Source organism: Stenotrophomonas sp. SMYL89 (assembly GCF_036319985.1).
GTDB lineage: Bacteria > Pseudomonadota > Gammaproteobacteria > Xanthomonadales > Xanthomonadaceae > Stenotrophomonas > Stenotrophomonas maltophilia_Q.
The window spans coordinates 1-56,547 of sequence record NZ_JAWIRW010000005.1 but is presented as its reverse complement, the minus strand read 5'-3'; the positions used below and the strand labels follow the sequence as shown (position 1 = coordinate 56,547).

The window sequence follows — 56,547 nt, the reverse complement described above, 5'->3', positions numbered from 1 at the left end:
CGCTGGAAGGCGATCTGGGAATTGCTGCGCACCGGTCTGCCGATCGGCATCACCGTGCTGATGGAAGGCGGCCTGTTCATCGTCACCGCGCTGCTCATCGGCCGCCTCGGTGCCAATGAAGCGGCCGCGCACCAGATTGCGATCAACGTGGCGCAGCTGTGCTTCATGATCCCGATGGGCGTGGCCGAGGCCACCACCGTGCGCGTCGGCCATGCGGTCGGCCGCGGCGATGGCTTTGGTGTGCGCCGCGCGGCGTGGGCCGGTTACGCGATCATCATGGGCACGCAGACGCTGTCGGCGGCGGTGCTGCTGTTCGGCCACGACGCCATCGTCGGTGTCTACACCAACGACCTGGCGGTGGCCGGCCTGGCCTCGACGCTGCTGCTGTACGCGGCTACCTTCCAGTTCCCGGATGGCATCCAGGTGCTGTCGGCCGGTGCGCTGCGTGGCCTGAAGGACACCCGCGTGCCGATGTTCATCGCCATGTTCGCGTATTGGGGCCTGGGCATGCCGCTCGGCGCCGGGCTCGGCCTGGGCCTGGGCATGGGCCCGCAGGGCATGTGGATCGGCCTGATCGTCGGCCTGACCGCCGCCGCCATCCTGATGGGCTGGCGCCTGCGCCGCAGCAGCCTGCGCATCGGCCAGTCGATGCTGTCCTGATCCTCCCGCCTGCCATGCCGACCCATGGCGGGCGATCCCCTGACTTGTGTCCGATGCCGCATCACGCGGCACCGGCTATGCTGGTACCACGGCAAGAAGCCATCCGGAGCGCTCCATGAATCAACCCGTGCCCCCACTGCCCCCGGCGCGTCGCAATCCCGTCGCCAGTTTCTTCATCGGGCTGTGGGACGTCATGAACTTCACCCGCCGGTTGATTCTCAACCTGGTGTTCTTCGGCCTGCTGTTCCTGCTGCTGGTGATGTTCGTCATCGCCGCCGGCATGGGCGCCGGTGCCAGCAAATCGCTGCAGGACCGCACCACCCTGGTGATCGCGCCGGAAGGCCGCCTGGTCGAGCAGTTCAGCGCTGATCCGGTCAGCCGTGCGCTGGCCAAGGCGGTGGGCGACAACGGCGCCGAAGAGATCCAGCTGCGCGACCTGTTGCGGGTGATCGAGTCGGCCAAGGAAGACAAGAAGATCGAGCGCGTGGTGCTGGAGCTGGACAAGCTGCAGCCGTCGGGCTTCGCCTCGCTGCGTGAAGTGGCCGCGGCGCTGCAGGACCTTCGTGCGTCCGGCAAGCAGCTGGTGGCCTACAGCGAGAGCATGGGCCAGTCGCAGTACCTGCTGGCCGCACAGGCCGACGAGGTCTACCTGGACCCGATGGGGTCGGTGGTGCTCGAGGGCCTGGGCCGCTACCGCCAGTACTTCCGCACCGGCCTGCAGGACAAGCTGGGCGTGGACGTGCACCTGTTCAAGGTGGGCGAGTACAAGTCCGCCGCCGAGCCGTACGTGCTTGATGCGGCGTCGCCGGCTTCGAAGGAAGCCGACCTGTTCTGGATGAACGATGTGTGGCAGCGCTACCTGGCCGACATCGCCAAGGCACGCCGCCTGGATCCGGCACAGCTGGCCGCCGGCATCGACACGCTGCCGGAAGGCATCGCCGCCGGTGGCGACCTGGCCAAGTTCGCCCTGCAGCAGAAGCTGGTGACCGCACTGAAGACCCGCGAGGAATTCGAGGATCTGATGATCGAGCGCGGGGTGGCCGACGACGATGCCGACGGCGGTTTCCGCAACGTCGACTTCGGTCGTTACCTGGCCCTGCTCGACGCGCGCCGCAACCCGGTGGACTCGCGTCCGCAGGTGGCGGTGGTGGTGGCCGAAGGCGAGATCAGCGGCGGTGACCTGCCGGCCGGCCGCATCGGTGGCGAATCGACTTCGGCGCTGCTGCGTGCCGCGCGTGACGACGAGAACGTGAAGGCCGTGGTGCTGCGCGTGGATTCGCCGGGCGGTGAAGTGTTCGCCTCCGAGCAGATCCGCCGCGAAGTGGTGGCGCTGCAGGCCGCCGGCAAGCCGGTGGTGGTGTCGATGGGTGACCTGGCCGCTTCCGGTGGCTACTGGATCAGCATGAACGCCGATCGCATCTACGCCGATCCGTCGACCATCACCGGTTCGATCGGCATCTTCGGCATGGTGCCGAACTTCAGCCGCGCGCTGGACAAGATTGGCGTGCATACCGACGGCGTGGGCACCACCCGCTTCGCCGGTGCCTTCGACGTCACCCGCCCGATGGACCCGGCCGTGGGCCAGGTCATCCAGACGGTGATCAACAAGGGCTATGCCGACTTCACCGGTCGCGTCGCCGATGCCCGCAAGAAACCGGTCGAGGCGGTCGATGAAGTGGCCCGTGGCCGCGTGTGGAGCGGTGCGCAGGCCAAGGAACGTGGCCTGGTCGACGCCTTCGGTGGCCTGAAGGACGCCGTGGCCGATGCCGCCAGCCGTGCCAAGCTGGGCAAGGCCGATGCCTACCGCGTGCGCTACATCGAGAAGGCGGCGACGCCGTTCGCGCAGTTCGTCAGCGGTTTCGCCGGCAGCCGCGCCGGTGCCTGGATGCTGTCCGACTCGGGCATGGCGAGGATGATGCTGGCGCGCACGATGCCGGAAGTGGACACCCAGTTGCGCTTCGTCGAGAACGCGGCCCGCGAGAAGGGCAATGGCGCGCCGGTGAAGGCGCTGGCGTATTGCTTCTGCGGGTTCTGATCGGAAAGCATCCACGCATGGCGTGGATCTCTTGGAAACGCCCGGCTTCGGCCGGGCGTTTTCGTTCATGGGGTCGGATCCCTTTGCTCAGAAAAGGGCTCTGACCCCACAAGCGACCCGTCATTGCGTCGCGTCGGCTTCGGCCTTGCGCTCGCGTGCAGCGGCCTCTTCCACGGCCTTCCGTGCGTCCTTCGCACGGTCCAGCGGCTCCTGCATCGCGCGCGACATCGCCTTGGGCACCGGTGGCTTCTCCGGGTTCGGCGTCGGCGGCCGCTGGCAGGCCACCAGCAGCACGCTGGCCAGCAGGGACGAGGACAGGGTCAGGATGCGCATGGCGGCTCTCCGCGGTGGGCGTAGGTGCAGTGTCGCATCCCCGGCAGGGGGCCACCGTGAGCGCGTATCCTTGCCGCATCGAAATGCAGCGGGCGCGGCCCCGGAGGACACATGACCCAGCAACGGTGGCGCCTGGACGGCCAGACGGCCCTGATTACCGGCGCCAGCGCCGGTATCGGCCTGGCCATCGCGCATGAACTGGCCGGCTTCGGCGCTGACCTGATGATCGTCGGGCGCGACATCGACATGCTGGAGACCGCGCGCGACGAGCTGCTGGACGTGTATCCGCAGATGCAGGTGCACGCGCTGGCCGCCGATGTCTCCGACGACGAAGACCGCCGCCAGATCCTGGACTGGGTGGAAGACCACAGCGATGGCCTGCACATCCTGGTCAACAACGCCGGTGGCAACGTCACCAAGGCGGCCACGGAGTATTCCGAGGACGAATGGCGGAAGATCTTCGAGACCAACCTGTTCTCGGCGTTCGAGCTATCGCGCTACGCGCATCCACTGCTGGCTCGCCACGCATCTTCGTCGATCGTCAACGTCGGCAGCGTGTCCGGCCTGACCCACGTGCGCAGCGGCGTGGTCTACGGCATGACCAAGGCCGCGATGCACCAGATGACCCGCAACCTGGCCGTCGAGTGGGCCGAGGATGGCATCCGGGTCAATGCCGTGGCGCCGTGGTACATCCGCACGCGGCGGACCTCCGGTCCGTTGTCGGACCCGGATTACTACGAGGAAGTGATCAACCGCACGCCGATGCGCCGCATTGGCGAGCCGGAGGAAGTGGCCGCGGCCGTGGGCTTCCTGTGCCTGCCGGCCGCCAGCTATGTCACTGGTGAGTGCATCGCGGTGGATGGCGGTTTCCTGCGTTACGGGTTCTGATCGCTCTGCTGTAGAGCCGAGCCCATGCTCGGCTGCATTCCGCCAACGGCAGCCGAGCATGGCTCGGCTCTACAACAGATCCACCCCTTGGGCTGGTGCGGCCATGCCGCCGCTGTCACCCCGGTACCGGGCAGATACTGGCCTCCAGCACGCCCTGCAGCCGCTCGCGTTCTCCGCGCGCGGTTTCGCGGTTCTCCGGCGCGGCGAAGCGCTCACGGCCGCGTGCATCGCGGAAGCGCTGCTGCCAGCTGCCGCATCGCTGTGCTTCGGGCAGTTCCTCGCAACGGTCGCGCACGACTTCGCAGCCGGCCGCGTTCATCGGCGTGACCCCGCCCAGGCCCTGCACCGTCATCGGTTCGCAGCGGCCGGGTGATGCCTCGTACTCGTGCAGATAGCTACCACCCTGTCCGTCGGTGCACTGGAAGATCGGGGGAAGTGGTGGCTTCGGTGGTCCGTTGCCTGCTTCGGCACGAGCGTCGGCATCACGGCGCAGGGTCGCACTGTCGAGAATCTGGTTGCCACCTTCGCGTTCAACCATTCCCGCTTCCATGATGGTGCGCCCTTCGTCCGCGCGCCTTGGTGCCGCTGCGGCCGCAGGCACTGCTTCGGGCCTGGTCGGAGCCGCGGCGGGCGTCCTGGTGACAACAGGTGCTGGTGCCTGGGGCGCGGCGACCACCGCCGGCTGTGCACTGGCCGGCTCGGGCACGCGCAGCACCTGCTGCTTGGTTCCGGACGGGCAGGGCGTACGTTGCAGGGTCGGTATGTCGCTGTTGCTGGACGTGCAGCGGTACACCACGCCGGCTTCGGCCAGTGCCGTGCCGGGCAACAACCCCAGGGCCAGCCAGATCAGTCTGTTCATGCCTACAGCGTACAGGCTGCGATGCCGGGCTGCGCTCAGCGCTGGCAGTCGCGTGACAGGCGCGCGTCGATGCCACGCTGCTCGTTGCTGATGGCGGTGCGCTCGCTCTGCAGTGCGCTGTTGTAGCGACGATCCAGTTCCCAGCGGCGGTCGCGCAGGCGTGCGCAGACCTCCTGCGGCGGCAGCGCGTGGCAACTGTCGCGCACCAGCACGCTGCCGGCCGGGACCTGCACGCCCACGCCGACTGCCGGCGGCCGGTAACCTGCACCCTCGCCGACGGGCGAACCGATCGGTGTGCCGATGGCCGGGCGCGGACCCGGGTAGGCCGGGCCCCGATGCCCGTGTGGCAGCCAGACGCTGGTCCACAACGGCACCCAACGCGGATTGCCCTCGTTGCTGTCGCTGGTATAGCGCTGGCCGTCGTCGCGCACGCATTCGTACAGCGGCTGCGGCGGTTGGATGTAGACGTGGCGGACCTCGCGGTCACGCATCACCGGAGCTTCGTCCGGCGGTGCGGGCGAAGCATCGCTGCGAACCACCCGCGGCGCTGGATCGCGCGGGCGCTGCAGGTCGCGGACTTCCTGGCGGCCGCTGTTGCAGGGCGTGTCCTGCAGGGCCACCGCACCGTTGCTGGCGACGCAGCGGTAAACGCGCACATCCTCGGCCGCCGGTGCCATCGATGGCAGCAGCAGGCACAGTCCCAGGGCGGTGCGCAGCAGGTTCATGAAGGCAGGGTGCGTGATTGTCCGGGGCAGCGCAATTGGCCGATCAGGAGCGCAGCACGTTGCCGCTGAGCGCGTCGCGGATCGGGGTGGGCTGGGCCAGGCCACCGGTTTCGCCATCGAGGATGCCGTCGAGCAGGCGCAGCAGGCGTGGATCCAGTTCTTCGCGGCGGCGCGCTGGGGGCTCGCCGGCCAGGTTGGCGCTGGTGGAGACCAGCGGGCCTCCCCAGGCACGGCAGAGTTCGGCCACCAGCGGGTGGGCGCTGATGCGTACGGCGATGCCGCTGTGCTCTCCGGTGACCCACGGCTGGGCACGGGGTCCGGCCGGCAGGATCCAGGTGTTGGCGCCGGGCCAGCTGGCCAGTACTGCGCGTTGGCGTGCATCCGGCAGCGCCTGCAGGCGCACCCAGCCTTCCAGCTGAGGCAGTTCGGCGGCAACGAGGATCATGCCCTTCTCGATCGGTCGCTGTTTCAACCGCAGCACCGTGTGCACTGCCGCTTCGTGCGAAGGGTCACAGCCCAGGCCCCAGACCGCTTCGGTCGGGTAGGCGATCACGCCGCCCGCGCGGAGCGTGGCGACAGCAGAGTCCAGCGTGAGTTCTTTCATGGCGGCGACCGGCCCGGCGTGGGCCTTCATTATCCCCCTGCAGCGTGCAGAGGGGGTGGAACCTGCAACCCGGGTGGGTGCGGACCGTTGGCCCGCACTCGCCTCATCCACGCATGGCGTGGATTTACTTCTTGGCGGCCTTCTTGGCCGGTGCCTTCTTCGCGGCAGCCTTCTTCACCACCTTCTTCACTGCCTTCTTGGCCGGTGCCTTCTTGGCGGCAGCCTTCTTCGGCGCGGCTTCCTTCTTCACCGCGGCCTTCTTGGCCGGCGCCTTCTTCGCAGCGGCCTTCTTGGCACCGAAGCCCTTGCGCACCGGCTTGCCGGTTTCTTCCATCAGCTGCTGCACTTCAGCCAAGGTCAGCGAGGCCGGTTCGCGATCCTTGGGGATCTTGCCGTTCATCCTGCCGTCGCTGATGTACGGGCCGAAGCGGCCGTTCAGCACCTGGATGTCGCTGCCCTCGAACTCCTTGATGATCCGGTTGCGCGCGATCTCTTCCTTCTCTTCGATCAGGAACACGGCGCGGGCCAGGTCGATGGTGTACGGGTCGTCTTCCTTCTTCAGCGAGGCATAGGTACTGCCGCGCTTGGCGAACGGTCCGAAGCGGCCAATGCCGACGCTGACCGGCTCGCCCTTGTCCTCGCCCAGCGCGCGCGGCATCAGGAACAGTTCCAGCGCGTCTTCCAGCGAGATGGTGTGCATCGACTGGCCAGGGCGCAGCGAAGCGAACTTCGGCTTCTCCTCGGCATCCTCGGCGGTGCTGCCGATGGCGGCATACGGCCCGAAGCGGCCCAGTCGCACGCTGACCGGCTTGCCGGTCTTGGGGTCGGTGCCGAGCTCGCGCGCGCCACTGGCCTCGGCGCGGTCGACCGATTCCTTCTTGTCTTCGACCAGTTCCTTGAACGGTTCCCAGAAGCGCGACATCAGCGGGATCCACTCTTCTTCGCCACGCGAGACGGCATCGAGCTCGTCTTCAAGCTTGGCGGTGAAGTCGTAATCCACGTACTGGGTGAAGTGGCTGGACAGGAACTTGGACACCGCACGGCCGACGTCGGACGGGCGGAAGCTGCGACCTTCCATCTCCACGTACTTGCGGAACAACAGGGTCTGGATGATCGAGGCGTAGGTCGAGGGACGGCCGATGCCGTACTCTTCCAGCGCCTTCACCAGCGCCGCTTCGGTGTAGCGCGGCGGCGGCTGGGTGAAATGCTGTTCGGCCTGGATGCGTTCCAGCGGGACGCGGTCGCCGGGCTTCATGGCCGGCAGCTTGCGGCCTTCGTCCTCGTCCTCGGCGCTCTTGTTGTCCTTGCCTTCCTCGTACACGGCCAGGAAGCCGGGCACGACCACGGTGGTGCCGCTGGCACGGAACACGTGCTCGTTGCCGGCCGACAGGTCGACGCTGACGGTGTTGAGCGTGGCCGGAATCATCTGGCAAGCCACTGCACGCTTCCAGATCAGTTCGTACAGGCGGCGCTCGTCGTCGGTGAGGAAGCGTGCGACCTGGGCCGGGGTGCGCAGGGCCGAGGTCGGGCGTACCGCTTCGTGCGCTTCCTGGGCGTTCTTCGACTTGGTCTGGTAGGTGTTGGGCTGGTCGGGCAGCGAGGCGATGCCGTAATCGCGGGCGATCACGTCGCGGATCTCGGCCAGCGCATCCTGCGACAGGTTCACCGAGTCGGTACGCATGTACGAGATCAGGCCGACGGTGCCTTCTTCGCCGATTGCTACGCCTTCATACAGCTTCTGCGCCACCTGCATGGTCTTGCGGGTGGTGAAGCCGAGCTTGCGCGAGGCTTCCTGCTGCAGGGTGGAGGTGGTGAACGGCGGCGCCGGGCGGCGCTTGCGCTCCTTGCTGGCCACGTCGGTGACGTGCAGCGAGCCCTGCGCGGCCTGCTGGATGCGCATGCGCGCCGCTTCAGCGGTGTCGCCATCGGTGATGGTGAACTGCTCGAACTTCTGCCCGTCCAGCTTGATCAGCTTGGCGTTGAAGTGCTGGCTGGGATGCGCGCACTCGGCGGCGATCGACCAGTATTCGCGGGCGATGAAGGCTTCGATCTCTTCCTCGCGCTCGACGATCATGCGCAGCGCCGGGCTCTGCACGCGGCCTGCGGACAGGCCGCGCTGGACCTTGCGCCACAGCACCGGCGACAGGTTGAAGCCGACCAGGTAGTCCAGCGCGCGGCGCGCCTGCTGGGCATCGACCAGGTCGCTGGCGATCGCGCGCGGCTGGCTGATGGCTTCCTTGATGGCGCGCGGGGTGATCTCGGTGAACACCACGCGCTGCATCGGCTTGTCCTTGACCAGCCCGCGTTCCTTCAGGATCTCGGCGATATGCCAGCTGATCGCCTCACCCTCGCGATCCGGGTCGGTCGCCAGCAGGATGTCGTCGGCGCCCTTGGCGGCCTTGGCGATCGCATCGACGTGCTTCTCGTTCTTGTCGATCACGTCGTAGTGCATGGCGAACCCGTTGTCCGGGTCGACCGCGCCTTCCTTCGGAATCAGGTCACGCACATGCCCATACGAGGCCAGGACGGTGTAGTCCTTGCCGAGGTATTTGTTGATCGTCTTGGCCTTGGCCGGCGATTCGACGATGAGCAGGTGCTTGGGCATGGCAGCAGGGTCTGTGGGGCGAACCGTGGGGAAGGGGCCGCTAGGGTGGAGCAAATGGCCGCATTAGTGAAGCGGCCACGCGCAAATCCATAAACTGAACGCCCGGTAATGTGCCGGGCGTTCAGGTTTCACCTTATTAGAGGAATCACGCCCGGCCAGCCCGTGTCAAGCAGCCAGGCGTGAGGATGGTCGTTCAGGAGGCCATCTTGGCGATGAAGCCGACCGCGAACACCAGCAGCGCCAGGCCCGCCAGCGACAGCAGGCCGGTCAACACCAGCACCAGCACGGTGACGGTGCCCAGCTCGCGGCGCTGCAAGTGGGGCTGGTCGGTGTAGGCCCAGCGGTCGACCACCAGGGTGTCGCAGATCATGTCGTGCAGGCCCTGCTTGCGCTCGGTGAAGGCCGCCATCAGGAAACCGATGCCGAGGGTGAAGCTGCTCAGCAGCATGGCCCAGTAACGACCGAACGCGCGGGCCTTGGTCAGGCGCTCGCCGTTGCCGCGCACGACCTTGATGCCCACCGCCATCTTGCCCAGCGTGGCGCCGCCCTTCGAGGCATGGAACCAGGTGTAGTACGCCATGCCGATGGCGAAGTTGATCAGTGCGCTGGCCAGCTGCGCCACGATCTCGATGGCCGACTCGTCACTGCCCACCGCACCCATGCCGGCGCCGAGGATCACCCCGAGAATGACGCCGATGATGCTGCCGGGGATGACCAGCACGAAGTAGTCGATCACGTAGGCTGCCACGCGCTTCCAGAAGCCCGCATAGACGACTTCGCCGCCGACCACCGGCTGCACATGGCCGCCGGCACCGAGCGCTGCCGGGGCGCTGTAGGGTGAGCTGCTGAGGGCGCCGGTGCCGGGCAGCGGCGCGGTACCGTTGTCGATGGCCGCATAGTCGTTGCGCAGGTCGAAACCGCCACTGCCGGTGGCGGTACTTGCATCGGCCAGGGTCTGCAGCCCGAGCTCGTCGACCACCTGGCGCAGCGCCGCCCACTGGTCCATGCCTTCGCGCCAGACCAGGGTGTCCAGGTTCAACTGGCCGCGCTGGAAGCGCTGGCGGATTTCCTGCACCGGCAGCGGGCCCTGGCGCTGCTGTCCTTCGGCGTAATACCACTCAGTCATTGCGTGTTCCCTGTTGGATCGTCCATGGAGGTGCTGGCATGCGCGCGGCTCAGCCGCGGCACGACTGCGGCAGGTACTTGTCGTCGCTTTCGCCGCTGCATGCCCAGCGGCCACTGTCACGGTCGTATTCCAGCCACAGCAGGTCGCCGTCGATGCCCTTGCCCGGTACCGCCAGCGTTGCTTCGATGCCGCAGTGGCCGTTGTTGAAGCGGCCGATGTTCACGGCCGACAGACCCGCGTGGGCGAAGTCGCCCGGGGCCGGGAAACCGGCGTCGTTGGCACCCGGGCAGCGGCCTTCGTCATCGGCGAAATGCTGCACCTGGTCCTTCAGCGGCTGCAGCGCGGCCACGGCGCCAGCGACTTTGCTGCGCACGGTGTAGTCGTTGTAGGCCGGCAGTGCGATCGCGGCGAGGATGGCCAGGATCGGCACCAGCACCAGCAGCAGGCCACCACCGATGATGGCGGTCAGCGCACAGCCGGACAGCTTCTTTTTCGGTGCCGGCAGGACGGTGGCCGATGCACTGGTGGCGTAGGGCGTGGACGCCGGCAGTACCGGTGGCTGCGGCGGAGGCGGTGCGACGGGTTCCGGTTCCGGCTCGGGTTCGACCGGCGGTGCGGCGGCGTCCAGCGCCGGCACGATCAGGCCGAGTTCGTCCACGACGGTGCGCAACGGCTGCCATTGCGGCAGTCCGTCGCGCCAGACCAGGGTGTCCAGGGTGATCTGGTTGTTGCGGAACAACTCGACCAACTGTTCCGCCGGCAGCGGGCCTTGCTGCCGGTTGCCTTCTGCATGGAACCACTCGCTCACGGGGACGCTCCTGAATGCGCTATGCCCCCAAGTGTACGGTCAGTGCAGGGGTTCTGGCTCGTCCATGAACATCTGCGTCTCCATCCAGGCATAGGCCGCTTCGGAGCCAGGTTGGTTGAACAGCACCATCAGCACGACCCATTTCAGGTCGTCCAGGTCCAGTTCGTCCTGGTCCAGGGCCATCGCCCGGTCCAGCACCAGCTCGCGCTGGTCGGCGTCGAGGATGCCGTGCTGTTCCAGGTACAGCAGGAAGCCGCGGCATTCCACGTCCAGCTTGTCCAGCTCGGGGCCGTGGTAGACGCGCACGGGGCCATCGACCCGTGCCTGGGCCACGCTCGGCCGCTGCGCGGCCAGGGCGTCGAGCCAGTCGAACGCCTTGTTGATCTCGGTTGGGCTGAAACCGGCCTGGATCAGGCCGTTCTGGAGCGAATCGCGGTCACGGATCAGGTCCGCGTCTTCGCTGAAATAGTGTTCAAACAGGTACAGCAGTACGTCCAGGATGCTCTCTTTCATTGCCCCTCGGCCTGCGTCGCGCGACGCTGTGGAGGTGAAGAAACTAGGGAGTTCGACAGTAGCGGCCGTGTACGCACACCACGATTCCCGCCAGTTCCATGGCCAGCAGCATGGAGGACACCTGGGGCGCCGTCAATCCACAGCGCGTGATCAGTGAATCCATACTGGTTGGGTTGTGGTCCAGGGCCCGCCACAAGCGCTGGTAGTCAGGGTCGTCGGCCCAGCGCGCCGGCAGGAGCGCCGGCGGTCCCTGTTCAGTGGGGGCATCCAGACGTGATTGCAAGCCCGGCAGCTGCTGGCGAAGGGCAGGGGCCAGCAGTTCCAGCACTTCCTCGGGGCGCTCGACCAGTGCGGCGCCCTCGCGGATCAGCCGGTGGCAGCCCGCTGCGCGTGGGTTGAGTACCGAGCCGGGCAGGGCGCAGACCTCGCGGCCGGCCTCGGCAGCCAGCCGTGCGGTGATCAGGGCGCCGGAGCGTTGCGCGGCCTCGACCACCACCGTCGCCAGCGCCAGCCCGGCCACCAGCCGGTTGCGCGCGGGGAAGTGGCCCGGGCGTGCCGGTGTGCCCGGCAGGTACTCGCTCAGCACCGCGCCCTCGGCGGCGATCCGCCCCTGCAACCGTTGGTGGCTGTCCGGATAGGCCCGATCAGGGCCGGTCCCGATCACCGCTACGGTGCAGCCGCCTGCCTCCAGCGTGGCCAGGTGGGCGGCGGCGTCGATGCCGGTCGCCAGGCCACTGGTTACGGCCAGTCCGGCCTCGACGAAGCAGCTGGCAAAGCGCGCGGCCAGCGCGCGTCCTCCCGGGGTTGGCGAGCGGCTGCCGACCAGCGCCACCGAGGGGCGCCAGGCCACGCTTGGATCGCCCGCCACGAACAGCGCCAGCGGCGGGTTCGGGACGTCCAGCAGGGGCGGCGGAAAGGCCGCGTCGGCAAAGGACAGCAGATGGTGGTCGTCGTCTTCCAGCCAGTGCCGTGCCGCGGTCCAGGCGCGGGCGTCGGGGCGTTCCAGTGCAGCGCACTGCTCTGGCGTGCAACCGTGTGCGCGCCAGTTCGCGGCGCCCTGCGCGATCGCAATCTCTGCGTTGCCCGCGGCCTGCAGCAGGGCCCGCCGTGGCGCCAGCGCGCCGCCTGCCATCACCAGGCGCAGCAGCGCCTCATCCATCTGTCTGGTCATTCCCCCACTATCGGCCGGATACAACGAAGGCGCCCTAGGGCGCCTTCGCATGTGACCGTCAGGGTTTGCCGGAGACCGCCCCTGTAGAGTCGACTGTCAGTCGACCATCGCGTGCAGCGCGGGCGTTTCCGGGGGGGGGGTGAAGAGCAGTCGACTAACAGTCGACTCTACACAGTCGACTCTACACAGTCGACTCTACTTCGCGTCCGGGTGCAGGGCGTTGTACCCCACGCGCACCGGCTTCACGCCCTGCATCACCAGCGCGTAGCTGACGTTGTCGAAGGTGCGGAACACCATGGCATGCGCCGCGTACTCGTCCGGCAGCGAGACCCGGCCGGCGCCGGTGCTGAGCGAATCGTCCGTACGCGACGAGTTCGGATACTTCATGCGGTGCGCCACATGGCGGCCCGGGCGCCACAGCGAGAACACGGTTCCATTGTCCACGCCCTGCGTGCGACCCGCCGAGATCGCGATCACGTCGCGGGGGCCGCCGGCGGTGAACATGTCGGTGACGGCCAGCACGCGTACGTCGACGCCCTCGACACCGGCGGCGGGGACATGGGGCACGAACTGCAGGTCGTACGGCCTGGCCTCGATCGGCACCAGGCGGTCGCCGGCACGCACCTCGCGGCCGCCCTCGTTCTTGTCCAGCACCAGGGTGGACGCCTCGACCTTGCCGCCGGCGACATGGGTGATGGTGCCGGTGGCGACCTGGGCCAGCTCATAGCCGAGCACGCCGCGGCGGTGGTTGGGGGCGCTGTAGGCGCGCCACAGGTTGCCGCTGCCCGGGGTGACGTCGCCGTTGGCGGTCAGGTCCTCGGTCGGCTTGGGCTGGGCGTAGCGCACGGTCGGGCGGACGACCGCCCAGCGCTGGCCCACCTGGGCGTCGGCCAGGCGCACATAGACGGCGTGGCCGCTGGTGGCGCGCAGGCGTTCTTCTTCCAGGCCGGCCACGTAGGGCAGCTGCTCGATGCTGTCGACCACGCTCAGCTGCTTCAGGAACGGCTCGACCTGGGCCAGCGGAATGGCGTCGATCGGGGCCTCCTGGCGCGGGCCGGGCTGGGCCGCCACGGTCACCCGGTCCAGGTAGGCCAGGCTCAGGACGTCACCGGGATAGATCAGGTGCGGGTTGGCGATCTGTGGATTGGCCTGCCAGATCTCCGGCCACAGCCACGGCTTCTGCAGGAAACGTGCGGCGATATCCCACAACGTATCCCCTTTTCGGACCACATAGGTGTCCGGGTGCCCGCCATTCACTTCCACGGCGGTAGCATAGGCAGCCACGGTCAGCATCGCCGCGGCGACGACCGTACGAAAACGAAGCAACATAGGTGTGAAGCCCTGATTCCCCAACAGGTCCGCGCACTATAGTCCAGAAACCGGGGCGCAAGGCAAGCGTTGGAGCTAGAATCTGCGACGTATGCCGGCGTGCCGGCCCCCTATCCGGAAACAGCCATGGCCCTTCTCCCCATTCTCGAGTTCCCCGATCCGCGCCTGCGTACCAAGGCCGCGTTGATCGAAGCTGCCGAAGTCACCACGCCGGCCTTCCAGGAACTGATCGACAACATGTTCCTGACCATGTACGACGCCCCGGGCATCGGCCTGGCCGCCACCCAGGTGGACGTGCACAAGCGCTTCATGGTCATCGACGTCAGCGAAGAAAAGAATGAACCGCATGTGTTCATCAACCCGGAAATCGTCGCCAAGGACGGGGGCCGGGTGTACCAGGAGGGCTGCCTGTCGGTCCCGGGCATCTTCGCCGACGTCACCCGTGCCGACACCATCACCGTGAAGTACCTGGACCGCAACGGCCAGGAACAGCAGATGGAAGCTGGCGAAGTGCTGGCCACCTGCATCCAGCACGAGATGGATCACCTGGACGGCAAGCTGTTCATCGATTATCTGTCGCCGCTCAAGCGCGAGATGGTGCGCAAGAAGCTGGCCAAGCAGCGCAAGCACGTGGCGTGATCGCCAATCCGGGCCACCCTTCGGGTGGCCCGTGCCTGCGCGGCTCGCGCGGGCTGTACGGCGCCGGCCGACGGCGCCGTTTTCTTTCCTGCACGAATCCATCCTGCAAGTGGGGTAGCCATGAGGATTGTCTTTGCCGGTACGCCGGAATTCGCGGTGTCGTCGCTGCGCGCGGCCGCGCGCCACCATGAGGTCGTGGCGGTCTACACCCAGCCGGACCGCCCGGCCGGTCGTGGCCGTGGCCTGGCGCCTTCGCCGGTCAAGCTTGAGGCCGTGGCCCGTGGCATTCCGGTCTACCAGCCGGAGTCGCTGAAGGGCGAAGCCGCCCAGCAGCAGCTGCGCGAGCTGCAGCCGGACCTGATGGTGGTGGTGGCCTATGGCCTGATCCTGCCCAAGGCGGTGCTGGCCATCCCGACCCATGGTTGCTGGAACGTGCATGCCTCGCTGCTGCCGCGCTGGCGCGGCGCCGCGCCGATCCAGCGTGCGATCCAGGCCGGTGACGCGAAGACCGGCGTGTGCCTGATGCAGATGGAAGCGGGCCTCGATACCGGCCCGGTGCTGCTGCACCAGGAGCTTCCGATCGCGGCCACCGATACCGGCGGCCAGCTGCACGACAAGCTGGCCGAGCTGGGTGCCCAGGTGCTGTCCGACGGCCTGGGCCTGCTGCGCGCCGGCATCAAGCCGATCGCGCGGCCGCAGCCGGAACAGGGCGTGACCTACGCCCACAAGCTGGACAAGGCCGAAGCCAGGCTGGACTGGGCGCAGGACGCCGGCGTGCTGGCGCGTACCGTGCGCGCGTTCAATCCGTGGCCGATCGCCGAGGCGACGCTGGCCGGTGAACGGGTGCGCATCCATGGCGCGGTGGCGCTGGAGGCGGACCACGGCCAGGCACCGGGCACCCTGCTGGCCGCCGGCCGCGACGGCATCGACATTGCCTGTGGCCAGGGCGCGCTGCGCCTGCGCGTGCTGCAGCGTGAAGGCGGCAAGGCGATCACCGCTGCCGACTACCTCAACGCTCGCCGCGATCTGCGCGTGGGGGCATAAGCGGTGTCCAAGCAGAACGATTTCTCCGTCGCCAAGGCGGCACCGGGCGCGGCCACGCGCATGCTGGCCGCACGCGTGCTGGCACAGGTGTTCACCCGTGGCCGTTCGCTGAAGGCCGAACTGGCCTGGGCACTGCCGAAGCTGGCCGACAGCCGCGACCGTGCGCTGCTGGAAGCCCTGTGTTTCGCTGTGCTGCGCCGTCGCAGCACGTATGACGCGGCCTTGCAGGCCTGGATGCAGAAGCCGCTTTCGGCGCGTGATGCCGACCTGCGTACGTTGCTCATGGTCGGCTTCGCCCAGCTGGACGTACTCGAACTGCCTGCGCACGCGGCGCTTTCGGCCACGGTCGATGCGGCGCGCGCGCTGGGCCGTGAGCGCCAGGCCGGCCTGGTCAACGCGATCCTGCGCCGCGCCCAGCGCGAGGGATTCCCCGAACAGCCTGCGCGCGACGCCTTCCCGGAATGGTTGGCTGATGCGATCGAACGCGATTGGCCGACGCAGGCCGAGGCGATCTTCAGCGCCAGCCTGCAACCCGCGCCGTTGTGGCTGCGTGCCAACCGCCAGCACGGTGGTCGCGACAAGGCCCTGGCGACGCTGGCCGAGGCCGGCATTGCCGCTGAAGCCACTGCACTGTGTGCCGATGCGTTGCGCCTGGCGGCCCCCGTTGCCGTGAACCAGCTGCCGGGCTTCGGCGACGGTGCACTGTCGGTGCAGGACCTGTCGGCGCAATGCGCGGCCGATGCGCTGGCGCCCGCGACCGGTGCCCGCGTGCTGGATGCCTGCGCGGCACCCGGCGGCAAGTCGGCGCATCTGCTGGAGCGTGACCCGAGCCTGCGCCTGCTGGCGCTGGATATCGACGCGCGCCGGCTGGCCCGTGCGCGCGACACCTACACCCGCACCGGTGTGGGCGAACATGCGCAGACCCTGGTCGCCGATGCCAGCGATCCCGGCGCGTGGTGGGACGGCGTGCCGTTCGACGCGATCCTGCTGGATGCGCCGTGTTCGGCCACCGGCGTGATCCGCCGCCAGCCGGATGTGATGTTCCACCGTCGCGCCGAAGACATCGATGCACTGGTGGGCGTGCAGGCGCGCCTGCTGGAGGCCTGCTGGTCGATGCTGCGCCCGGGCGGCGTGCTGCTGTATGCCACCTGCTCGATCCTGCGCGCCGAAAACATCGACCAGGTGCGCGCGTTCCTGAAGTGGCATCCGGACGCCGTGGCACAGCCTCTGGGTGACGCATTCGGCGTGGATTGCGAGGGCGTGGCTCGCCAGCGGCTGCCCGGTGACAACGATGCTGACGGTTTCTTCTACGCGCGTCTGATAAAAGCAGGCTGACCCCCGCTGCCGTTTCGAGTCCCATGCTGAAAACCCACGCGTCGCGCCAGACGTGGTTGTTCGTGGTGGTGGCCCTGCTGGTGCTGGGGGCCGGTCTCGGTCTCCGCGATCCGTGGCCCTCTGATGAACCACGCTTCGCGCTGGTGGCCAGGCAGATGGTCGACAGCGGTTACTGGTTGTTCCCGCATCGCGGAACCGAGCTGTATTCGGACAAGCCGCCGATGCTGATGTGGTGGCAGGCCTCGCTGTACGGCCTGGTTGGCCACTGGCGCGTGGCCTTCCTGCTGCCCTCGCTGCTGGCCGCACTGGGCACGCTGTGGTGCGTGGTCGATCTGGGGCGCCGGCTGTGGACGCGCCAGGTCGGGCTCTGCGCCGGGTGGGCACTGCTGTTCGCGCTGCAGTTCACCTTCCAGGCGAAGAAAGCGCAGATCGATCCGCTGCTGGTGCTGTTCATCACCCTGGCCAACTATGGCCTGCTGCGCCACCTGCTGCTGGGCCCGGCCTGGCGCTGGTGGTGGCTGGGCTGGTTCTTTGCCGGTATCGGGGTGATCACCAAGGGCGTGGGCATGCTGGCGCTGCTGATGATCGTGCCGGCGGCCATCGCTGCAGCCCTGCACTGGCCCCGTGTTTCCCTGCACGCGCGCGATGGCCGCTTCTGGCTGGCACCGCTGGCCTTCCTGCTGGCGGTATCGCTGTGGCTGGCGCCGATGCTGCTGGCCGCGCTGGGCACCGGGTCGGACGAGTACCGCGCCTACATCAACGACATCCTGGTGCGGCAGACGGCCCGCCGCTACACGCAGTCCTGGGACCATCACCAGCCGTGGTGGTACTTCTTCGGTGTCATGCCAGCGATGTGGATACCGGCGTTCCTGGCGCTGCCATGGGCGATCCCGGCGTGGCGCCGACGCCTGTGCCGCCGCGATCCACGCTACCTGCTGCCGCTGGCCTGGTGGGTGCTGGTCGTGCTTTTCTTCTCGATTCCCCAGGGCAAGCGTGATGTCTACATCCTGCCGGCGCTGCCGATGTTCTGCCTGGCGCTGGCACCGCTGCTGCCCGGGTTGCTGAAGCGACGGGATGTGCAGGCGGTACTGGGAGGGTTTGCCGCGTTGCTGGCACTGGGATTGAGCCTGGTCGGGGCGCTCGCGTTGCTGGGTGATCCGCGCTTCGAGGTGAACCTTGCCCATGGACGCGGATTGGCGCCCGGCGCCACCGATGCATTGGCGTGGACGATCCTTGCGATGGGGCTCTGGGGTGGCTTGAGCCTGATGGTGGCTGGCTGGCGTCGAAGCCATCTGGCGCTGGTATCGACCCTGGCCGTGGCCTGGGTGCTCTACGGCCTGCTCGGCTACCCGTTGCTGAATGATTCAAGCTCCGCGCGTGGTCTGATGCGTGACGTCGGCACGCGTCTCGGGCCAGACGCGGAGCTGGGGCTGGTGGCCTGGAAGGAACAGAATCTGCTGATGGCGGACCGCCGCGCGGCAACCTTTGGATTCGAGAACCGCTGGCATGAACAGCTGCAGGCGGCCGTGCGCTGGCAGCGCTTGTCCCCCCTGCATCGCTGGTTGCTGGTGAATGACGATGCGATGCAGGGGTGCATTGATCGTTCGCAGGCGGAGATGGCCGGCATATCCAACCGCCGTCGCTGGTGGCTTGTTCCCGCCACGGCGGTGTCCGGGGCCTGCGTGCCTGACCTGAAGGAGCTGGAGCGCGAGTACCGGCTGCAGGGGCCACCGGATGCGGACTGAACGAATGAGCGACAGACGTGGCCAGCCTGCATCAACCAGCGGCCTGCTCTGTCCTAGAATGAGGACCGCTCCCGGCACCGTGCCGGTCTATCGCTACCGACCTGCCGACCGCACCACGTGACTCCGCTTTCCCTGCCTACCTCCCGCATGACGGGCCTGCTGGCCGGCGCCTACGCCGTGGTGCTGGGCGCGTTGCCGACGTTGCTGATGATCACCATGGAGGGCGGCAGCGCGGGGTTCTACCTGGCGATCCTGCTGTCGGTCGTCCTGCTGCTGGTCCCCTCGGCTGCTCCGCGCCTGCTGCCCGGTTCCGCCCGGCGCTATGCGTGGATGGGCATCGGCATGGGCGTGATGCTGGCCGGCGTGCTGATCAGCCTGGGCGTGCATGGCATCTGGAAGGGATCGGAGGTCGAAAAGGCCGCGCGCCTGTTGTCGATGCTGCTGATCCTGTTCGCCGCGCTGCGGGTGCCGCGCAGGGTCCTTGCGCGGGCGATGCTTGGCACCCTGCCCGCGGTGTGGTCGGCAGCAGCCATCATTGGCTGGTTGGCGCTGGAGACCGGCGTGCGGCCTGCCACCCAGCAGTTCAATGCGGTGACCTACGGCGACCTGACCCTGTTGTTCGGTGTGCTGAGCCTGATGTCGCTGGGCCTGCCGGTGACCCGTTTCACTCGCATCGAAGCCACGCTGAAGCTGCTGACCGGCATCCTTGGCCTGGTCGCATTCCTGTGGACACAGACCCGCGGTGGCCTGCTGGCGATTCCCTGCTTCCTGCTGATCGGCCTGCTGGTGATGGGGCGCCGGCTTGGCCGGATGAAGATCCTGCTGGGCCTGGTGCTGGCGGCCGGTGTCGGCATTATCGCCACCCATGATGGTGCGCTGCGCGATCGCATCGATGCTGGCGTGAGCGAGTATGGCGATTGCAGTGCCGACCACCTGGCCGATACCTCGGTCTGCATCCGCCTTCAGTTGTGGACCGCGGCGGGCTACATGATCCGCGAGCAGCCGGTGTTCGGTGTCGGTGGTGGCGATCGCTTCCGCCAGGAACTGGAACGACTTGCAGGACAGGGAAAGGTGTCGGCGATGGTCGCGCGTGATTTCGGCGAGACCCACAACGACCTGCTGTATTTCCTGGCCACCTACGGCGTGCTGGGGGGGCTTGGCCTGGTGCTGGTCTACGTGGCCCCTGCGCTGGTGTTCGTGCCACGCCTGTGGCGTGGCGACGAACGGTCGCGGTTGCATGCCGCGGCAGGGTTGAGCATCTGCGTGGCATTCGCCGTCTTCGGGGTCACCGAAATGATGCTGCGTGACATGCGAACCGCCTCGTTCTATGCCGCCTGGGTTGCCCTGCTGCTGGCCCTGTCCGAGCCGCGCCGGCCAGATCAGGCCGAGGCCAGCACCGCTTCGTAACTGGCCAGGGTCGCCCCGGCGAAGGTCTGCAGGCCGAACTCGCGCTCCGCATGGTGGCGTGCGGCCATGCCCATCGCCGGCAGCGCCTGGCGTTGTTCATACACCGCCCGCACCTGCGCGGCGATGGCGGCCACGTTGCGGGTGGGCACGACCCAGCCGTCGACACCCTGCTCGATGTTTTCCGGCAGTCCCGCGTAGTCGCTGACCAGCATCGGCCTGGCGCTGGCCATCATTTCGCGGCAGGCGAAGGAGATCGTTTCGATGTCGTTGGACAGTACGAAGCCGACGTCGCCGGCGGCGATCAGTGGCCGCGTATCGGCCAGCAGGCCGGTGAAGTGGACCTGCGCGGCGACGTCACCGAGGGCCTGCACCTGCGCGCGTTGCTGCGCGCTGGGCAGGTGCCCGGCGACCGCCATGTGCACGTGCGGGCGGATCGCGTCGGGGAGCAGGGCAATGGCCTGCGCCAGGTCGATCCAGCCCTTGTAGTCATCGGTGCCGGCGTTGCTGACCAGCAGCAGCGCATCCGGGTCCTGCGTCCATTGCCGTCGCATCGCCTGGCCGGCGTCGGCCGGCAGCGGTGCGAAGCGGTCCAGGTCGACGCCGTTGCGGACAACATCGATCGGGCAGCGTCGGTAGGGCCCCTGCTCGAGCAGACGCCCGGTGTGGGCCGAAACCGCAATCACACGGTCGGTGGCCCAGCGTGCCCTGACGGCATTGCCCAGTGTACGGGTGGGCTTGCTGTTGTGCTTGGTCAGGATGATCGGTGGGCGGCGCATGCCGAGCAGTCCCTGCATCACGAAGCGGTGGTCACGAGCACCGTTGACGTGGACCAGGTCGATGCCCTCGTCACGCACCAGCCGGCGCAGCGCGTGTTGCTCGGCCAGTTGCTGTGGCAGGGTCGGCAGGCCGCTGCCAAAGGCCATCGGCAGCGGGGTGGCGATTCCTTCCTCGGCCACCGTACGCAGCAGGCGGCTGTCGGCGGGGGCTGCGACATGGAGCGTGTGCTGGCCATGCAGGGCTCGCGCCAGCGACACGATGTACGTGGTGTGGCCGCCACCGTCGCCGTAGTGGAAGTTGGTGTAGAGGATTTTCATGGGGGATCTTCAGGCAACGCGCGGCAAGTGTGACACAGCCGGCTCAGGGCCGTTCCACGGGAGCCGGAGGATCGGCCACCGCCTGCCCGTTGCCCAGCATCCACAGCATGATGGTTTTCTGCCGTACGTAGTTGGCACGCACATAGGCATAGACCAGGCCGTGCCAGCCGTCGCGGAAGCCGCCGCGGAACAGGAAGCCGCGCCAGAACCGCCAGGCCGGGGCCAGCACCAGTTTGCCCAGCGTGGCCCGCTTGCCACGCGCGAATTCGTGCTCGGCCATCATCCGCGCGTACTTCTCGGTCTTGGCCAGCTGCTGCTGCAATGATCGATAGGGGTAGTGGATGAGATCGCCGCGCAGGGTGCCGACGCTGCCGTCGACGCTGGCCGCCTCGTGGATCTCGCGCTTGCCGCGCCAGCCGCCCTGGCGACGGTCGAACAGGCGCATCACCCGGTCCGGGTAGGCATTGCCGTGGCGCAGGAACCTGCCAAAGTATTCGGACAGGCGAGCGAAGCGGTAGCCGGCGTGGTCGGCGAAGCCGCCGTCACGGGCCTGTTCGATGGCCGTACGCAGCTCGGGGCTGATGCGCTCGTCGGCATCCAGGCACAGTACCCAGTCGTGGCTGGCCTGTTCGACGCAGAATGCCTTCTGGCTGCGGAAGCCCTCGAACACGCGCTGCAGCACGCGGGCACCGGCCGCCTCGGCGATGGCCACGGTGGCATCGGTGGACTGCGAGTCCACCACCACGATCTCATCGCAGAAGGCCAGCGAGGCCAGGCAGTCGCCGATGCGCCCGGCCTCGTTGAACGCGATAATGCACGCCGAGATGCGAGGCCGTTCGATGGGAGCGGTCGTGGAGGACATGATGGCCGGATACCTGTTGTTTGCGACGGAGCGCTATGCGCTGCCTATTCTCGCCCCGTTGGCGCAGGCCTTGCACGCGTCCGGGCAGGAAGTTGCGGCCTGGTTCGAAGGCGGCGCAGCCGGCAGCAGCTTGCCGGGGGTGCCCAACGTTGGCCTGAAGCAGGCCCTGGCAATGCGCCCGCGGGCGGTGTTCAGCGCGGCCAACTGGGTGCCGACCTTCCTTTCGGGGGCCAAGGTACAGCTGTTCCATGGCTTCAATGTGGAAAAGCGCGACAGTGCGCGCGGCCACTTCCGGGTGCGCGGCATGTTCGACCTGTACTGCACGCAGGGGCCGGCCACCACGACGCCGTTCCGCGAGATCGCGGCCCAGCAGGGCCACTTCGCGGTGGCCGAGACCGGCTGGCCGAAGCTGGACCCGCTGTTCCGCGATGACGGTGGCGAAAGCGCCGCACTGCGCGCGCCGGCCGGCGATCGCCCGGTGATCCTGTTCGGCTCGACCTTCACCGAGCGGCTGAGTGCGGCCCCGCACCTGCATGCGCAGATCGCCGCCGATATTGCGGCTGGTGGGCGTTACTGGCTGCTGACCCTGCATCCCAAATGTCCGCCGGAACTGTTCGAGCGCTACCGCGCGCTGGCCGGTGCCAATGCCCGCTTCATCGAGCCGGAGCAGGTGATGGCTGCGCAGCGTGCCGCCGATGTGCTGGTGTCGGACACCTCGTCGATCGTTTCGGAGTTCATCGTCCTGCACAAGCCGGTGGTGACCTTCCGCAACCGCGTGCCGAAGCCGCACATGATTGATTTCGACGACCCGGCACAGTTGCCGGCGATGCTGCAGCGCGCGCTGCACCCGGACGAGGCGCTGCAGGCGGAAATCGTGCGCTACGCCGATGCCATCCACCCGTACCGCGATGGCCTTTCCAGCGAGCGGGTGATCGCGGCCACCGAGGATTTTCTGTCCGGTGAGATGGGAGCGCTGCGCCGCAAGCCGTTCGGCAGCTGGATGCGCGACCTGCAGATCCGCAAGGATCTGGGCTACTGGGGCCCCTCGCAGCGATGATCGGGCGCGACGGCGTCGCCCGGGTAGAGTCGACTGTCAGTCGACTGCTCTTCCCTCGGGTCGCGCCCCCCGCGCTGCGCGCGATAGTCGACTGTCAGTCGACTCTACCGTCGGGCGTCCACGCACGCAGTGATGTCCAGTAGATCCACGCCATGCGTGGATGCCCGCATCACCAGCGCAGCTTGCGCCGCGCCAGCGCGGCCGCCAGTTGATCCATCGCCTGCTGTGCCTGTGCCTGCGGCAGATGATGCAGGGTGAGTGCCACGTCGCCATGTGCACCGGCGGTATCCAGTTGCAGGCTGCTGGTGCCCAGCAGCTTGTCCAGCGGTGAACGCTGCAGGCGCAGGCCCTGCACCTTGTCCAGCTCGGCCCAGCGCCACCAGCGTTTCCACCAGCCGCCGCGCACGGCCACATAGTGCTCGTCCAGATACCAGCCCATGCGCGCCATCTGCCGGTGTGCGACCAATAGTGCGACCGGCAGCCAGGCCAGCACGACCAGGCCCCAGGGGCCCCAACGCCAGTACGCGGCGACGGCCAGCAGTGGCACCAGCAGCAGCGCGCCCAGGCACAGCCGCCACCAGCCGCGCTGCGGAATGGACTGCCATTGCGCTGGCGGCCAGTGCAGCTGGGGTAGCAGGTGCTGCACCAGCTGTGTGCAGTGTTCGCGGGTTGCCAGCGGCGCCAGTTCGCGCAGGGCGCGGTCCTCATCACGCGAAGGGCCACCGGCGGCACTGTCGATGCGCAGCTGGCGCAGCCCGAACCAGCGCTGCAGGGTGCCTTCGCGCAGGGTCCAGGCCTGTATGCGGCGACGTGCCACGCTGCTGCGGGTGCGGCTGAACATCCCGGCCGACACCGTCAGGCGGCGGTCCTGCTCGACGAGGGTGAAGCCGTGGTAACGCAACAGGGTCAGCACCACTGACAGCATGCGCAGCGCCAGCCAGCCCAGCAGCAGGGCTGCCGCCACCAGCAGGAAGGCACCGGTCACGCCGGGATGCAGGTGGCTGGCATAGCCGAAGGCCTCACGGCCGCCGCGCTGGATGGCATCGTCCATCACCGGCCGCGGCACCGTCTGGAACAGCACGCCGAACGCGGCCACCGCCAGTGCCCAGCCGCGGTTGGAGAGCAGTCCCATGCGCACCACGTCCCAGCTGGACAGTCGCAGCAGCACGTGTTCGCTGTCGACGTCGGCAATGGGCGGCGCATCCACGGCGTCGTCGGCCTGCGGCGCCTGCCCGCGCTGGCGGACCAGCCGTTCCAGCGCCAGTGCCTGGTCCAGCTTCAGTACCCGCATCTCCGCTTCCGGGCGCACACCGCCGGCCGATTCCAGGCGCAGCTCGGCCACGCCGAACAGGCGGTGCAGCGGGTTCTGCCGCACTTCCACGTTGTGGATGCGGGCGAACGGGATCTCGCGGCGGTTGCGCGCCAACAGGCCACTGCGCACGGTGATCGCGTCGCTGCCGATGCGGTAGCGGTAGCTGAGGTACTGCAGCACCGACACCAGGACCAGCGCGGCAATTGCCGTCAGCGGAATCAGCTGCGCCCACATCGGATCGCGGTCGCCGCGCTGGCCGAACACCAGCAGCGCGACCAGCGGCAGGAAGTAGTGGCGCAGCTGCATCAGCAGCACGAACAGCCACGACCACGGGTGCAGCCGGTGGTCCTCGGTACCGGCGGGCAGCGGTGCAGGCAGGGGGGGCGGCAGGCTCACAGGGCGTCGGCGTCCTGGTCGAGCTGGTGGGACAGGGTGTCACGCAGGCGTTCGGCGTCGGCCTCGTCCAGGCCGCTCACGGTCACCGCGCTCATGCGGGTGCCGGCGGTGTGCACGATCAGCGTGGCCAGCCCGGCACGGCGCTCCAGCGGGCCCCGCCGCAGATCGAGATGCTGCACTCGCGAGAGCGGGATTCGCGTTTCCAGCTGCCACATGAGGTCGCGGCGCAGGCCCAGGCCCTGTGCGTCCAGCCGCCAACGGGTGCGGACCAGGCGTCGACGGCCCAGCCATGCACCAAAGGCCACACCCATCAGCAGCCCGGCTGCAGCGGTCCACAGGCCACCGGGCAGATCGAAGAACCACGCCGCCGCCGCCAGTGGCAGGCCCGGGATGAACAGGCCGCCAAAGGCACCTTCCAGTGCGGCCAGGCGGGCCGCACGTTGCGGCAGTGACTGCCAATCGGTGTCGGGTGGTGCAGGAATCGAGGCGTCGGTCACGCGGGCTCCGTCAGGCAGCAGGGCGGGCGGTAGCGGCCATGGCCGCACCGCGCAGACGGTAGCAGGTCGGCTGCGTTACTGGGCAGCCTGGATCAGCGCATCGACATCCAGCAGGTGGCCGGCGCGGTCGGCCTTGGTGCGCAGGTAGTGCTCGTTCTCGGCGGTGATCTCGCCGGTGACCGGAATGCAGTCCAGCACCTCGATGCCGGCGTTGCGCAGGCGCTGCGCCTTGGTCGGGTTGTTGCTGAGCAGGGCCACGCGGGTGATGCCCAGGCCGCGCAGCATCGCCACCGCGCTGCCATAGCGGCGTTCGTCGGCACCGAAGCCCAACTGCGCATCGGCGTCGATGGTGTCCAGGCCGTCGTGCTGGTAGCCATAGGCGCGCATCTTGGCGGCGATGCCGGTGCCGCGGCCTTCCTGGTCCAGGTACAGCAGCACGCCACCGCCCAGTTCCTTCAGTTTGCGCAGGCCGCGCCGCAGCTGGTCGCCGCAGTCGCACTTGAGTGAACCGAACAGGTCGCCGGTCAGGCACGAAGAATGCACGCGCACCGGCACCACGGCCGACAGATCCGGCTCGCCGACGATGATCGCGACCTGGTCTCGCTGCGCCACGCCGCCGCGGAAGACTGCGAAGGTGGTCATGCCGACCTCGCGCAGCGGCACTGGCGAACGCGCCACCAGTTCGTAGTCGTGGGCCGCATGTGCTGCGCCTTCGGCCAGGTCGCACAGGGCCACCTCGGCCGCACCGTCGAAAGTATGGTCATCGACGTCCAGGCGCACCGCGACCATCGCTGGCAGCAGCAGGCCCAGGCGGGCCAGCTCCACCGCCCCGGCATCGAAGGCGTCGCCGGCACTCCAGCCTTCCGGCATCGGACCGGGTTCGCGCAGGTAGCCCAGCGAGGGCAGGGCATCGAAGGCCACACCGCTCAGCGGCAGGCGCGCGCCCTGCGGTGCCTCCACGCCGAGCACGCGGGCACGGGTGGCGGTCAGGAACAGATAATGGCGCTCGCGGGCGGCAGTGGCGAAGGCGGCGAAGCTGCTGGCCGTGGCGCTGTCCAGCGCGATCACCGCCAGGCGCTGGCCCTGGCTATCGTGGAGCAGCACCGGGCGACCGGCACGCAGTTCGGCAACCGCGCGCTCGCAGCGGATCGCGGCCGGATCGCCGAACAGGGAAGAAGCAGCAGACATGGCAGGACCGGGGGAGGCGGACATCGCAGTCTCTATGGGGGCGACGGCGTCGTATTCAACGTGGTGCGGCCGCGGGTCGCAGGGACCGCGCGGCCCGGGGCGCGAGGCCGTCAGTGGGGATGCTCTTCGGTCGCGTAGGGATCTTCCTCATCGCTGCCCGGTGGCCGCAGCGTATAGCGCTTGTAGGTCCACTGGTACTGCGCCGGGTCGCGGCGGGCGATGCGTTCGATGCCGGCGTTGAGGACGGTGGCCGCCACCAGCGGGTCCGGATCGGCCACGGCCGGGTCGGTCGGCTCGATGTGCAGGGCGAATTCCATGTCCGGCCCGATGCGTTCGCACCAGCCATAGAGCACGGTGGCGCCGGTGCGTTCGGCCAGCCGGTTGACCAGGGTCATGGTCAGCGCCTGCACGCCGAAGAACGGCACGAACACGCCATCGCCGGCCTTGGGCTGCTGGTCGGGCAGGATGCCCGTGGCACCGCCGTCCTTGAGCACCTTGAACAGTTGGCGCACGGCCGGGCCTTCGGCGCGCACCTGCTGCACGTTCTGCCCGCCGCGCACCAGCTGCAGGAAGGCATCGCTGGCTTCGTCCTCCGGCGGCTTGTAGACGATGGCGATCTGCCCGCGCGAGGCCAGCCACTGGTTCAGCAGCTCCCAGTTGCCGTAGTGCGGGGCGGCCACGATCACGCCCTTGCCGCTGGCCAGCGCCGCGTCGTACAGGGCCTCGCCATGGCGCTGCTTCAGGTGCAGGCGCAGGTTGTCGGCCGGCGTCTGGCTCCACAGCCGCAGCGTTTCGATGGCCTGCAGGGCGGTGGAGCGCAGCAGTTCCCGGTGCAGGCGATCGCGGGCAGCGCCGTCCAGCTCGGGGTAGGCCAGCTCCAGGTTGCGCCGGGTGACACGGCTCTCGCGGGCATTGAGGGCGATCCACGCCCACGCCAGGGCGCGCGCGAACGCCCGCAGCAGCGGCCAGGGCAGGCGGGCGAACAGGGTGGTGGCGCGGTAGACCAGCCGGGCTTTGCGTTGCGGATTCATCGGCGCCAGTTTAGCCAAGGGCGCTGCTATCGTGGCCGGCCCTGTTCATTGGAAGCCCACGATGCTCGTCCTGATCCAGCGTGTCAGCCAGGCCGCCGTCCATGTCGACGAGGAGGCCGTGGGGCAGATCGGGCCCGGCCTGCTGGCCCTGGTCGGCATGGAGCCGGGCGATACCGAGGCCCAGCTGCGGCGGATGGCCGAGCGCCTGCTGGGCTACCGGGTATTTGCCGACGAGGCCGGGAAGATGAACCGCTCGCTGCGCGATACCGGCGGCGGCCTGCTGCTGGTCAGCCAGTTCACCCTGGCCGCCGACACCCGATCGGGCATGCGGCCGAGCTTCACCACGGCCGCGCCGCCGGACGAGGCTGAACGCGGGTTCAATCGTTTTGTCGAGATCTGTCGTGAAAATCACGCGCCAGGGGTGGAAACGGGCCGATTTGGTGCCCATATGGTCGTCAGCCTGGTCAATGACGGTCCCGTGACCTTCCTTCTCAGGCCCTGAGCCTGCGGGACCACCGCCCGGCAGGCGGGGCCCCGGGCTGGTATAATGCTACGTTCCCTATTTCTCCCTAGCCGGTGGCGCGAGCACTACATGGCCAACGAACGTCCTGCCCAATCCGAAATCAAGCAACTGATCAGCAAGGGCCTGGAACAGGGCTACCTGACCTACGCCGAAGTCAATGACCATCTGCCGGACGACATGGTCGACCCGGAACAGATCGAAGACATCATCGGCATGATCAACGGCATGGGCATCGATGTCCATGAAGTTGCGCCGGATGTGGAAACCCTGCTTCTCAACGATGGCAACACCGGCAACCGCGAAGTCGATGACACCGCGGCCGAAGAAGCTGCCGCCGCGCTGAGCGCGCTCGACACCGAAGGTGGCCGTACCACCGACCCGGTGCGCATGTACATGCGCGAAATGGGCACCGTCGAGCTGCTGACCCGCGAAGGCGAAATCGCCATCGCCAAGCGCATCGAGGAAGGCCTTTCGCAGGTCCAGGCTGCCCTGGGCCAGTTCCCGGTCTCGGTCGAGTCGCTGCTGACCGATTACGAAGCCCACAAGGAAGGCAAGAAGCGCCTGGCCGAAGTGATCGTCGGCTTCAACGACCTGTCCGACGAAGAGCCGGCACCGCCGGCCGCCGCTGCCGATGACAGCAGCGATGCGGACGCCGAGGGCGACGAGGACGAGGACGATGATGTCGAGGGTGGCGAGGAAGAAGCCGCACCGACCGGTCCGGACCCGGAGGAAGTCGCTGCACGCATGCAGGCGTTGAGCGATGCCTTCAACGCCTTCAAGAAGGCCGCGACCAAGGGCGACAAGAAGAACCTGCCGCGCCTGCGCGAAGAGATGTCGGCGGTGTTCGTCACCCTGAAGCTGCCGCTGCCGCTGACCGATGTGCTGACCAAGCAGCTGCGCGACACCATGGCGTCGATCAAGGCCCATGAGCGCCGCGTGCTGAACCTGGCGACCGTCACCGCGCGCATGCCGCGCAAGGACTTCATCCGTTCCTGGGAAGGCAACCAGACCAACCTGGAGTGGGTGGAAGACGCACTGAAGCGCAAGCAGAAGTGGTCGTCGGCCCTGCGCGAAGTGAAGGACCAGATCATCGCCGAACAGCAGGCGACGATCGACATCGAGACGCTGACCCAGCTGGACCTGGAAGAGCTGAAGGAAATCAGCCGTGCCATGGCCTACGGTGAAGCCAAGGCGCGCAAGGCCAAGAAGGAAATGGTCGAGGCCAACCTGCGCCTGGTGATCTCGATCGCCAAGAAGTACACCAACCGCGGCCTGCAGTTCCTCGACCTGATCCAGGAAGGCAACATCGGCCTGATGAAGGCCGTGGACAAGTTCGAATACCGCCGTGGTTACAAGTTCTCGACCTACGCCACCTGGTGGATCCGCCAGGCGATCACCCGCTCGATCGCCGACCAGGCACGCACCATCCGTATCCCGGTGCACATGATCGAGACGATCAACAAGTTGAACCGCATTTCCCGCCAGATGCTCCAGCAGTACGGCCGCGAGGCTACGCCGGAGGAGCTGGCCAAGGAAATGGACATGCCGGAAGACAAGATCCGCAAGGTGATGAAGATCGCCAAGGAGCCGATCTCGATGGAAACCCCGATCGGCGACGACGAGGATTCCCATCTGGGCGACTTCATCGAGGACACCAACGTGGAGTCCCCGATCGAGAACACCACCAACATCAATCTGTCTGAAACCGTGCGCGACGTGCTGGCCGGCCTCACCCCGAGGGAAGCCAAGGTGCTGCGCATGCGCTTCGGCATCGACATGAACACCGACCACACGCTGGAAGAGGTCGGCAAGCAGTTCGACGTGACCCGCGAGCGCATCCGCCAGATCGAAGCGAAGGCCCTGCGCAAGCTGCGTCACCCGAGCCGCTCGGAGCAGCTGCGCAGCTTCCTGGATATCGATTGATATCGGGCGGTTGTTGAAGCGTTGAGAGAAACCCCGCCTGGTGCGGGGTTTTTCTTTTTGGGGTGCCTGCGCTTTCTGTAGAGCCGAGCCATGCTCGGCTGCTGTTCGCGATGACGTATCCGGCGGGTCTTCTTAACGGGCGTCGGCTGCTTGCCGCACCTTGTGACGCAACTGGCCTGAGAATTGTTGAGGCCTTCGCTGCGATTCGCTGCCGTGGGAAGTGGTCATTCAGCCGAAACCCCAAGTGCCTCAATGAAATGAGTAGCCGGATGTGAGTGATAAGCGCACGCAATGTCGCATTCACCAATTGAAGCCTCTAGCCTTCCTTCCACACAGTCCTCCGCAGGTGATCAACACACCGTCGTAGGCGGACTGTCTGCTGCAACAGCAGGCAATCCAAGGTCAAACCGCAACTCTCGCCATTGCGGTGAGCCAAGGGTTTCTGGCCGGGTGGCGCGCAGTCATACAAGACCCTGCAAGGGGGAAAGCTGCGGGCGGTCCTACGACCGTGTTGAAGCGCCCGGTCGCCTCTCTCAACAGGAGGCGGAAGAGGTTCGACGAATCGTAGGAGAGTGAGTATGGAGCTGAAGGAAATTGCTGCCGGGCACGGTAGGCGTGAATCGGACGCGCATGACTGCGCGTTTGCGCCGCTACTGGATTGGGAAGATGTGATGCGCGACGAGCGCGAGGATTCACTGGGATTCGCCCGAAGAGCAACATTGGCGTTGCTGACGCAGTCGGGTGCTGGGTTGCTTGCGAGCTTCGGAGGCGACAAGCAGAAGGGGCTGGAAGAGGCCGGGAGGACGGTGGCGCTGTTCCACGCACACCTGCGGCGGCAGGTGTGGTTTGCGGACGTGGCGGAGAAGCGGTTGGGACGTGCTGCTGAGGCTCTTGCTGCTGCCGGGTAGCCTATCGAGCGCGGCCTCCACTACACTGTGGCGCTGCGCAGGGCCTATAGCTCAACGGTTAGAGCAGGGGACTCATAATCCCTTGGTTCCAGGTTCGAATCCTGGTGGGCCCACCAACCGACCTCGCATGACCGGTCGCAGGCCTCATCGCTCCCCCGCGCGACCTGCAGCGTCGGTACCATCTGATCCGCACACAGGGATCGACCATGGCCAGCAACGATACCCCGGTGGAAGACTTCACCACCGAAATCGAAGACTGCCGGCACCTGTTTGCCTGGTGCTTGGTCCACTATGGCCAGGTGCCCGAGGCCCAGGCGCTCGAACAGGCACGGAAGCGCTATCCCGACCAGAGCCCCGGCCGCGAATACGAACACGCGCTGATCTTCCACGACGAGCCCTGGCACTGGGCGATGCTGCACGTGAAGGGCGAAGGGTATTGGCAGCAGCACCCGGAACTGGCGGAGCCGTCGCTGGGCTACGAAGCCGAATCGGACGCACTGTGCCTGGCCCGCAGTGAGCAGGTGCCACTGCTGGATGAGGACGAGTACCTTGGCGCGCTCGCGCATGCGCGCCACATGCGTGCATGGACGCTGGTCCATCAGGCGGGTCGTTGGCCGGATGAAGCGCGCCAGGAGGCGCTTGGCTACTACGCGTATCATCCGCGCCATCATCGCGGGCGATTTCAGGTTCACGATCCGCGTGACGGCTGGTGCCATGTGATGAGCGCATTGCATGGCAACGACTACTGGGCGCGACCAGAGCTGCGGGAACCGCCACAGGCCTATTGGAGCGAGTCCCGCGCCTTTGTTTTGGCGCAGGGAATCCGCTTGCCGGACCCTCCGGGCTGAGGCCTGCGCAGCCGGCGAAGGTGCAGCACCATCGATCACCGCACTCTATGCCGAATGACACATGCCCTGCTATTTCTGCTGGCGGGAAGATGGCGGCATCCTGAAGTGGAGTGATCTGATGCCTGGTACGCTCAGCCGTCGCACCTTCCTGGCCAATGCCGCGGCTGTTCCTGCGGCCGCGCTCATGCCTACCGGTGTTGCTACCCTGGCGCGGCCAAGCGTCACCACCGCGAGCCTGATCGACGCGGAGCGCGGCGTGATCCGCTCCGCCATGCAAGGCAGCGGCATCGGTGCCGCTGCCGTCTGCCTGGTCGAAGGCGGGCAGGTGCGCTGGACTGAAGGCTTCGGTCACGCATCAGGCCAGGGCAGCGTGCCCGTAGACGCCAGCACGATGTTCAGCATCCAGTCCACCTCGAAGAATTTCGCGGCGGTGGCGGTGCTGTTGGCCGTGCAGGACGGCATCCTTGATCTGGACGCGCCCATTACCCGCTATCTGCCGTCGTTCACGGTGCGCAGCCGCTTCGAGCATGCTCCACAGGAGCGCATCAGCCTGCGCCTGCTGCTTGCCAATCGCGCGGGATTCACGCACGAGGCGCCCCTGGGCAACAACTACGAACCGGCGTCGCCGGGCTTTGATGCGCACGTCCGCAGCATCTCGCAGACATGGCTGCGCTTTCCGGTGGGTACGCGCTATCGCTACTCCAACCTGGGCTTCGACCTTGCCGGTCATGTCCTTGAGCAGGTTGCGGGCATCAGCTATCCGGCCTGGCTGCAGCGCCGGATCTTCGAGCCGCTGGGAATGCACGACAGTACGGCCGATGCCTCGATCTACCTGGCAAGCAAGGGGCGGGCACTGGGAACCCAGGATGGCCATGCGCAGGTACCGCCGGTGACGCCGCTGGTGGTGTCGGGAGGCGTCTGGACCAGTGCCGCCGACATGGCGAAGTATCTTGGCTTCCTGCTCGGTGGCGGCCAAGCCGGTGCGCAGCAGCTGCTTGAGCCCCGTTTCTGGGACGAGATGCATGGTTTCGGCCTGGGCGGTGACTACGGGCTCGGTGTCATGCGCAGCGAACGCCTCTACGGCAGTACACCGGTGCGGCTGCTGCACCACCGCGGCGGGGGCTTCGGATTCGGGTGCGTGTTCACCTACTGCAGGCAGGCAAACGCTGGATTTGCCGCGATGTTCAATCGCGCGACGTCTGCGGGGTACGGCATCGGCGAGCATCTGCTCGATCAGCTGTTGTCGGCGCGTTTCGGGCCCCGTCAGCCGCGTGTGCCCCTGTCAAGCTTGGCGCCGATCAGGTTGAACCAGGACCAGATGCAGCAGATGGCGGGAAACTGGATCGGGCGCAGCGGCAAGGCGAAGATCGTGATTGCCGGAAGCGGTGAACTGCAACTGCATCGTGGGGCGCAAGCTCTGGGCAGCCGTTTTGCGGCCCTCGACGGCGATCAGCTGTTCACCGTGGACACCGATGGAGAGGTTGCGACGTACCGTTACCATGCGGCGACGGAGATGCTGCCGGCGCACCTGGAATGTACGAACGGCGAGGATGGCCTGGACCAGAACGATCCCATCGATGGGTCCACCGGGCCGCACGCGCCCCATTGGCAACCCTGGCTGGGGCGCTATCGCATCGACCAATGGGGGAAACCGTCGATGTCCGTGGTGCTGGAGCAGCGACAGGGCTGGCTGTACATCGATGGCATCCGCCTGGTCACTGAAGTGGAGCCAGGCCTGCTGTTCACCAGCGATGGCGAAGCGGTGGATTTCCGCAGCTCCCCGCCGACATGGCGCAACCTGCGTCTGCAGCGCGTCCAGCCCGTGGGCCAGGGGTGATGGCGGCATGCCGCGTGCTCATCCGCGCCGCCCGCGCACATCGATGCTGTAGCGCCCGGCCCCGGTGCAGGCCAGCAGCAGGAACCCACCGGCCAACCCCAGATTCTTCAGGAACATGATCTGCTGGGTCTGATCGGCGAAGTTGTGGTGGAAGATGAAAGCGGTGACCACGCTGAAACCTGCCAGCACGACCGACACCAGCCGGGTCTGGAAGCCCAGCAGGATGCACAGGCCGCTGCCGATCTCGAAGGCGATGGTGGGCCACAGCAGGATGCCGGGTACCCCCATGGCTTCCATGTAGCCCTGGGTACCGTTGAGGTCGCCGAGCTTGCCGATGCCGGATACCAGGAACAGCGCCATCAGCAGGATGCGCGCAAGCAGGTAGGCGAGCGAATGCGATGAGTGGCTCACGTCGGTTTCCTCGGAGATGGCTGGCGAAGGCGATCGGAGCCCACCGGCAGTGAAGCCCGTGTCTACGTAGCGGGCAAGGCGCCTTGACAGCTGGCCGCCCGCAGGAGACCTTTCCACCATGACGATCGATATTGAATCGCTCAGCCTTCGGGAGCTGGGCGCCTTGGTGGTTGCCGCTGAACAGCGGAAACAGCTCATTTCCAGCCGCCGCCCGGCCAGCGCGGTGCGGCGGATGTTGAAGTCCGCTGCGGCCGAAGCTGGTTACACCCTCGAAGAACTCTTCGGTGGTGAAGCCTCGGAAACACCTGCGCCCGCGCGCAAGCCCGCCCGCCGCAAATCCGGCAAAGTCGCGCCCAAGTATCGCGACCCGGAATACAAGCGCCTGACCTGGACCGGTCGCGGGCGCATGCCGCGCTGGTTGGCGTCCAAGGTGTCGATGGGCCACAAGGCCACCGATTTCCTGATTCCTGGCTTGGCCAGGCCGACTGCTGGCAAGACCAGCACCCTCGGCAAGCGGACCGTCATCAAGAAGGGATGAGGCTGCGGCGCTGCTACGCTGCCCGGGTCTTTGAACGAAGGAGTGCGGGATGGCAAACGAGGGTGGCATGACGATCACGCCGAAAGTCCTGTACACCGCCGCAGGCGCGGCCGTGCTGGTCAGCCTGTTGGCCTGGGCGGTGGAATGGAGCGGGATGGCCTATGTCTGCCCGTACTGCCGCGTACAACGCACTGTCATCGGTGTGCTGGGCGTGCTGACATTGTTCGCGCGGCCGGGCGGCATCGTCGTGCCCTGGCTTGCATTCGCCAGTGGTGGCTTCGCGTTCGTGGTCGCGGCAATGCAGCACTTCAACGGCTGGAAGCGCATTTCCGGTGGTGATTTCAGCTTCAACGCGCAGTGGTACATCGATCCGTGGCTGCTGTCAGGCTGCGCGATGCTGATCCTGGTGGCGCAGCTGATGCTGGTACAGGCCGCCTGCCGGCGCAGGTTGCCCTGAGTGTTTCCACGCGTGGCGTGGAGCTACCCGTTCTGGAATACCGCCAACTGCGCCGCGAACGCGCGCTGATAGGCGGGACGCTGCGTCGCCCGTGCCACATAGGCAACCAGCAGCGGGTACTCATCGAGCAGACCACTGCTCTTCAGGCGCAACAGCACCGAGACCATCATCAGGTCGCCCACGCCGAACTCGCCGTCAACCCACGCCGCCGCGCCCAACCATGCGGACAGCTGTGAGAGACGCATCCGCACGCGCTCGTCCAGCATCACCAATCGCTGCGCATACCAGGGCTGTTCGCGCTCCAGAACCCAGGCCATCGAGCGCTCGACGATGGGCGGCTCGACTGTGTTCAACGCAGCGAACACCCACATGATCGCGCGCATGCGAGCATCCGGATCGCGCGGCAGCAGGCCAGGGTGTAGCTCGGCCAGGTGCACGGCGATTGCGCCGGACTCGAACAGGACCTGGTCGCCGTCCTGCCGGGTAGGAATCTGCCCGAATGGATTCCGCGCCAGGTGGGCAGGTTGCTTCATTTCGGCGAAGGTGAGCAGCTGCACGTCGTAGGGCACGCCCAGCTCCTCCAGTGCCCAGCGCACGCGCATGTCACGGGCCAGGCCCTGGCCGCGGTCGGGGGAGGTGGCGAAGGCGGTGAGGATGGGGGAGATCGGGGCGCTCCTGCAGGCCGACGGGCCTGCCTCCTCCTGATTCGACGAATGACGGTCCCCAGAATCGACATCGTCGATATCGATGTATACGTCGCCTGCACGGACTCTGCACGTACTCGCTGTCGCACATCCATCAGGCTGCCGGGGTCATCCGTGCAGAGAGGTAGGCAGACATGAATACTCCAGGCAAACCCACGCCCAGCTGGCGCCAGCGAAACGTACTGATGGGAGTGCTCGCCGCTCTACTGGTGATCGTGCTGATCATCCTCTTCGTGCCGTGGTGATGCAGGCGAAGGCTGTTCGATGTGAACGGCCAAACGCTGCGGCGTGAGGCAGTCAGTGCGGGTTGGGTGAAGTGACGTGCGCATCAACCGGTACTCACCTGCGAACCACGCCGAGGTGTCCACAGTGTTCCCACAGGCAGCGTCGTGATGCTGCTTTTCTCCCCCGCACATCGATCACACAGGAGCAACGCCATGAGCACCCAGTCCACCATCGAACATCGCCTCAACGACCTGATCGAGATCGCTCGTGACGGCAAGTCGTTCTATGAAGAAGCGGCCACCAAGGTGAAGGATGCCGAGCTGTCGGCCTTGTTCACCCGCATCGCCGGCGTCAAGGGCCGCATCGTCGCGGCACTGAGTGGTTCGGTGGCCGCCAGCGGTGGCAAGCCGGCCGAACATGGCACCATGGTCGGTTCGATGCAGCAGTTCTACGGCAAGGTGCGCGCCGCGTTTGGTGATACCAACTATGGCTACGTGGCCGAACTGGAAGAGTCCGAAGACCGCCTGCTGGGCGCGTTCAAGGATGTGCTGCAGGACAACGATCTGCCGCCGGCGGTACGCCAGGAAGTGACCCAGCTGATGCCGGATGTGCAGGAGTGCCACAACGTCATGCGGGCACGCAAGCATGCGATGAAGGCCGCTTGATCGATCAGGGCGGAACCTGAAAAAAAAGGGGCGGCCGCAAGGCCGCCCCAAACCGTCAAGAGAACACGCGTCTAGAAGCGAACCGACCAGCGCATGTTGGCGCTGTGGTCGCGGCTTTCACTGCCGTACTGGCCGCTGTAACCCAGCTCCAGCTGCTGGCGCGGGGTCAGCCACGCCGACAACCCCAGCTCGGCCACCACGGCGCTGTCGGCAATCGGCGCGCCTTCGACCGCGAACGCGGTGCTGTTGTTGGCGAAGGCAAGGTTGCCCAGCTGGCTGCGGTCGCCCGAGGCGCGGCGATAGCCCACGCCACCACGCAGGTGCAGCCAGCTGTCCTCCTGGAACGATGCCTTCAGGCCCTTGTCGAAGCGCAGGCCAGCGGTGGCGATCGTGGTGCTGGTGTCGTCCACCTTGCCGTGCAGGGCGGCTGCACCACCGCGCTCGTTGATCTGCTTCAGGTCCACCTCCACGCGGGCGACCTGCAGGTAAGGTTCCAGCCCGGCCTCCGGGCCACCAAAGCGGTAGCCGGCTTCGATGAAGGCCTGGCGGGTATGCGCGTTGTAGCGTGCGCTCAGGCTGTCGCTGAACCCTGCGAAGTCGACATCGCGGGTGCTCTTCACCTTGTGCTTGCTCCAGGCGACGCCGCCACGCAGGCCGAAGCCGCCCCAGTTGTGACTGGCATATGCACCGAAGTGGGTGTTGTCGATCTTCGACTTGGCACGACGGGCCTGCTGCTTGACGTCGGTGCGGCCGGTGCCAGCCAGCACGCCGACCTGCCAGCCGGAGAACTCGCGGTCGATACCGACCAGCAGGCCGTTGCTGTTGGCTTCGGTGCGGGCGGTGTTGCTGTTGCCGTCCAGCTTGCTGTTGCCGCCCAGAGCCTGCACCCAGGCGCCGGTGGCGTCGCCCGCATCGGCGCCCGGCGCGACTGCCCCTGCACCGCGCGACAGCGCAGCATCGCGTACGTAGCGGCTGCCTTCCACCAGTGCGAGCGGCGTAGCTGCGTGCAGTTCGCCGCTGAGGCCGTCGAGCACGCCGCCAACCTGCTGCGGGAACAGCTGGGTCAGCGGCTTGGGCAGGCCCTGGCTGATTGCCAGAAGATCGGCGGCCGTCGCTACCGCGCGCTGGTTCGGCGTGGTGGCTGCACTGGCCAGCGTGGCGCCACGCGCCACGTCGATGCGGGTGCCATTGGTACCGTAGGCGAGGCTGAACTTCAGGAACGGCGAGAACGCGCTGAAGTCGGTTTTCGCGAACTGGCCGTTGATGCCACCGTCGGCGCGGATGAAGTTGAACTGCTCGCCGAGATAGTAGATGCCCGGTTCCGGCAACGCGACCAGGGTGCCGCCGAGGGTGGCGGTACCGGTCACATGCAACTTGTCGCTGCGCCCGCCAGGCGCGAGTTCGGCGGCGTAGACGCCGGTCGGGCCCTGCACGTAGTTGCCGTTGACGGTCAGCGTGCCGATCGAATTGCCGGGGGCGATGGTGCCGTCCACCCGGGTGCTGCCCAACGTGCCGATACCCTTCAGCAGGCCGTTGCTGCCGACCGTGGTGGTGCCGCCGGTCTGCATGCCGTTGAAGGACACCACGCCGCCGTTGACGGTCAGGTTGCCGTCCTTCAGCACGCCGCCGGCGCTGACTGTGCTGACGCCACCCGTGGTGATGAGTGCGGTGGCGACCAGGCTGCCGTTGAGCAGGAATTGCCCGGCCTGCACCTCGACCGCGGAGGTGAGGGTGTTGGTGCCGTTCAGCTCCAGCGTACCCTCGCGCAGCAACGTGCCGTTGAAGCTGTTGTTGCCGCTCAGGCGCAGCCAACCGATACCGGATTTGGTCAGCCTGCCGGGGCCGCCGATGTCATTGGTCCAGTCGTCCCAGGCATCGCCTTCCCACACCTTCAGGCCACCGGCCTTCTGGTTCATCACCACGCTGGTATCCACGCGCAGCGAGCCATAGCCCTCGATGGCCCTGCGCAGGTCAACCATGCCCCAGCCATAGATCGGGTCGACGCCTGCGGCACCCAGATCGCGCGCGGTGGTCAGCAGGACGTCGCGCACCTGGGCGTTGTCCAGGTAGGGGAAGCGCTCGATCAACAGGCCGAGTGCGCCGGTGATATGGGGGGCGGCCATGGAAGTACCGGTCTTCTGGCCGTAGTCGTACGTGGGATTCTGGCTGTCGATGAGAAGACGGACGTAGTCTGCGGTCTTCTCCAGACGTCCCCGGATGTCACCGGAAACGATGGTGCTCAGGATTGCCGTGCCGGGCGCGGAAATGCACCAGTTGGCTGCAGCGCCGCAGATGCTCGAGCCTGCGTTGATCACGTAGTCGGTTTCGCCATTGGCTGCATTGGGCTGGCGAACGTTGGCGACGGCCAGCCAGTAGGGCTCGATCTCCGGCTTCCAGCGCGGCAACGCCGCGGTGATGCCGGCAACGGCGCCGCTGCCATTGCCGGCCGACCAGACCTGGATCAACTGCGAAGCAGGGGCGTTCGCACTGTCCTTGTAGATGCTTCCGTATACGTCGTAGCCGGCGCCGATGCGTGCGTACTGGGCATCCAGCGCGGCAACGGTCATGTTCCGGGTGGAGATGCCCCAGCTGTGATTGATGGCACGCACGCCCTGTGCCTGCAGCTGTGCGTACATGTCCAGCGTGGCTGCGTCGTCGGGGTCCGTCCGTTCCACGGCTTCAGGCAGGTAGCCTCCGCTCGCCTGGCGCCTCCACTCGTAGTAAGTGTCACCAAATACACGGGCGGTCGTCAGATCGGCACCGAAGGCGACGCCGTGCATCCCCGTGCCATTGCGATTGGCGCCAATGGTTCCGAGGACATGCGTGCCGTGATCGGCATAGCGGAAACCCCATTCACGGCCTGCGGCAATGATGTTGGCCTGCAGGGAAGCAGGCACGCCCGCGCCGAGCGTGTAGTAGTTGATACCCGGTTGATCCCCCTGTGTCTGGCTGCACGCGCCGGTACCGCCGACGGTTCCCGGTGACGCACAGTTCGGGCCGATGGTGATGCTGGAGGTGTTGCGGCCCGCGAATTCGGGGTGAGCCAGTGCCGAGCCGGTGTCGAACAGCGCCAGGCGCACGCCCTTGCCGGTCAGGCCGCGGGCATACGCGTAGTCGGCGCCCATCGCACCCAGTCCCCAGTCGGCGTTGAACTCATCGCTGCGCCAGCTGGCGGCATCGCCCGGATTGCCGAGCAGGGCGGTGCCGGTTGCGGCTGGCGTGGTGGCCGTCGGTGCTGCAGGCGCGCTGACGGCGGGCTGTGCCCAGGCCGCCTGCAGCTGGCGCTGCTGCTGCCATGCGTCGAGCGCTTCGCTGGCCATGACGGGCGATGCGGCTGCAAGCAACAGAGCGCTGGACACCGCCAGGGCGAGGCGGCTGTGCAGCGGGGAGCGGGAGTGGGACGAACGGCCGTGCAGCGGGTGATTCATCGGGCAACTTCCTTGATGGACGGACAACAAGGCCGTTAACGCCAATCCGTGGCGATGTCCCCCATGAATGTGAAAGAAAAATTGTGAACGGGTTAAGTGTGCGTGACAGAGGGCTTCACTTCGTCTCCCCCTGTCCTCGCTAACGTGGTCCGGCCTGGGCTCACCAGGCTTATCAAGGAGTGATGGCGATGCGTGTTATCAGGAAGGTGATCGCAGTGGCGGTACTCGCGTTGGCGTGTACCGGTTCGGTGGCAGTGGCTGGGCCGGTCGAGCCCTGCGACCAGCCCTGCTGGCGGGCGTATCAGATGTGCCTGGCCAGTGGTGCCGATGCCGGTGAATGCCAGCAGGCGTACAACACCTGCGTGGTCGATCTGTGCATGGGCGTGTGAGTCGCGCCGTTTGAGCCGTACGTGGAGCCCCGTCATCGACGGGGCTCTTCTGTTTCAGCGATCGCCTCGGTTGGCGATGCGGGCGTCTGGCCTGAGCCCGCTTGCGGGCCATGCACGCAGCGGCGAGGATGGGGAATCGCATCGGAGCCGCTGCGCATGGCCGTCAAACGTATTGTCGCCAACATCGCCACGCCTGACCCGGCGCGTGCCGCAGCGTTCTATGGCGGGCTGCTGGGCATGCCGGTGGTGATGGATCATGGGTGGATCGTCACCCATGGCGGGCAGGGCAGTGCGCTGGCGCAGGTGAGCTTTGCCAGCGAAGGGGGTTCCGGTACTGCGGTGCCCGACCTGTCGATCGAAGTGGACGACCTGCAGCAGGTGCTGGAGCGCATGCACGCGGCCGGCATCCCGCTGGAGTATGGCCCGGCCGACGAGCCCTGGGGCGTGCGTCGCTTCTTCGTCCGCGACCCGTTCGGGCGGCTGTTGAACATTCTCGCCCACACCTGAGCGGGGAGCGCTGCTTCAGCGGCGACTGCCGCCGCGCGTCGGAGCTGCCGGAACGCCGACCATGCGCAGGCAATCTACTTCCACGGCGGCAATGAAGGCATTGGCATCCTGTGCCGGTGTGGCGATCAGGTCGTCGGTGGCGCCATGCACGCCGGCATAGATCAACGAGGCGGTGACCTGTGGAGCAGGCAGGTGCCACAGTCCGGCTGCGTTGCCCGTTTCGAGGATGCCCAGCAGTTGCTGCTGGATCGCATTGCGCTCGGCGTTGCCGCGCTGGTGGTGGTGATGGTTGGCGTACACCACGTCATGCAACGCGTGGGTGCGCACGTAGATCTCGACGTTGGCGCGGATCCAGGCGCGCAGGCGCGCTGCGCCATCACCGGCAGGGTGCTGCTGCACGGCCCGCTCGACCTCGCCAATGAACTGCTGCGTGTAGCGCTGCGCCAGCGCCTGCAGGATCTCGGTGCGGGAGGCGAAATAGGTATAGAAGGTGCCCTTGGCCACGTCGGCCGCGGCGACGATGTCGCTGATGGTGGTGGCGTCCACACCCTTCGACAGGAACAACGCCTGCGCGGCGTCCATCAGTTCCTCCCGGCGGGTTTCGGCGGGCTTGGTGCGAGGCCTGGCGACAGCTGGGGTCTGCATGGTGGGCGATATGAGGGTGTGACGGCCGCCATTCTAGCGGCCTCTTCGCATTGACTGACCGTCGGTCATTGACCGACGGTCAGTCAGTCGCTAGGATGCGCGCACATCCTCCCCCGGGATCCACGCATGAAACGCCTCCAACGGCCCGCCCTGGTGATGGCGGCCTACCTCGGTACGTTCCTCGCTTCGCTGGACATCAGCATCGTCAACGTGGCCCTGCCAACCCTGCAGCAGGCGCTACGGACCGACATGGCAGGCCTGCAGTGGGTGATCAACGCCTATGCGATCGCACTGTCGGCGCTGATGCTGTCAGCCGGTCCGTTGGGGGATCGCTATGGTCATCGGCGGATGTGGCTGCTGAGCGTCGCCACCTTCACCCTGGGCTCGCTGCTGTGCGCCTGCGCCAAGGACCTTTCGACCCTGGTCGCCGGCCGCGCGGTGCAGGGCGTGGCAGGCGCGCTGTTGATTCCCAGTGCGATGCCGATCCTGAGTCACGCATTTCCCGATCCAGGCCAGCGTGCGCGCGTTATCGGTGGCTGGTCCGCCTTCAGCGCGTTGGCACTGGTGCTCGGCCCGTTGCTGGGCGGTGCACTGGTGCAGCGCGCCGGTTGGCCCAGCATTTTTCTGATCAACCTGCCCTTGGGGCTGCTGGCGCTTGTGCTTGGCGCCTGGGGCATTGCCGAGCGACGCCACCCGCAGCACGCCGCGCTGGATCCGGCCGGGCAGCTGCTCAGCATCGTCGCGCTGGGCGCGCTGTGCTATGGCCTGATCGCGATCGGCGAGCATGGCCTGCTGTCCCGGGTGACGCTTCTGGCGCTGGGCGCCGCAACTGCCGGGCTGATCCTGTTCGGCATCGTCGAACGGCGGGTAGCACGCCCACTGCTGCCGCTGGACCTGTTTGCCGACCGCCGCTTCGGCATGCTCAACCTGGCCTCTTTCGTACTGGGCTTCACCGCCTATGCGAGCCTGTTCTTCCTGTCGCTGTTCTTCCAGCAGGCACAGGGCCACAGCGCCGCGGCGGCGGGCGCACAGCTGGCTCCTCAGTTCCTGTTGATGGGTGTCGTCTCGCTGCTGTTCGGTCGTCTGGTCGCCCACCTCGGCCTGCACGCCGCGCTGGTGATGGGCTACGCCCTGGCCGGGGGGGCGCTGTGCGTGATGGCCACGTTCGAACCGGCTACGTCGCGCGCTTATGCCGGTGCCGTGCTGATGCTGCTTGGCATCGGAATGGGGCTGGCAGTGCCAGCGACCGGCATGGCAATCATGAACAACGCACCGGCCGAACGCGGGGGTATTGCCTCAGCCACGATGAACGCGCTGCGCCAGGCAGGCATGAGCCTGGGCATCGCGTTGCTGGGCAGCCTGATGGGCCAGCGTGCCGTACAGCAGTTCACCGCTTCCGCGCAGGCCGCAGGTCAGCAGCGGCTTGTTGCGCAGGCGCGTGAACTGATCCTGCACCCCGGCTCGATGCACACCACGCCGCAGGTGCTGGCCTGGTACCGCAGTGCGATGGCCAGCGGGTTCGGTTGGGCGATGGCGGCTGCGGGTGCGCTGGCCCTGCTTGTGGCGCTTGGGCTGTATCGGCAGCGTGCCCCGGCCTGATCGTGCGGGGTTCACCGCTGCTGGGGGTGTGGATCCTCTGCACCGTGCTCGATCTGCTGCTGTTGCTGGCGTGCATTGGCGTGGCGTGCGTGCCCGCCTTCGCGTCCGATTGCGGCCATGTGCTGCCGGTCGCGGCTGATCGCTTCGCCGCCCTTGCGGCCTGCAGCACGCGCTTCGTCGGGGCTGAACTCGTGCGCGTTGCCGGAGGCGTGCGCCGCGCGCCCGCCCTTGGCGGCGATCGCGCGCTGTTTGTCCTGGTCCATCGAGGCGAAGCCCCGGTTGGAGCGGTGATTCTGGTCGGTCATGGGACTCTCCTGCTGCAGGGTCGGCGCCGTCGTCAACGGCAGCGCCCATGCTTGGCCATCATGTGCTAAGTCCAGGTCGCCATCCTCGCCATGGCCTTCACGCCACGTGCGCACGCGGTTGATGGCGTGGCCTTACCGGCGAACGCAGCGGGAGATGCCGTCGGCGAAGAGGTGAGGCACCGGCGCAGTGTCAGCGCCGGCGGGCGTCGCGCAGGCGTTGCGCGAATGGCCGCTGCTCCAGAACCTGCAGTGCCTCGCGCAGCACCTGCTCCAACGACTGGCCGAGATCCGCATCGAGGCTGCGTGCGGCGCGTGCAGTGGCCTGCCATTGCGCCTGCAGCGCCGGCAGTGCCTGCAGTGCGTGCGGGCTCAGCTGCAGGATGCGCTCACGGCTGTCTTCGCCGATGACGGCGTGCAGCCAGCCATCGCGCACCATCGCAGCTACCGTCTGGCTGAGCGCCGAATGGCTGAGCCCGCAGGCCAGCGCCAGGTCCTTGATGCGGCAGGGGCCCTGCGCCATCAGCGTGCGCAGCACCGGGGTGTAGCGCGGCCGGTAGTCCAGTTGCAGGTCGCGATAGGCCTGCTCGACCGCCGGGTCGAGCTGATCGAGCAGGGCGCGCAACAGGGTGCCCAGGCTGGCATGTTGGAGATCCATGGCCGTAATGATATATAAGTGCTTATATATCATCAACGCGGGGGCGGTCATGGCGGTTTCGTGGATGCTGGGCGCGCTGCTGGCGGCGTCCTGCCCGGCCCAGGACACAGTGCTGCAGGCGGCGGCTACGGCAATAGAGGCGCACTACCTGGACGTGGCCGAAGGCGCGCGCATCGCCGATGCACTGCGTGACTGGTCGAGGCAGCAGCGCTATGTGGACAGCTGCACGGACCCCAAGGGCTTCAGTGCGCGCCTGAACCAGGATCTGGACGTGTTCGACGGCCACTTCCATGTCGAGCGGGTGGATGCCAGCGCCGGCCAGGACGACTGGCTGATGGCCTGGCGTGCGGATGCACGCAGCAATGGTGCGGGCGTGCGCGAGGTGCGGGTGCTGGAAGGCAACATCGGTTACCTGCGGCTGAGCACCTTCTATCCGCTCGATCTGGCACGGCCCAGGCTGGTGGCAGCGTTCACCCTGCTGGCCGATACCCAGGGCCTGGTGCTGGATCTGCGCCAGAACGGGGGCGGAGATGATGGCAGCGCGGACCTGCTGGTGCGTACCCTCTTGGAGTCGGGTGTCACCGCGGTGCAGGTGCTGGAGCAACGTGGCCGGCGTACTCCGGTACCACTGCCGCCAGCAAGCCTTCCGCTGTACCTGAAGCCGCTGGTGATACTGGTCGACCGCCGCACGGGCTCGGCGGCCGAGTTCGTGGCGTATTCGCTGCAGGCCCAGGGACGTGCGCGCATCGTCGGCGGTCGCAGTGGTGGCGCCGCACATATGTTCGATGATCCTGTGCTGCTGCCCGATGGCTATCAGATCAGCATTCCGGACCGGCAACCGATCAATCTGCGCACGGGCGGCAACTGGGAACGGACCGGTGTCGTGCCTGACGTTGCAGGCGGTGACGACCCGCTGTTCATCGCGCGTCAACTGCTGGCGCCGCCGAAGTCGTCAAGATGAACGCACAGTTGTACGTTCGCGCTATCGCAGATGCGTTGTCGCATGCCTAGAATCGAGGCATCCCGGTAGTTCCCGGGCGCTTCGAGTGAATGGACTCAATGAAGATTCTGTTGACCGGCAGTTCCGGGCGGATCGGGCGCGCGATCTTCGGTGCGTTGGCGGCTGCCCATGAAGTGGTGGGCCTGGATCGCAGCCCGTTTGCCACCACGCGCATCATTGCCGATGTCACCGATCATCAAGCCGTCGTGCGCGCGGTGCAGGGTGTCGACGCGGTCATCCATACCGCGGCCCTGCATGCCCCGCACGTTGGCCTGGTACCGGATGCGGTGTTCCAGCAGATCAACGTGGACGCCACTGCGCACCTGCTGCAGGCGGCGCGAGAGGCAGGTGCACGGCGGTTCGTGCTGACCAGTACCACTGCGCTGTACGGCCACGCAGTGGTGGCAGGAGGATGCCGCTGGATCGATGAGAATACCGAGCCGTTGCCGCGAACGATCTACCACCGCAGCAAGCTGCAGGCCGAGGCCCTGGCTGAAGCTGCGGCCGCACCGGACTTCGGCGTGCGCGTGCTGCGGATGGGGCGCTGCTTCCCGGAACCGCCGGAACGGATGGCGATGTTCCGGTTGCATCGTGGGATCGACGCCCGTGACGTGGCCAGTGCCCATGCCGCGCTGCTGCTGGACGAGGGGCCAGCCTTCGCCCGCTACATCGCCTGCGCGGCAACCCCGTTCCGGCGCGAGGATTGCCTGGAACTTGCCACCCAGCCGCGCAACGTACTGGCCCGGCGCGTGCCGCAGCTGCTGGCCGAGTTCGAGCGCCGCGGCTGGCCGTTGCCGCTGAGCGTTGACCGCGTCTACGACAGCGCCCGCATCCGCAGGGAGCTGGGGTGGCAGCCGCGTTTCGGGCCGGACGCCGTGCTGCAGCAGTACGCCGCAGGCAGCATCGAGGTGTTGCCACGCGCGGAGTGGATCAAGGATCGGGTGGCCGAATAGGGGACGCCGGGGCGGGTTCCTGTCCCGTCCCTGAGTGCATTCAGGAATGTGTAGGGCGGTCGCCTCAACCTCGTTGGCAGGCGGCCGCTAACCCGGTGCGCTTCCAGCGCCGGGCGGGTCCCGGCGGCCGGTGGCCTGCGCGACGGATCGCGCACCTGCGCGGTGCCCTCGCGGTGCCGGTCGTCCTGAACTGCCTTGCGGACCCCTCCATGCCTTCTTCCCGTTCCGCCGCTGCCCGCCGTCCGGGCAGCATCGCCCACAAGCTGATGCTGGGCACCGCTACCATCGCGCTGCTGTGCTTCGGCCTGACGGCGTTCCTGATCTATCGCCAGGCCAGCGCCAGCCTGATCGATGCCTCGCGCCAGACCATGACCAGCGAGGCCAATGCCGAAGCGCGCCAGGTCGCCGCCGACCTGGGCACGGCGTTCGCCAGCAACGATGCGATGGTTGAAGCCGTGCTGGCCCAGCGTGCGCGGGGTGACGTGCCTGATCGCGCCAGCCTGGCGGCCGTGCTCGGTGAGCAGCTGCGTACCCATCCGGAATGGCTGGGCAAGAGCACCATGTGGGAGGCCGATGCCTTCGATGGCAAGGATGCCGAGTTCGCCAATACCGAGATGCACGATGCCAGCGGCCGCTACATGAGCTACTGGGCCTGGCATGACGGCAAGCCGCAGCAGTCGACCATGACCGACTACACCGAAGCCGCCGACGGTTCGGCCGACTGGTACGTGGTGCCCAGCCGCGACAAGCTGCCCAAGGTCAGCGAGCCCTACGCCTACGACATCGCCGGCCAGCAGGTGCTGATGAGCACGTTGAGCACGCCGATCGTGGAAAACGGCAGGTTCCTCGGTGTGTTCACCGTGGACTTCTCGCTGGCGGCGCTGCAGAAGCATCTGGCGACGCTGACGCCGATGGGCGCCGGCCGCGTCGAACTGCTTTCGCCCAAGGGCGTAGTGCTGGCATCGGCCAATGCGGCCGAGATCGGCAAGCCGCGCAGCGACGCATTGACCCGCAGCATGCTGGCCGACATTGCCGCCGACCGCAGGTTTGAAGCCTTCACCCCGGACGCGGCCGGCAACGTACGCGTGTACGTGCCGCTGCGCGTGGGCGACGCCCCGCAGCGCTTCGCGCTGGGCGTGGTGATGCCGCATGCGGTGATCGTTGCCGAGGCCCGTCAGCTGCTGTGGCTGACGCTGCTGGTTGGCGTGGTGGCCGCGCTGACCCTCAGCGCCGGTGTCTACGTGCTGCTGCGCCGCCTGGCGATACGCCCGCTGGCCGAAGCCGTGCGCGTGGCGGGCGACGTGGCCGCCGGCAAGCTGGACAGCACGCTGCCGGCACGCAGCAACGATGAAGTGGGCCGCTTGCTGGAGGCGATGCAGGGCATGCGTGGCCAGCTGCAGGCGGTGATGGCCGCGCAGGCGGAAATGGCGCGCCGCCACGATGCCGGCGAGCTCAGCTACCGCATGGACGCCTCGGCGTTCCCGGGCGAGTACGGCCGCATGGTGGCCGACAGCAACCAGCTGGTGGCCTCCAGCAATGCGGTCACCCAGCGCCTGGTCGAGGTGATGCAGCGCTACGCCGTAGGTGACCTCAGCGTGGACATGGAAGCACTGCCGGGCGAGAAGGCGGTGTTCACCGCCGCCATGGCCACCACCAAGCACAACTTGGCCGCGATCAACGAGCAGATCCAGCAGCTGGCTGCCGCGGCAGCGGCCGGCGACTTCGCTGTACGCGGCGACGCCCAGCGTTTCGATCACGATTTCCGCCGCATGGTGGAGACCCTCAACACCATGATGGAGGTGAGCGACCACAACCTGGCCGAGCTGTCGACGCTGCTGCGCGCGATTGCCGCAGGCGACCTGAGCGCGCGCATGCAGGGCGACTTCCACGGTGTGTTCGCGGTGATGCGCGATGATGCCAACAGCACCGTGCAGCAGCTGACCCGGATCGTCGGGCAGATCCAGCAGTCGGCGGCCAGCATCCGCCTGGCGGCGGGTGAGATTGCTGCCGGTAACAGCGACCTGTCGCGCCGCACCGAACAGCAGGCGGCCAACCTGGAAGAAACGGCCGCGTCGATGGAGGAGTTGACCTCCACCGTACGCCAGAACGCCGACCACGCGCTGCAGGCCAACACCCTGGCCGGCTCCGCAGCGGGCGTTGCCAGCGAAGGTGGCCAGGTGGTCAGCCAGGTGGTGCAGACGATGGAGCAGATCGAAGCGTCGTCGCAGCGCATCGCCGAGATCATCTCGGTGATCGACGGTATCGCGTTCCAGACCAACATCCTGGCGTTGAACGCGGCGGTGGAAGCCGCGCGGGCCGGTGAGCAGGGCCGCGGCTTCGCCGTGGTCGCCAGCGAAGTACGCGCGCTGGCGCAGCGCTCGGCGGGCGCTGCGAAGGAGATCAAGGAGCTGATCGACGCCTCGGTGGCGCAGGTCGGCGCCGGTGCGCAGCTGGTGCACGGCGCCGGCCGCACGATGCAGGAGATCGTCGGCCAGGTCGGGCGGGTCAACGAGATCATGGCCGAGATCTCGGCCGCCTCGCGCGAACAGTCGGCCGGCATCGAGCAGGTCAACCAGACCGTGGTGCAGATGGATGAGACCACCCAGCAGAACGCCGCGCTGGTGGAGGAAGCCAGTGCTGCGGCACGCGCGATGGAAGAGCAGGCCGAGCAGCTGGCGGTGGCGGTCTCGCGCTTCCGCCTGCAGGCCGAGCCGGTGGGCGTGGCACGCCGCGCGGCCTGAGGTCCGCTACGCGCACATGAAAACGCCCGGCCAAGGCCGGGCGTTTTCGTTTCAGCCGGTCACAGGGCACCGGATCCAGGTCCGGTGACGGCCTGGGTTCAGAACATCCCTTCGAAGGGGTTCCAGCTGGCGCGACCCTTCACCTGCTCCAGGTAGTAGCTGTAGTTGGTGCTTGAAGCAACCAGGAAGTTCATGGCGATGAACAGTGGACGCGCGACGACATCCGGCAGGAACAGCGAGACGATGGTCAGCACGATGCCGATGCCGATCACCACCAGTGCCTTGCGCCACATGCCCAGGATGAGCAGGTAGATGAAGCCGAAGAAGAAGGCGAAGAAGTTGATGTTGACCTTCAGGCGGTCGCCGAAGGACAGCGCCTTCCAGGCCTGCTTGAAACCCGGTTCCTTGGGTGCGCCGTGCTGCTGGAAGAAGTTGAAACGGAACTGCCACTTCGGGCTGAAGCGGGAGAGGTCGACTGCGTTCATTGACGTGCACGTCCTTGTGGGAAAACGTTTACATGATACGGGGTGGCCGGTTCGGGAAGCTACCCTGCGGCGTCAAAAATGTGACGCTCAGTGCGCAATGGCCTGCGGCCAGGGCGCGCACCGTCACCCACCCGCCTTGTTTTTAGGATAGGGTGCGCAGTTCCGCTGCCGCACCCGCTGAATCCGTGCGGTGGCGGGATGTCCATGGAGGTTGCATGACCACACCTGCTACACCGGAAAACGCACCGGGACCGGTGCTCCTGCCGACACCTGAAGTGGTGCAGGCGCAACAGCTGCTCGCACGCCAGCAACTGGCGGTAGCGATGGACCGTGCACGCACGGCGGCTGCGCAGAGCGCGGCGCCCGCCGCCGCACTGGAAAGCGAGTAATCCGCAACACCGCCGATCGCGCTGGCCCGTCGCCAGCGCGATCGCGGCGGACGCTCCTGCTCAGAACCGCGCGGTCATGCTGAGGAAGTAGCTGCGCCCGGCCACGAAGTAGTCGGTGGAGCCTTCCGCATACAGCTTCTTGTCGGCCAGGTTGCTGACACCGCCACGCAGGGTCAGCACCTCGTTGAGGTTCCAGGCCGCGGTCAGGTCATACAGCGTGTAGGCCTTGAGGAAGGTCGTCGCCGTGCCGGCCTGCTTGCCGGTGTACTGCGCCGACAGGCTGCTGGAAAACACCGTGCCGGGCGTCCAGTCCAGCGACGAATAGCCAGAGAATTCCGGGGTGTCGATCAGGTTGCGGCCGGTGGTCAGGTTCTTGGCTTCCTTCATCCAGGTGGCCGAGGTGCGCCAGCGCCAGTGCTCGCCGAGGCGGAAATTGAGGTTGCCCTCCATGCCGCTGGTGCGCGCGCGCTGCACGTTGCTCATGCGCGTCCACCAGATGCCGTTGAACCTGCCCAGCGGGGCGTACTCGATCTTGTTCCTGAAGTCGGTATGGAAGTAGGTCAGGCCGGCATCGACCAGGTCGTTGTCGAAGCTGATGCCGATCTCGCGGTTGGTACTGGTTTCCGGGTCCAGGTCCGGGTTGCCGGCCATGTAGCAGCCGCCGCGCGTGTAGCCCAGCGGGATCAGCGAGGTGCAGCCACGGCCACCGGACTGGGTGGCGGCGGTGGCGGAGTTCTCGGTCAGGCTGGGCGCGCGGAAGCCCTTGGAAATGCCACCACGGATCGTCCATTGTTCGGCCGGGTGCCAGACCAGGTAGGCGCGCGGGCTGACGTGGCCACCAAACTTCTCATGGTGGTCCAGGCGCGCGCCCAGGGTCAGCGCCAGGGTGCGGTGCAGCTTCAGTTCGTCTTCGACGAACAGGGCCCAGGTTTCCACTTCCAGATCGGAGCCGCTGACCGCATTGCCGGCATAGTCGATCGGCGCGCGGCCGATGGTGTCGGTGTTGGTCAGCTCCTGGCGCTTCCACTGGCCGCCCACGGCGAACTGGTGTTCAACGCCGAGGGTGAACGGCGTGGTCAGGCTGCCCTCGATGATCGTATCGGTTGCTTCGGAACGGCCGGTAGCACCGATGTCGTTCTTGTACTCGGTCCAGTACGCACTGATCTTCGAATTGCCGAAGCTCCACTTGCCATCGTGGTTGAGCGCCAGCGAACTGCGCTTGAGTTCGCTGGCCCCCCAGGCGCCTTCGTCCTGCTTTTCCAGCGAGGCGTCGATGAAGGCCTGCTGCACGCCATGGCCGGCTTCCAGCGACAGTTCCTGCGCGTCGCTGAGCTTCCACTGCAGCAGTGCGTCGACATTGCGGTCCTTCTCGCCGGCATAGGCGTTGCCGTAGACACCCCCGTTGGACTGGTCCGAGTCGCGGCGCATGCTGTTGGCACCGATGCGCAGGCCGAAGCGTTCGCCGAGCGGACCGGAGAAGGTGGCGCCGATCTGCTGGGTGTCACCGCGCTTGCCGTCGCCGGGGCGGGTATAGCTGTGCGTCGCGCTGCCGTTCCATTCATCGCCGATGCGCCGGGTGATGATGTTGATCACACCGCCCATGGCGTCGGAGCCATACAGCGATGACATCGGCCCGCGCACCACTTCGATGCGCTCGATCTGGTCGGGCGAAATCCAGTTCAGATCCTGGCGGCCCAGGTCCGGCCGGTAGTTGGTCGACGCCGAGCTGCCCATGCGCTTGCCGTCCACCAGCACCAGCGTGTAGTTGGACGGCATGCCGCGCAGCTTGATCTTGGATTGCTCGCCGACAGCGCTGAGGCCGCCGGTCACGCCGGGCACGCGGCTGAGCAGGGTGGCCAGGTCGTGCACCGGCTGGCGCTCGATGTCCTCGCGGCTGATCACGCTGATGCTGGCCGGGGCATCCTTGATCCATTGCTGGTTGCCCGAGGCGGTGACCACCACGGTATCCAGATCCTTGGTGGAGGCATCGGCGCTGGCCTCTGCGGCGGCAAGGCCGGGCAGGGCCAGCAGGCAGGCGGTGGCCAGGGCACTGGCCAGGCGGGTGCGCGGCAGGCGCGCGGAACGGGAACGGAACAGCTGGGACATGACGGCTTCCATCGGAGGAGGGAGACCCGGTGGAAGCAGCAGGCGCACGCACACAGCAGGCAGCTCCCTTCCATGGGTCGTTGGGCGCGCGGTTCGAACCGTCGCCGCTGGGTGGGTCTCGGCCGTACGGAAGACGGTGACCTGCCTGGTTAATGAAATGATAACCGTTCGCGTTTGTTACGATCCAGTACCCGGTGTGACGCAGTGACATCCCGCTGCTCGGCGCGCCATCGCCTGCTGTTTGCTGAATGGGGATAAATCCCGGCGTAGGCCTTCGCACCCGGCTTACATCCGGCGCCCTAGACTGGGCCGCATTTTCGATTCCGCCCCGTTGGAGATCGTGTGGGTTCCGGTAGTGACAGACAGCGACTGTGCGGCCAAGGGCCGGCACAGCCAGGACAAGTGCGGGCGCCGGGAAGGCGCGCCGGGAACCTTCGTGCATGCAGCCCGGCCGGGACGGCCGGCCATGCCGACCGTGGGGAGTAAGCGGTGATGGGGGGTCAAACCATCCACGCGGACGCGGATGCGCCCCGGCTCGACGCCGGCTGGGCGCTGCTGCCCGCCGAATCACCGCTGCCGATGCCCGAACAGACCCTGCGCGAAGGCGCGCTGAAGGTCCGTCGGCACCGTACCTCGCCACGCCTGATCGGCCTGCGCCGGTTCTACATCTTCGGCGGCACCCTGGCCATGACCGCCATCGCCACCCGCATGATGTGGCGGGTGCTGTCGGCCAATGGCATCAGCGTGCTGGAAGCCTGCCTGCTGGTGCTGTTCGTCGGCCTGTTCGCCTGGATCGCGCTGTCCTTCGCCAGCGCCGTGGCCGGCTTCCTGACCGCCGTGTTCGACCGTGGCTATCGCCTCGGCATCGACCCGGACAAACCGCTGCCGACCGTGCACAGCCGCACCGCGCTGCTGATGCCGACCTACAACGAGGATCCGCGTCGACTGCTGGCGGGCCTGCAGGCGATCTACGAGTCGGTGGCCGCCACCGGCCAGCTCGAACGCTTCGACTTCTTCGTGCTCAGCGATACCCGGCGCGAGGACATCGCACGCGCCGAGGAGCAGGTATTCGCCGAACTGCGCGACCGCGTGCCGGACGGCCAGACGCGGCTGTTCTACCGCCGCCGTGGCGACAACAGCGGGCGCAAGGCCGGCAACATCGCCGACTGGGTGCGCCGCTTCGGTGGCGCCTACCCGCAGATGCTGATCCTGGACGCCGACAGCCTGATGACCGGCGACAGCATCGTGCGCCTGGTGGCCGGCATGGAACACAACGCCGATGTCGGCCTGATCCAGACCCTGCCGTCGGTGATCGGCGGCCGCACCCTGTTCGCCCGCATGCAGCAGTTCGGCGGGCGCGTGTACGGCCCGGTGATCGCCCGTGGCGTGGCCTGGTGGCATGGCGCCGAGAGCAACTACTGGGGCCACAACGCGATCATCCGCACCCGTGCCTTCGCCGACCACGCCGGCCTGCCGGCGCTGCCGGGGCGCAAGCCGTTCGGCGGCCACGTGCTCAGCCACGATTTCGTCGAAGCGGCGCTGATGCGGCGTGGCGGCTGGGCTGCGCACATGGTGCCGTACCTGGGCGGCAGCTATGAAGAAGGTCCGCCGACGCTGACCGACCTGCTGGTGCGCGACCGCCGCTGGTGCCAGGGCAACCTGCAGCACGGCAAGGTGGTCGGCAGCCGCGGCCTGCACTGGATCAGCCGCACGCACATGCTGATCGGCATTGGCCACTATTTCACCGCGCCGATGTGGGCGATGCTGATGCTGATCGGCATCGCCATTCCGCTGTTCCAGGAAGGCATCGACTTCAACGCCCTGCTGCACCTGTCCCCCAGCGTGTACTGGCGTGCCCAGGACGAGGAGCAGGTGGTACGCCTGTTCGCCGCGACCATGGCGGTGCTGCTGCTGCCCAAGGTGCTGGGCTACCTGGCGATGTTGCTGGACCCGGTCGACCGCCGCGGCTGCGGCGGTGCGATCCGTGCCTTCGTGTCGATGCTGGTGGAGACCGTGCTGGCCGCGCTGATGGCGCCGGTGGTGATGTACGTGCAGTCGCGCGGCGTGGCCGAAGTGCTGTCCGGCCGTGATTCCGGCTGGGATGCACAGCAGCGCGACGATGGCGGCATCTCGTGGATGGCCCTGATCCGCGGCTACGGCGGGCTGGGCGTGTTCGGTGCCTTCATGGGCCTGCTGGCCTGGGTGGTATCGCCCTCGCTGGCGGCGTGGATGGCGCCGGTGGTGATCGGCATGGTGCTGGCGGTACCGGTAGTGGCACTGACGTCCTCGCGCGGACCGGGGGCCTTCCTGCATCGCCTGGGCCTGCTCGACATTCCCGAAGAGAACATTCCGCCGCCGGTGCTGGTACGTGCCGCCCAGCTGCGCCGGGAAGCAGCCGAGCAACCGCCGCTGTACTGATGGCCCTGCGCCAGCGGCATAATGCGGCTCGAACTTGAAGGAGCCGCATCATGCTGCAAACGGTGGAACAGGAGACCGGCGCGTCGCCGCAGTGGTCGGTGATCTGGCTGCACGGGCTTGGCGCCGACGGCCACGACTTCGCGCCGATCGTGCCGGAACTGGTGCGCCCGCACTGGCCGGCGCTGCGCTTTGTGTTCCCGCACGCACCGGTGCGGCCGATCACGATCAACAACGGCGTGCCGATGCGCGGCTGGTACGACATCGTCGGCATGGATTTCCGCTCGCGTGCAGACATGGCCGGCGTACAGGAATCGGTGCAGCAGCTGGATGCGCTGATCGCACGCGAGATCGAGCGCGGCATCGCGCCGGAGAAGATCTTCCTGGCCGGCTTCTCGCAGGGCGGCGCGATCATCCTCACCGCCGCACTGTCGCGCACCGCGCCACTGGCTGGCCTGATCGCACTGTCCACCTATCTGCCGGAAGCCCAGAGCGCCAAGCGCGTTGACGGTGCGGTGCAGGTGCCGGTGTTCATGGCCCATGGCAGCAGCGACCCGGTGATTCCGCAGGCGGTGGCCGTACACAGCGCGCAGGCCCTGCAGGCGTTGGGCCTGGAGGTGGAATGGCACAGCTACCCGATGGCCCATCAGGTCTGCGCCGAAGAGATCCAGGCGCTGGGTAACTGGTTGCAGGAACGGCTGGGCGCCGCCTGAGCCATGCCCCCCGCCAGCACACCGCCGTGGATGCCGGAACTGTGCCGCCTGCCGCGGCTGGCGGCGATGCTCGGCCTGGCCGAGCTGGTGGTGGTGGTGCTGGCGTTGGCGCCCGATGGCAGCCGCCACTGGACCTTCGGCGAGCTGTTGTCGGCCAGCGGCTTCGCGCTGTGGCTGGCGCTGGCGGTGACCGCCAGCCTGTGCCTGCTGCGGCAGGCTTTGTCGAGGCTGCCGCAGATGCTGGGCGCTGTCGCGGCGATCGTGCTGGCGACCCTGATCGCGGTGATCTGTGCTGGCATCGTGCATGCGCTGTACGCGGTACTGGGTGACAACTTCGCCCGCGGCATCAGCTTCTGGCGCTTCACCCTCGGCAGTGCGGCAACCACGGCACTGATCGCCGCGCTGGCCCTGCGCTACTTCTATGTCAGCGATCGCTGGGCCGCGCAGGTGCAGGCCAACGCGCGCGCGCAGGCTGACGCGCTGCAGGCGCGCATCCGCCCGCATTTCCTGTTCAACAGCATGAACCTGATCGCCAGCCTGCTGCATCGCGATCCGGCGGTGGCCGAACGCGCGGTGCTGGACCTGTCCGACCTGTTCCGTGCCGCGCTGGGCGCGGGCGAGGGCGACTCCACCCTGCGCGACGAATGCGAGCTGGCCGAGCGCTATCTGTCGATTGAATCGCTGCGGCTGGGCGAACGCCTGCAGGTGCGCTGGCAACGCGACGAGCCGCTGCCGTGGGACCTGCCACTGCCGAGGCTGGTACTGCAGCCACTGGTGGAAAACGCGGTGCTGCATGGCATTTCACGCTTGCCCGAGGGCGGCACCATCGAGCTGCAGCTGCACCGCGACGGCAATGAACTGCAGATCCAGGTGCGCAATCCCGCGCCGGATCCGCAGGCACCGGGGCTGGCACTGGCGCGTGGTGCCGGGCATGCCCAGCACAGCATCGGTCATCGGCTGGCCTGGCGCTTCGGCAGCGCCGCGCGGATGACGGCTGGCTGGAGCGAGGGCTACTATGCCTGCCAGGTGACAGTGCCGATCCAGTGAGGGGACGATCGTGAGGGTAGTCATCGCCGATGACGAACCGCTGGCGCGCGAGCGCCTGCGCAGCCTGCTGGCGGCGCAGGACGGGGTGGACGTGGTGGCCGAGGCCGGCAACGGCGAGCAGGCCCTGCACGCGTGCGCGGAGCTGCAGCCGGACCTGGTCCTGCTGGACATCGCGATGCCCGGGCTGGACGGCCTGGAGGCGGCGCGCCACCTGGCCAGCTTCGAGCCACGGCCGGCGGTGGTGTTCTGCACCGCTTACGACGCGCACGCCCTGTCGGCCTTTGAAGCGGCGGCGATCGATTACCTGATGAAGCCGGTCCGCGCCGAGCGCCTGGCCGCGGCGATCGCTCGCGCACGCACGTTCCTGGCCGGCCGCGATGGCCAGCCCCAGGACAGCGGCGGGCAGCAGGCCCGCAGCATGCTGTGCGCACGCCTGCGTGGCAGCCTGCGGCTGATCCCGCTGGACGACATCCATTACCTGCAGGCCGAAGAGAAGTACGTGGTGGTGCACCATGCGCGCGGCGAAGACCTGATCGAGGAGTCGCTGAAATCGCTGGAGGAGGAGTTCGCCAGCCGTTTCATCCGCATCCATCGCAACTGCCTGGTGGCGCGTCACGAGCTGGTGGAGCTGCGCCGTGGTACGGGCGGGCAGGTGCAGGCGGTACTGCGGCATGGCAAGCAGCCGCTGGAAGTCAGCCGCCGCTGCGTGGCGACGTTGAAGCAGGAACTGAGGCATCTGTGAGTGTTCCGCGCGGCCTGCGGCCGCGACTGCTTGCGAGCAACATCGAAAGCAACAGCAACAGCAACAGCAACAGCAACAGCGTTTCATGGCTCGGTGTTGCTACGTGCTGGGTCGGGGGGGGGGGGG

The 56,547-nt window shown here is 67.4% G+C and carries 52 protein-coding genes and 1 tRNA gene (1 of these 53 only partly in view); 29 read left to right on the top strand and 24 right to left on the bottom strand.

The features are described from left to right. Both V3B41_RS07925 and sppA read left to right on the top strand, forming a co-directional pair. Positions 1–660: the final stretch of an MATE family efflux transporter gene (locus tag V3B41_RS07925; RefSeq protein WP_014038646.1), read on the top strand. The gene continues 705 nt to the left of window position 1, outside the view; the window shows 660 of its 1,365 coding nt (coding positions 706–1,365); its start codon lies beyond the left edge, outside the window; the stop codon is at positions 658–660. 115 nt (positions 661–775) lie between these two features. Continuing rightward, a complete protein-coding gene (gene sppA / locus V3B41_RS07920; RefSeq protein WP_329860597.1) occupies positions 776–2,695 on the top strand; it encodes a signal peptide peptidase SppA in 1,920 nt (639 codons plus the stop codon). 120 nt (positions 2,696–2,815) lie between these two features. Here sppA and V3B41_RS07915 read toward each other — a convergent pair whose 3' ends face one another. Continuing rightward, the gene (locus V3B41_RS07915) at positions 2,816–3,028 is read right to left on the bottom strand and encodes a hypothetical protein (protein ID WP_164136776.1); all 213 of its coding nucleotides are present in this window, start codon (positions 3,026–3,028) and stop codon (positions 2,816–2,818) included. Positions 3,029–3,139: 111 nt separating this feature from the next. Here V3B41_RS07915 and V3B41_RS07910 point away from each other — a divergent pair, with 111 nt between their 5' ends. Beyond that, positions 3,140–3,916 (top strand): SDR family oxidoreductase, encoded by a 777-nt coding sequence (locus V3B41_RS07910; protein WP_019660789.1) that lies wholly within the window; start codon positions 3,140–3,142, stop codon positions 3,914–3,916. Between the two features lie 115 nt (positions 3,917–4,031). Here V3B41_RS07910 and V3B41_RS07905 read toward each other — a convergent pair whose 3' ends face one another. From V3B41_RS07905 to V3B41_RS07865, 9 genes are all read right to left on the bottom strand, one after another. Beyond that, positions 4,032–4,775 carry a hypothetical protein gene (locus tag V3B41_RS07905; protein ID WP_329860596.1) on the bottom strand — a complete coding sequence of 248 codons (744 nt, stop codon included), beginning with the start codon at positions 4,773–4,775 and terminating at the stop codon, positions 4,032–4,034. A gap of 35 nt (positions 4,776–4,810) precedes the next feature. Next, positions 4,811–5,500, bottom strand: coding sequence for a DUF4124 domain-containing protein (locus V3B41_RS07900; protein ID WP_049428924.1), 690 nt, complete (start codon positions 5,498–5,500; stop codon positions 4,811–4,813). Positions 5,501–5,543: 43 nt separating this feature from the next. Then, complete coding sequence (locus V3B41_RS07895) at positions 5,544–6,134, bottom strand: Sua5/YciO/YrdC/YwlC family protein (RefSeq protein ID WP_080354994.1); 591 nt, start codon at positions 6,132–6,134, stop codon at positions 5,544–5,546. Between the two features lie 94 nt (positions 6,135–6,228). Beyond that, positions 6,229–8,709: a DNA topoisomerase I gene (locus tag V3B41_RS07890; RefSeq protein WP_197620484.1), complete on the bottom strand. Its 2,481-nt coding sequence runs from the start codon at positions 8,707–8,709 to the stop codon at positions 6,229–6,231. A gap of 193 nt (positions 8,710–8,902) precedes the next feature. Continuing rightward, entirely contained in the window at positions 8,903–9,835 is a 933-nt protein-coding gene (locus V3B41_RS07885; RefSeq protein WP_049428925.1) for an RDD family protein, read from the bottom strand. 49 nt (positions 9,836–9,884) lie between these two features. Beyond that, positions 9,885–10,643: a pilin gene (locus V3B41_RS07880; protein ID WP_295550419.1), complete on the bottom strand. Its 759-nt coding sequence runs from the start codon at positions 10,641–10,643 to the stop codon at positions 9,885–9,887. 39 nt (positions 10,644–10,682) lie between these two features. Further along, positions 10,683–11,156 carry a DUF494 family protein gene (locus tag V3B41_RS07875; RefSeq protein WP_005411195.1) on the bottom strand — a complete coding sequence of 158 codons (474 nt, stop codon included), beginning with the start codon at positions 11,154–11,156 and terminating at the stop codon, positions 10,683–10,685. 43 nt (positions 11,157–11,199) lie between these two features. Next, a complete protein-coding gene (gene dprA, locus V3B41_RS07870) occupies positions 11,200–12,327 on the bottom strand; it encodes a DNA-processing protein DprA (RefSeq protein ID WP_049428927.1) in 1,128 nt (375 codons plus the stop codon). A 195-nt stretch (positions 12,328–12,522) separates the two neighbouring features. After that, positions 12,523–13,656 (bottom strand): LysM peptidoglycan-binding domain-containing protein, encoded by a 1,134-nt coding sequence (locus tag V3B41_RS07865; RefSeq protein WP_049428928.1) that lies wholly within the window; start codon positions 13,654–13,656, stop codon positions 12,523–12,525. Between the two features lie 126 nt (positions 13,657–13,782). On the opposite strand from V3B41_RS07865, the gene def reads away from it, so the two are divergent. The 5 genes from def to V3B41_RS07840 all read left to right on the top strand — a co-directional run bounded on the left by def (position 13,783) and on the right by V3B41_RS07840 (position 19,826). Further along, positions 13,783–14,295, top strand: a complete 513-nt coding sequence (gene def, locus V3B41_RS07860; protein WP_010481177.1) for a peptide deformylase — start codon at positions 13,783–13,785, stop codon at positions 14,293–14,295. 120 nt (positions 14,296–14,415) lie between these two features. Then, a complete protein-coding gene (gene fmt, locus V3B41_RS07855; protein ID WP_329860595.1) occupies positions 14,416–15,339 on the top strand; it encodes a methionyl-tRNA formyltransferase in 924 nt (307 codons plus the stop codon). Positions 15,340–15,342: 3 nt separating this feature from the next. Further along, positions 15,343–16,674, top strand: a complete 1,332-nt coding sequence (gene rsmB, locus V3B41_RS07850; RefSeq protein WP_049428930.1) for a 16S rRNA (cytosine(967)-C(5))-methyltransferase RsmB — start codon at positions 15,343–15,345, stop codon at positions 16,672–16,674. A gap of 23 nt (positions 16,675–16,697) precedes the next feature. Beyond that, the gene (locus V3B41_RS07845) at positions 16,698–18,419 is read left to right on the top strand and encodes a glycosyltransferase family 39 protein (RefSeq protein ID WP_329860594.1); all 1,722 of its coding nucleotides are present in this window, start codon (positions 16,698–16,700) and stop codon (positions 18,417–18,419) included. A gap of 147 nt (positions 18,420–18,566) precedes the next feature. Beyond that, positions 18,567–19,826: an O-antigen ligase family protein gene (locus V3B41_RS07840; RefSeq protein WP_329860593.1), complete on the top strand. Its 1,260-nt coding sequence runs from the start codon at positions 18,567–18,569 to the stop codon at positions 19,824–19,826. Here the strand turns inward: V3B41_RS07840 and V3B41_RS07835 are convergent. Further along, positions 19,799–20,920: a glycosyltransferase gene (locus V3B41_RS07835; protein ID WP_197620398.1), complete on the bottom strand. Its 1,122-nt coding sequence runs from the start codon at positions 20,918–20,920 to the stop codon at positions 19,799–19,801. The genes V3B41_RS07840 and V3B41_RS07835 overlap by 28 nt on opposite strands. Positions 20,921–20,963: 43 nt before the next feature. Beyond that, complete coding sequence (locus V3B41_RS07830) at positions 20,964–21,782, bottom strand: glycosyltransferase family 2 protein (RefSeq protein ID WP_049428934.1); 819 nt, start codon at positions 21,780–21,782, stop codon at positions 20,964–20,966. Here V3B41_RS07830 and V3B41_RS07825 point away from each other — a divergent pair. Continuing rightward, a complete protein-coding gene (locus tag V3B41_RS07825) occupies positions 21,781–22,839 on the top strand; it encodes a CDP-glycerol glycerophosphotransferase family protein (RefSeq protein ID WP_329860592.1) in 1,059 nt (352 codons plus the stop codon). The genes V3B41_RS07830 and V3B41_RS07825 overlap by 2 nt on opposite strands. Positions 22,840–23,008: 169 nt before the next feature. Here the strand turns inward: V3B41_RS07825 and V3B41_RS07820 are convergent, their stop codons facing one another. From V3B41_RS07820 to V3B41_RS07805, 4 genes are all read right to left on the bottom strand, one after another. Continuing rightward, the gene (locus V3B41_RS07820) at positions 23,009–24,547 is read right to left on the bottom strand and encodes a PH domain-containing protein (RefSeq protein WP_295550393.1); all 1,539 of its coding nucleotides are present in this window, start codon (positions 24,545–24,547) and stop codon (positions 23,009–23,011) included. Then, positions 24,544–25,044: a PH domain-containing protein gene (locus V3B41_RS07815; RefSeq protein WP_295550390.1), complete on the bottom strand. Its 501-nt coding sequence runs from the start codon at positions 25,042–25,044 to the stop codon at positions 24,544–24,546. The genes V3B41_RS07820 and V3B41_RS07815 overlap by 4 nt, the downstream gene beginning before the upstream one ends. Before the next feature lie 75 nt (positions 25,045–25,119). Further along, positions 25,120–26,256, bottom strand: coding sequence for a GTP cyclohydrolase II RibA (gene ribA, locus V3B41_RS07810; protein ID WP_295550387.1), 1,137 nt, complete (start codon positions 26,254–26,256; stop codon positions 25,120–25,122). An 86-nt stretch (positions 26,257–26,342) separates the two neighbouring features. Beyond that, a complete protein-coding gene (locus V3B41_RS07805; protein WP_295550384.1) occupies positions 26,343–27,263 on the bottom strand; it encodes a lauroyl acyltransferase in 921 nt (306 codons plus the stop codon). A gap of 61 nt (positions 27,264–27,324) precedes the next feature. Here V3B41_RS07805 and dtd point away from each other — a divergent pair, with 61 nt between their 5' ends. The 6 genes from dtd (at position 27,325) to V3B41_RS07775 (ending at position 33,302) form a co-directional block, all read left to right on the top strand. Continuing rightward, complete coding sequence (gene dtd / locus V3B41_RS07800) at positions 27,325–27,765, top strand: D-aminoacyl-tRNA deacylase (RefSeq protein WP_111113044.1); 441 nt, start codon at positions 27,325–27,327, stop codon at positions 27,763–27,765. 90 nt (positions 27,766–27,855) lie between these two features. Beyond that, positions 27,856–29,709 carry an RNA polymerase sigma factor RpoD gene (gene rpoD, locus V3B41_RS07795; protein WP_049429436.1) on the top strand — a complete coding sequence of 618 codons (1,854 nt, stop codon included), beginning with the start codon at positions 27,856–27,858 and terminating at the stop codon, positions 29,707–29,709. A 578-nt stretch (positions 29,710–30,287) separates the two neighbouring features. Beyond that, on the top strand, positions 30,288–30,617 hold the full coding sequence (locus tag V3B41_RS07790) for a hypothetical protein (protein ID WP_219632053.1): 330 nt from the start codon (positions 30,288–30,290) through the stop codon (positions 30,615–30,617). Between the two features lie 40 nt (positions 30,618–30,657). Further along, positions 30,658–30,733, top strand: a tRNA-Ile gene (locus V3B41_RS07785). Positions 30,734–30,823: 90 nt separating this feature from the next. Beyond that, positions 30,824–31,465, top strand: coding sequence for a hypothetical protein (locus tag V3B41_RS07780; RefSeq protein ID WP_329860591.1), 642 nt, complete (start codon positions 30,824–30,826; stop codon positions 31,463–31,465). Positions 31,466–31,526: 61 nt separating this feature from the next. Continuing rightward, positions 31,527–33,302, top strand: coding sequence for a serine hydrolase domain-containing protein (locus V3B41_RS07775; RefSeq protein ID WP_329860590.1), 1,776 nt, complete (start codon positions 31,527–31,529; stop codon positions 33,300–33,302). Positions 33,303–33,320: 18 nt separating this feature from the next. Here the strand turns inward: V3B41_RS07775 and V3B41_RS07770 are convergent, their stop codons facing one another. Beyond that, a complete protein-coding gene (locus tag V3B41_RS07770; RefSeq protein WP_329860589.1) occupies positions 33,321–33,713 on the bottom strand; it encodes a DoxX family protein in 393 nt (130 codons plus the stop codon). A gap of 118 nt (positions 33,714–33,831) precedes the next feature. On the opposite strand from V3B41_RS07770, the gene V3B41_RS07765 reads away from it, so the two are divergent. Next, the gene (locus V3B41_RS07765) at positions 33,832–34,251 is read left to right on the top strand and encodes an H-NS histone family protein (protein WP_049429450.1); all 420 of its coding nucleotides are present in this window, start codon (positions 33,832–33,834) and stop codon (positions 34,249–34,251) included. 49 nt (positions 34,252–34,300) lie between these two features. After that, positions 34,301–34,708: a hypothetical protein gene (locus V3B41_RS07760; protein ID WP_329860588.1), complete on the top strand. Its 408-nt coding sequence runs from the start codon at positions 34,301–34,303 to the stop codon at positions 34,706–34,708. A gap of 23 nt (positions 34,709–34,731) precedes the next feature. Here V3B41_RS07760 and V3B41_RS07755 read toward each other — a convergent pair whose 3' ends face one another. Next, complete coding sequence (locus tag V3B41_RS07755) at positions 34,732–35,373, bottom strand: glutathione S-transferase family protein (RefSeq protein ID WP_295550483.1); 642 nt, start codon at positions 35,371–35,373, stop codon at positions 34,732–34,734. 476 nt (positions 35,374–35,849) lie between these two features. Here V3B41_RS07755 and V3B41_RS07750 point away from each other — a divergent pair, with 476 nt between their 5' ends. Continuing rightward, positions 35,850–36,302: a PA2169 family four-helix-bundle protein gene (locus V3B41_RS07750; protein ID WP_049429452.1), complete on the top strand. Its 453-nt coding sequence runs from the start codon at positions 35,850–35,852 to the stop codon at positions 36,300–36,302. A gap of 71 nt (positions 36,303–36,373) precedes the next feature. Here V3B41_RS07750 and V3B41_RS07745 read toward each other — a convergent pair whose 3' ends face one another. Next, a complete protein-coding gene (locus tag V3B41_RS07745) occupies positions 36,374–39,730 on the bottom strand; it encodes an autotransporter serine protease (protein WP_295550374.1) in 3,357 nt (1,118 codons plus the stop codon). 188 nt (positions 39,731–39,918) lie between these two features. Between V3B41_RS07745 and V3B41_RS07740 the strand changes: the two genes are divergently transcribed. Then, complete coding sequence (locus V3B41_RS07740; RefSeq protein WP_049429454.1) at positions 39,919–40,119, top strand: hypothetical protein; 201 nt, start codon at positions 39,919–39,921, stop codon at positions 40,117–40,119. A 156-nt stretch (positions 40,120–40,275) separates the two neighbouring features. Beyond that, a complete protein-coding gene (locus V3B41_RS07735) occupies positions 40,276–40,626 on the top strand; it encodes a VOC family protein (protein WP_005411161.1) in 351 nt (116 codons plus the stop codon). A 15-nt stretch (positions 40,627–40,641) separates the two neighbouring features. Here the strand turns inward: V3B41_RS07735 and V3B41_RS07730 are convergent, their stop codons facing one another. Beyond that, a complete protein-coding gene (locus V3B41_RS07730; RefSeq protein WP_329860587.1) occupies positions 40,642–41,271 on the bottom strand; it encodes a TetR/AcrR family transcriptional regulator in 630 nt (209 codons plus the stop codon). Positions 41,272–41,397: 126 nt separating this feature from the next. Between V3B41_RS07730 and V3B41_RS07725 the strand changes: the two genes are divergently transcribed. Next, positions 41,398–42,870 carry an MFS transporter gene (locus V3B41_RS07725; protein ID WP_329860586.1) on the top strand — a complete coding sequence of 491 codons (1,473 nt, stop codon included), beginning with the start codon at positions 41,398–41,400 and terminating at the stop codon, positions 42,868–42,870. Between the two features lie 11 nt (positions 42,871–42,881). On the opposite strand, the gene V3B41_RS07720 is transcribed toward V3B41_RS07725, so the two are convergent. Both V3B41_RS07720 and V3B41_RS07715 read right to left on the bottom strand, forming a co-directional pair. Beyond that, positions 42,882–43,175: a KGG domain-containing protein gene (locus tag V3B41_RS07720; protein ID WP_049429457.1), complete on the bottom strand. Its 294-nt coding sequence runs from the start codon at positions 43,173–43,175 to the stop codon at positions 42,882–42,884. Positions 43,176–43,365: 190 nt separating this feature from the next. Continuing rightward, positions 43,366–43,830, bottom strand: coding sequence for a MarR family transcriptional regulator (locus V3B41_RS07715; RefSeq protein WP_049429458.1), 465 nt, complete (start codon positions 43,828–43,830; stop codon positions 43,366–43,368). Positions 43,831–43,879: 49 nt separating this feature from the next. On the opposite strand from V3B41_RS07715, the gene V3B41_RS07710 reads away from it, so the two are divergent. The 3 genes from V3B41_RS07710 to V3B41_RS07700 all read left to right on the top strand — a co-directional run bounded on the left by V3B41_RS07710 (position 43,880) and on the right by V3B41_RS07700 (position 48,524). After that, entirely contained in the window at positions 43,880–44,791 is a 912-nt protein-coding gene (locus V3B41_RS07710; protein ID WP_049429459.1) for a S41 family peptidase, read from the top strand. A 98-nt stretch (positions 44,792–44,889) separates the two neighbouring features. Continuing rightward, positions 44,890–45,783: an NAD(P)-dependent oxidoreductase gene (locus tag V3B41_RS07705; protein WP_329860585.1), complete on the top strand. Its 894-nt coding sequence runs from the start codon at positions 44,890–44,892 to the stop codon at positions 45,781–45,783. Positions 45,784–45,992: 209 nt separating this feature from the next. Then, on the top strand, positions 45,993–48,524 hold the full coding sequence (locus V3B41_RS07700; RefSeq protein ID WP_197620393.1) for a methyl-accepting chemotaxis protein: 2,532 nt from the start codon (positions 45,993–45,995) through the stop codon (positions 48,522–48,524). Positions 48,525–48,622: 98 nt separating this feature from the next. Here V3B41_RS07700 and V3B41_RS07695 read toward each other — a convergent pair whose 3' ends face one another. Next, a complete protein-coding gene (locus V3B41_RS07695) occupies positions 48,623–49,009 on the bottom strand; it encodes a DUF2628 domain-containing protein (RefSeq protein ID WP_197632480.1) in 387 nt (128 codons plus the stop codon). Positions 49,010–49,224: 215 nt separating this feature from the next. Here V3B41_RS07695 and V3B41_RS07690 point away from each other — a divergent pair, with 215 nt between their 5' ends. Then, entirely contained in the window at positions 49,225–49,398 is a 174-nt protein-coding gene (locus tag V3B41_RS07690; protein WP_180849012.1) for a hypothetical protein, read from the top strand. 60 nt (positions 49,399–49,458) lie between these two features. Here V3B41_RS07690 and V3B41_RS07685 read toward each other — a convergent pair whose 3' ends face one another. Then, a complete protein-coding gene (locus V3B41_RS07685; protein WP_329860584.1) occupies positions 49,459–51,504 on the bottom strand; it encodes a TonB-dependent receptor in 2,046 nt (681 codons plus the stop codon). A gap of 492 nt (positions 51,505–51,996) precedes the next feature. On the opposite strand from V3B41_RS07685, the gene mdoH reads away from it, so the two are divergent. From mdoH to V3B41_RS07665, 4 genes are read left to right on the top strand one after another with little or no spacing between them, the layout of a single operon-like run. After that, entirely contained in the window at positions 51,997–53,922 is a 1,926-nt protein-coding gene (gene mdoH, locus V3B41_RS07680; protein ID WP_049429463.1) for a glucans biosynthesis glucosyltransferase MdoH, read from the top strand. 50 nt (positions 53,923–53,972) lie between these two features. Then, a complete protein-coding gene (locus V3B41_RS07675) occupies positions 53,973–54,632 on the top strand; it encodes an alpha/beta hydrolase (RefSeq protein ID WP_080355019.1) in 660 nt (219 codons plus the stop codon). Between the two features lie 3 nt (positions 54,633–54,635). Next, positions 54,636–55,679 carry a sensor histidine kinase gene (locus V3B41_RS07670; RefSeq protein ID WP_180849008.1) on the top strand — a complete coding sequence of 348 codons (1,044 nt, stop codon included), beginning with the start codon at positions 54,636–54,638 and terminating at the stop codon, positions 55,677–55,679. Positions 55,680–55,689: 10 nt separating this feature from the next. Next, positions 55,690–56,421, top strand: coding sequence for a LytTR family DNA-binding domain-containing protein (locus V3B41_RS07665; protein WP_012481330.1), 732 nt, complete (start codon positions 55,690–55,692; stop codon positions 56,419–56,421). The last annotated feature ends 126 nt before the right edge of the window (positions 56,422–56,547 follow it).

Coding starts and splice junctions, on each gene's coding strand:
- sppA (WP_329860597.1), top strand. CDS start 776: ATGAATCAACCCGTGCCCCCACTGCCCCCGGCGCGTCGCAATCCCGTC.
- V3B41_RS07915 (WP_164136776.1), bottom strand. CDS start 3,028: ATGCGCATCCTGACCCTGTCCTCGTCCCTGCTGGCCAGCGTGCTGCTG.
- V3B41_RS07910 (WP_019660789.1), top strand. CDS start 3,140: ATGACCCAGCAACGGTGGCGCCTGGACGGCCAGACGGCCCTGATTACC.
- V3B41_RS07905 (WP_329860596.1), bottom strand. CDS start 4,775: ATGAACAGACTGATCTGGCTGGCCCTGGGGTTGTTGCCCGGCACGGCA.
- V3B41_RS07900 (WP_049428924.1), bottom strand. CDS start 5,500: ATGAACCTGCTGCGCACCGCCCTGGGACTGTGCCTGCTGCTGCCATCG.
- V3B41_RS07895 (WP_080354994.1), bottom strand. CDS start 6,134: ATGAAGGCCCACGCCGGGCCGGTCGCCGCCATGAAAGAACTCACGCTG.
- V3B41_RS07890 (WP_197620484.1), bottom strand. CDS start 8,709: ATGCCCAAGCACCTGCTCATCGTCGAATCGCCGGCCAAGGCCAAGACG.
- V3B41_RS07885 (WP_049428925.1), bottom strand. CDS start 9,835: ATGACTGAGTGGTATTACGCCGAAGGACAGCAGCGCCAGGGCCCGCTG.
- V3B41_RS07875 (WP_005411195.1), bottom strand. CDS start 11,156: ATGAAAGAGAGCATCCTGGACGTACTGCTGTACCTGTTTGAACACTAT.
- dprA (WP_049428927.1), bottom strand. CDS start 12,327: ATGACCAGACAGATGGATGAGGCGCTGCTGCGCCTGGTGATGGCAGGC.
- V3B41_RS07865 (WP_049428928.1), bottom strand. CDS start 13,656: ATGTTGCTTCGTTTTCGTACGGTCGTCGCCGCGGCGATGCTGACCGTG.
- def (WP_010481177.1), top strand. CDS start 13,783: ATGGCCCTTCTCCCCATTCTCGAGTTCCCCGATCCGCGCCTGCGTACC.
- fmt (WP_329860595.1), top strand. CDS start 14,416: ATGAGGATTGTCTTTGCCGGTACGCCGGAATTCGCGGTGTCGTCGCTG.
- V3B41_RS07845 (WP_329860594.1), top strand. CDS start 16,698: ATGCTGAAAACCCACGCGTCGCGCCAGACGTGGTTGTTCGTGGTGGTG.
- V3B41_RS07840 (WP_329860593.1), top strand. CDS start 18,567: ATGACGGGCCTGCTGGCCGGCGCCTACGCCGTGGTGCTGGGCGCGTTG.
- V3B41_RS07835 (WP_197620398.1), bottom strand. CDS start 20,920: ATGAAAATCCTCTACACCAACTTCCACTACGGCGACGGTGGCGGCCAC.
- V3B41_RS07825 (WP_329860592.1), top strand. CDS start 21,781: ATGATGGCCGGATACCTGTTGTTTGCGACGGAGCGCTATGCGCTGCCT.
- V3B41_RS07830 (WP_049428934.1), bottom strand. CDS start 21,782: ATGTCCTCCACGACCGCTCCCATCGAACGGCCTCGCATCTCGGCGTGC.
- ribA (WP_295550387.1), bottom strand. CDS start 26,256: ATGTCCGCCTCCCCCGGTCCTGCCATGTCTGCTGCTTCTTCCCTGTTC.
- V3B41_RS07805 (WP_295550384.1), bottom strand. CDS start 27,263: ATGAATCCGCAACGCAAAGCCCGGCTGGTCTACCGCGCCACCACCCTG.
- dtd (WP_111113044.1), top strand. CDS start 27,325: ATGCTCGTCCTGATCCAGCGTGTCAGCCAGGCCGCCGTCCATGTCGAC.
- rpoD (WP_049429436.1), top strand. CDS start 27,856: ATGGCCAACGAACGTCCTGCCCAATCCGAAATCAAGCAACTGATCAGC.
- V3B41_RS07790 (WP_219632053.1), top strand. CDS start 30,288: ATGGAGCTGAAGGAAATTGCTGCCGGGCACGGTAGGCGTGAATCGGAC.
- V3B41_RS07780 (WP_329860591.1), top strand. CDS start 30,824: ATGGCCAGCAACGATACCCCGGTGGAAGACTTCACCACCGAAATCGAA.
- V3B41_RS07775 (WP_329860590.1), top strand. CDS start 31,527: ATGCCCTGCTATTTCTGCTGGCGGGAAGATGGCGGCATCCTGAAGTGG.
- V3B41_RS07765 (WP_049429450.1), top strand. CDS start 33,832: ATGACGATCGATATTGAATCGCTCAGCCTTCGGGAGCTGGGCGCCTTG.
- V3B41_RS07760 (WP_329860588.1), top strand. CDS start 34,301: ATGGCAAACGAGGGTGGCATGACGATCACGCCGAAAGTCCTGTACACC.
- V3B41_RS07750 (WP_049429452.1), top strand. CDS start 35,850: ATGAGCACCCAGTCCACCATCGAACATCGCCTCAACGACCTGATCGAG.
- V3B41_RS07745 (WP_295550374.1), bottom strand. CDS start 39,730: ATGAATCACCCGCTGCACGGCCGTTCGTCCCACTCCCGCTCCCCGCTG.
- V3B41_RS07740 (WP_049429454.1), top strand. CDS start 39,919: ATGCGTGTTATCAGGAAGGTGATCGCAGTGGCGGTACTCGCGTTGGCG.
- V3B41_RS07735 (WP_005411161.1), top strand. CDS start 40,276: ATGGCCGTCAAACGTATTGTCGCCAACATCGCCACGCCTGACCCGGCG.
- V3B41_RS07730 (WP_329860587.1), bottom strand. CDS start 41,271: ATGCAGACCCCAGCTGTCGCCAGGCCTCGCACCAAGCCCGCCGAAACC.
- V3B41_RS07725 (WP_329860586.1), top strand. CDS start 41,398: ATGAAACGCCTCCAACGGCCCGCCCTGGTGATGGCGGCCTACCTCGGT.
- V3B41_RS07720 (WP_049429457.1), bottom strand. CDS start 43,175: ATGACCGACCAGAATCACCGCTCCAACCGGGGCTTCGCCTCGATGGAC.
- V3B41_RS07715 (WP_049429458.1), bottom strand. CDS start 43,830: ATGGATCTCCAACATGCCAGCCTGGGCACCCTGTTGCGCGCCCTGCTC.
- V3B41_RS07710 (WP_049429459.1), top strand. CDS start 43,880: ATGGCGGTTTCGTGGATGCTGGGCGCGCTGCTGGCGGCGTCCTGCCCG.
- V3B41_RS07705 (WP_329860585.1), top strand. CDS start 44,890: ATGAAGATTCTGTTGACCGGCAGTTCCGGGCGGATCGGGCGCGCGATC.
- V3B41_RS07700 (WP_197620393.1), top strand. CDS start 45,993: ATGCCTTCTTCCCGTTCCGCCGCTGCCCGCCGTCCGGGCAGCATCGCC.
- V3B41_RS07695 (WP_197632480.1), bottom strand. CDS start 49,009: ATGAACGCAGTCGACCTCTCCCGCTTCAGCCCGAAGTGGCAGTTCCGT.
- V3B41_RS07690 (WP_180849012.1), top strand. CDS start 49,225: ATGACCACACCTGCTACACCGGAAAACGCACCGGGACCGGTGCTCCTG.
- V3B41_RS07685 (WP_329860584.1), bottom strand. CDS start 51,504: ATGTCCCAGCTGTTCCGTTCCCGTTCCGCGCGCCTGCCGCGCACCCGC.
- mdoH (WP_049429463.1), top strand. CDS start 51,997: ATGGGGGGTCAAACCATCCACGCGGACGCGGATGCGCCCCGGCTCGAC.
- V3B41_RS07675 (WP_080355019.1), top strand. CDS start 53,973: ATGCTGCAAACGGTGGAACAGGAGACCGGCGCGTCGCCGCAGTGGTCG.
- V3B41_RS07670 (WP_180849008.1), top strand. CDS start 54,636: ATGCCCCCCGCCAGCACACCGCCGTGGATGCCGGAACTGTGCCGCCTG.